The organism is Saccharothrix sp. NPDC042600 (assembly GCF_040647305.1).
Lineage (GTDB): Bacteria > Actinomycetota > Actinomycetes > Mycobacteriales > Pseudonocardiaceae > Actinosynnema > Actinosynnema mutabilis.
On record NZ_JBEZBW010000055.1, the window covers coordinates 1 to 53,720 of the forward strand.

Annotated in this window: 55 protein-coding genes; 27 read left to right on the forward strand and 28 right to left on the reverse strand. The window is 73.0% G+C overall.

Features of this window, described 5'->3' with window-relative positions:
- Positions 1-230: 230 nt before the first annotated feature.
- Positions 231-587, reverse strand: a complete 357-nt coding sequence (locus tag AB0A74_RS27360) for a VOC family protein (RefSeq protein ID WP_358253784.1) — start codon at positions 585-587, stop codon at positions 231-233.
- 71 nt (positions 588-658) lie between these two features.
- Here AB0A74_RS27360 and AB0A74_RS27365 point away from each other — a divergent pair, with 71 nt between their 5' ends.
- From AB0A74_RS27365 to AB0A74_RS27375, 3 genes are all read left to right on the forward strand, one after another.
- Entirely contained in the window at positions 659-841 is a 183-nt protein-coding gene (locus AB0A74_RS27365; protein WP_343934922.1) for a CsbD family protein, read from the forward strand.
- Positions 842-867: 26 nt separating this feature from the next.
- Positions 868-1,482 (forward strand): UdgX family uracil-DNA binding protein, encoded by a 615-nt coding sequence (locus AB0A74_RS27370; protein WP_358253786.1) that lies wholly within the window; start codon positions 868-870, stop codon positions 1,480-1,482.
- 320 nt (positions 1,483-1,802) lie between these two features.
- Positions 1,803-2,531, forward strand: coding sequence for an SDR family oxidoreductase (locus tag AB0A74_RS27375; RefSeq protein WP_358253787.1), 729 nt, complete (start codon positions 1,803-1,805; stop codon positions 2,529-2,531).
- A gap of 54 nt (positions 2,532-2,585) precedes the next feature.
- Here the strand turns inward: AB0A74_RS27375 and AB0A74_RS27380 are convergent, their stop codons facing one another.
- Positions 2,586-3,101: a lytic polysaccharide monooxygenase auxiliary activity family 9 protein gene (locus tag AB0A74_RS27380; RefSeq protein WP_343934919.1), complete on the reverse strand. Its 516-nt coding sequence runs from the start codon at positions 3,099-3,101 to the stop codon at positions 2,586-2,588.
- Between the two features lie 166 nt (positions 3,102-3,267).
- Here AB0A74_RS27380 and AB0A74_RS27385 point away from each other — a divergent pair, with 166 nt between their 5' ends.
- Together AB0A74_RS27385 and AB0A74_RS27390 are read left to right on the forward strand one after the other, a co-directional pair.
- Positions 3,268-3,645: a hypothetical protein gene (locus tag AB0A74_RS27385; RefSeq protein ID WP_358253788.1), complete on the forward strand. Its 378-nt coding sequence runs from the start codon at positions 3,268-3,270 to the stop codon at positions 3,643-3,645.
- A gap of 19 nt (positions 3,646-3,664) precedes the next feature.
- Positions 3,665-4,063 (forward strand): RidA family protein, encoded by a 399-nt coding sequence (locus tag AB0A74_RS27390; protein ID WP_358253789.1) that lies wholly within the window; start codon positions 3,665-3,667, stop codon positions 4,061-4,063.
- Between the two features lie 230 nt (positions 4,064-4,293).
- Here AB0A74_RS27390 and AB0A74_RS27395 read toward each other — a convergent pair whose 3' ends face one another.
- The gene (locus AB0A74_RS27395) at positions 4,294-4,887 is read right to left on the reverse strand and encodes a DinB family protein (protein ID WP_358253790.1); all 594 of its coding nucleotides are present in this window, start codon (positions 4,885-4,887) and stop codon (positions 4,294-4,296) included.
- Positions 4,888-4,963: 76 nt separating this feature from the next.
- On the opposite strand from AB0A74_RS27395, the gene AB0A74_RS27400 reads away from it, so the two are divergent.
- Together AB0A74_RS27400 and AB0A74_RS27405 are read left to right on the forward strand one after the other, a co-directional pair.
- Positions 4,964-5,695, forward strand: a complete 732-nt coding sequence (locus AB0A74_RS27400) for a methyltransferase domain-containing protein (RefSeq protein ID WP_358253791.1) — start codon at positions 4,964-4,966, stop codon at positions 5,693-5,695.
- Positions 5,696-6,271 carry a hypothetical protein gene (locus tag AB0A74_RS27405; protein WP_358253792.1) on the forward strand — a complete coding sequence of 192 codons (576 nt, stop codon included), beginning with the start codon at positions 5,696-5,698 and terminating at the stop codon, positions 6,269-6,271.
- 8 nt (positions 6,272-6,279) lie between these two features.
- On the opposite strand, the gene AB0A74_RS27410 is transcribed toward AB0A74_RS27405, so the two are convergent.
- Positions 6,280-6,846, reverse strand: coding sequence for a hypothetical protein (locus AB0A74_RS27410; RefSeq protein WP_358253794.1), 567 nt, complete (start codon positions 6,844-6,846; stop codon positions 6,280-6,282).
- Positions 6,847-6,931: 85 nt separating this feature from the next.
- Here AB0A74_RS27410 and AB0A74_RS27415 point away from each other — a divergent pair, with 85 nt between their 5' ends.
- The gene (locus AB0A74_RS27415) at positions 6,932-7,993 is read left to right on the forward strand and encodes an AI-2E family transporter (protein WP_358253796.1); all 1,062 of its coding nucleotides are present in this window, start codon (positions 6,932-6,934) and stop codon (positions 7,991-7,993) included.
- Here the strand turns inward: AB0A74_RS27415 and AB0A74_RS27420 are convergent.
- The gene (locus AB0A74_RS27420; protein WP_358253797.1) at positions 7,988-9,409 is read right to left on the reverse strand and encodes an aldehyde dehydrogenase family protein; all 1,422 of its coding nucleotides are present in this window, start codon (positions 9,407-9,409) and stop codon (positions 7,988-7,990) included. The genes AB0A74_RS27415 and AB0A74_RS27420 overlap by 6 nt on opposite strands.
- Positions 9,406-10,692, reverse strand: coding sequence for a 4-aminobutyrate--2-oxoglutarate transaminase (gabT, locus tag AB0A74_RS27425; protein ID WP_358253798.1), 1,287 nt, complete (start codon positions 10,690-10,692; stop codon positions 9,406-9,408). Before gabT ends, AB0A74_RS27420 begins: the two co-directional genes overlap by 4 nt.
- Before the next feature lie 82 nt (positions 10,693-10,774).
- On the opposite strand from gabT, the gene AB0A74_RS27430 reads away from it, so the two are divergent.
- The 3 genes from AB0A74_RS27430 to AB0A74_RS27440 all read left to right on the forward strand — a co-directional run bounded on the left by AB0A74_RS27430 (position 10,775) and on the right by AB0A74_RS27440 (position 13,735).
- Positions 10,775-12,046, forward strand: a complete 1,272-nt coding sequence (locus tag AB0A74_RS27430; RefSeq protein WP_358253800.1) for a PucR family transcriptional regulator — start codon at positions 10,775-10,777, stop codon at positions 12,044-12,046.
- 142 nt (positions 12,047-12,188) lie between these two features.
- Positions 12,189-13,505, forward strand: coding sequence for a serine/threonine-protein kinase (locus AB0A74_RS27435; protein ID WP_358253802.1), 1,317 nt, complete (start codon positions 12,189-12,191; stop codon positions 13,503-13,505).
- A 56-nt stretch (positions 13,506-13,561) separates the two neighbouring features.
- Entirely contained in the window at positions 13,562-13,735 is a 174-nt protein-coding gene (locus tag AB0A74_RS27440) for a hypothetical protein (protein ID WP_358253804.1), read from the forward strand.
- Here AB0A74_RS27440 and AB0A74_RS27445 read toward each other — a convergent pair.
- From AB0A74_RS27445 to AB0A74_RS27485, 9 genes are all read right to left on the reverse strand, one after another.
- A complete protein-coding gene (locus AB0A74_RS27445) occupies positions 13,732-14,688 on the reverse strand; it encodes a TIGR03557 family F420-dependent LLM class oxidoreductase (protein WP_358253805.1) in 957 nt (318 codons plus the stop codon). The two genes, AB0A74_RS27440 and AB0A74_RS27445, sit on opposite strands and share 4 nt — an antisense overlap.
- Positions 14,689-14,697: 9 nt before the next feature.
- Complete coding sequence (locus AB0A74_RS27450; RefSeq protein WP_358253807.1) at positions 14,698-15,345, reverse strand: HAD family hydrolase; 648 nt, start codon at positions 15,343-15,345, stop codon at positions 14,698-14,700.
- A gap of 80 nt (positions 15,346-15,425) precedes the next feature.
- Positions 15,426-16,151 carry an alpha/beta fold hydrolase gene (locus AB0A74_RS27455; RefSeq protein WP_358253809.1) on the reverse strand — a complete coding sequence of 242 codons (726 nt, stop codon included), beginning with the start codon at positions 16,149-16,151 and terminating at the stop codon, positions 15,426-15,428.
- The gene (locus AB0A74_RS27460) at positions 16,148-17,425 is read right to left on the reverse strand and encodes a wax ester/triacylglycerol synthase domain-containing protein (protein ID WP_358253811.1); all 1,278 of its coding nucleotides are present in this window, start codon (positions 17,423-17,425) and stop codon (positions 16,148-16,150) included. The genes AB0A74_RS27455 and AB0A74_RS27460 overlap by 4 nt, the downstream gene beginning before the upstream one ends.
- A gap of 59 nt (positions 17,426-17,484) precedes the next feature.
- Positions 17,485-18,399 carry a sensor histidine kinase gene (locus AB0A74_RS27465; RefSeq protein WP_358253812.1) on the reverse strand — a complete coding sequence of 305 codons (915 nt, stop codon included), beginning with the start codon at positions 18,397-18,399 and terminating at the stop codon, positions 17,485-17,487.
- A 53-nt stretch (positions 18,400-18,452) separates the two neighbouring features.
- Complete coding sequence (locus AB0A74_RS27470; protein ID WP_358253814.1) at positions 18,453-18,947, reverse strand: GNAT family N-acetyltransferase; 495 nt, start codon at positions 18,945-18,947, stop codon at positions 18,453-18,455.
- A 10-nt stretch (positions 18,948-18,957) separates the two neighbouring features.
- Positions 18,958-19,323 (reverse strand): hypothetical protein, encoded by a 366-nt coding sequence (locus AB0A74_RS27475; protein WP_358253815.1) that lies wholly within the window; start codon positions 19,321-19,323, stop codon positions 18,958-18,960.
- On the reverse strand, positions 19,320-19,727 hold the full coding sequence (locus AB0A74_RS27480) for an STAS domain-containing protein (RefSeq protein WP_358253817.1): 408 nt from the start codon (positions 19,725-19,727) through the stop codon (positions 19,320-19,322). The genes AB0A74_RS27475 and AB0A74_RS27480 overlap by 4 nt, the downstream gene beginning before the upstream one ends.
- Before the next feature lie 15 nt (positions 19,728-19,742).
- Positions 19,743-20,645 carry an exopolyphosphatase gene (locus AB0A74_RS27485; protein ID WP_358253819.1) on the reverse strand — a complete coding sequence of 301 codons (903 nt, stop codon included), beginning with the start codon at positions 20,643-20,645 and terminating at the stop codon, positions 19,743-19,745.
- Positions 20,646-20,844: 199 nt separating this feature from the next.
- On the opposite strand from AB0A74_RS27485, the gene AB0A74_RS27490 reads away from it, so the two are divergent.
- Together AB0A74_RS27490 and AB0A74_RS27495 are read left to right on the forward strand one after the other, a co-directional pair.
- The gene (locus tag AB0A74_RS27490) at positions 20,845-22,404 is read left to right on the forward strand and encodes a S8 family serine peptidase (RefSeq protein ID WP_358253821.1); all 1,560 of its coding nucleotides are present in this window, start codon (positions 20,845-20,847) and stop codon (positions 22,402-22,404) included.
- A gap of 30 nt (positions 22,405-22,434) precedes the next feature.
- The gene (locus AB0A74_RS27495; RefSeq protein WP_358253822.1) at positions 22,435-23,979 is read left to right on the forward strand and encodes a S8 family serine peptidase; all 1,545 of its coding nucleotides are present in this window, start codon (positions 22,435-22,437) and stop codon (positions 23,977-23,979) included.
- A 74-nt stretch (positions 23,980-24,053) separates the two neighbouring features.
- On the opposite strand, the gene AB0A74_RS27500 is transcribed toward AB0A74_RS27495, so the two are convergent.
- Complete coding sequence (locus AB0A74_RS27500; protein WP_358253824.1) at positions 24,054-24,773, reverse strand: hypothetical protein; 720 nt, start codon at positions 24,771-24,773, stop codon at positions 24,054-24,056.
- Between the two features lie 72 nt (positions 24,774-24,845).
- Complete coding sequence (locus AB0A74_RS27505) at positions 24,846-25,643, reverse strand: peptidoglycan-binding domain-containing protein (protein ID WP_358253866.1); 798 nt, start codon at positions 25,641-25,643, stop codon at positions 24,846-24,848.
- 223 nt (positions 25,644-25,866) lie between these two features.
- Here AB0A74_RS27505 and AB0A74_RS27510 point away from each other — a divergent pair, with 223 nt between their 5' ends.
- The 4 genes from AB0A74_RS27510 to AB0A74_RS27525 are packed head-to-tail and all read left to right on the forward strand — an operon-like array spanning position 25,867 to position 29,339.
- Positions 25,867-26,469, forward strand: coding sequence for a YbaB/EbfC family nucleoid-associated protein (locus AB0A74_RS27510; protein WP_358253826.1), 603 nt, complete (start codon positions 25,867-25,869; stop codon positions 26,467-26,469).
- 10 nt (positions 26,470-26,479) lie between these two features.
- Positions 26,480-27,988, forward strand: a complete 1,509-nt coding sequence (locus AB0A74_RS27515) for a WXG100 family type VII secretion target (RefSeq protein ID WP_358253828.1) — start codon at positions 26,480-26,482, stop codon at positions 27,986-27,988.
- On the forward strand, positions 27,985-28,725 hold the full coding sequence (locus AB0A74_RS27520; RefSeq protein WP_358253830.1) for a hypothetical protein: 741 nt from the start codon (positions 27,985-27,987) through the stop codon (positions 28,723-28,725). The genes AB0A74_RS27515 and AB0A74_RS27520 overlap by 4 nt, the downstream gene beginning before the upstream one ends.
- The gene (locus AB0A74_RS27525; protein WP_358253832.1) at positions 28,722-29,339 is read left to right on the forward strand and encodes a hypothetical protein; all 618 of its coding nucleotides are present in this window, start codon (positions 28,722-28,724) and stop codon (positions 29,337-29,339) included. Before AB0A74_RS27520 ends, AB0A74_RS27525 begins: the two co-directional genes overlap by 4 nt.
- Positions 29,340-29,351: 12 nt before the next feature.
- Here the strand turns inward: AB0A74_RS27525 and AB0A74_RS27530 are convergent, their stop codons facing one another.
- The 3 genes from AB0A74_RS27530 to AB0A74_RS27540 form a co-directional block, all read right to left on the reverse strand.
- The gene (locus tag AB0A74_RS27530) at positions 29,352-31,520 is read right to left on the reverse strand and encodes an esterase-like activity of phytase family protein (RefSeq protein WP_358253833.1); all 2,169 of its coding nucleotides are present in this window, start codon (positions 31,518-31,520) and stop codon (positions 29,352-29,354) included.
- Positions 31,521-31,600: 80 nt separating this feature from the next.
- Positions 31,601-32,236, reverse strand: coding sequence for an AAA family ATPase (locus tag AB0A74_RS27535; RefSeq protein ID WP_358253835.1), 636 nt, complete (start codon positions 32,234-32,236; stop codon positions 31,601-31,603).
- Between the two features lie 9 nt (positions 32,237-32,245).
- Positions 32,246-33,910: a DUF885 domain-containing protein gene (locus AB0A74_RS27540; RefSeq protein WP_358253837.1), complete on the reverse strand. Its 1,665-nt coding sequence runs from the start codon at positions 33,908-33,910 to the stop codon at positions 32,246-32,248.
- Positions 33,911-34,071: 161 nt separating this feature from the next.
- On the opposite strand from AB0A74_RS27540, the gene AB0A74_RS27545 reads away from it, so the two are divergent.
- The gene (locus tag AB0A74_RS27545; RefSeq protein WP_358253839.1) at positions 34,072-34,272 is read left to right on the forward strand and encodes an antitoxin; all 201 of its coding nucleotides are present in this window, start codon (positions 34,072-34,074) and stop codon (positions 34,270-34,272) included.
- Positions 34,273-34,369: 97 nt separating this feature from the next.
- Here AB0A74_RS27545 and AB0A74_RS27550 read toward each other — a convergent pair whose 3' ends face one another.
- Positions 34,370-34,597, reverse strand: a complete 228-nt coding sequence (locus AB0A74_RS27550) for a hypothetical protein (protein ID WP_343934886.1) — start codon at positions 34,595-34,597, stop codon at positions 34,370-34,372.
- A 165-nt stretch (positions 34,598-34,762) separates the two neighbouring features.
- Here AB0A74_RS27550 and AB0A74_RS27555 point away from each other — a divergent pair, with 165 nt between their 5' ends.
- Positions 34,763-36,577, forward strand: a complete 1,815-nt coding sequence (locus tag AB0A74_RS27555; RefSeq protein WP_358253841.1) for a trypsin-like serine protease — start codon at positions 34,763-34,765, stop codon at positions 36,575-36,577.
- 213 nt (positions 36,578-36,790) lie between these two features.
- Here the strand turns inward: AB0A74_RS27555 and AB0A74_RS27560 are convergent, their stop codons facing one another.
- Complete coding sequence (locus tag AB0A74_RS27560; RefSeq protein WP_358253843.1) at positions 36,791-37,174, reverse strand: ATP-binding protein; 384 nt, start codon at positions 37,172-37,174, stop codon at positions 36,791-36,793.
- Positions 37,175-37,311: 137 nt separating this feature from the next.
- On the opposite strand from AB0A74_RS27560, the gene AB0A74_RS27565 reads away from it, so the two are divergent.
- On the forward strand, positions 37,312-37,635 hold the full coding sequence (locus tag AB0A74_RS27565; protein ID WP_309112302.1) for an STAS domain-containing protein: 324 nt from the start codon (positions 37,312-37,314) through the stop codon (positions 37,633-37,635).
- Here the strand turns inward: AB0A74_RS27565 and AB0A74_RS27570 are convergent, their stop codons facing one another.
- Positions 37,636-39,024, reverse strand: coding sequence for a PP2C family protein-serine/threonine phosphatase (locus AB0A74_RS27570; RefSeq protein WP_358253845.1), 1,389 nt, complete (start codon positions 39,022-39,024; stop codon positions 37,636-37,638). It abuts the gene before it with no gap.
- 150 nt (positions 39,025-39,174) lie between these two features.
- Between AB0A74_RS27570 and AB0A74_RS27575 the strand changes: the two genes are divergently transcribed.
- The gene (locus tag AB0A74_RS27575; protein ID WP_358253867.1) at positions 39,175-43,554 is read left to right on the forward strand and encodes a HAMP domain-containing protein; all 4,380 of its coding nucleotides are present in this window, start codon (positions 39,175-39,177) and stop codon (positions 43,552-43,554) included.
- Between the two features lie 170 nt (positions 43,555-43,724).
- Here AB0A74_RS27575 and AB0A74_RS27580 read toward each other — a convergent pair whose 3' ends face one another.
- The 3 genes from AB0A74_RS27580 to AB0A74_RS27590 form a co-directional block, all read right to left on the reverse strand.
- Positions 43,725-45,110 (reverse strand): High-affinity nickel-transporter, encoded by a 1,386-nt coding sequence (locus AB0A74_RS27580; RefSeq protein WP_358253847.1) that lies wholly within the window; start codon positions 45,108-45,110, stop codon positions 43,725-43,727.
- Between the two features lie 20 nt (positions 45,111-45,130).
- Positions 45,131-46,396 carry a tetratricopeptide repeat protein gene (locus AB0A74_RS27585; protein WP_358253849.1) on the reverse strand — a complete coding sequence of 422 codons (1,266 nt, stop codon included), beginning with the start codon at positions 46,394-46,396 and terminating at the stop codon, positions 45,131-45,133.
- 83 nt (positions 46,397-46,479) lie between these two features.
- Positions 46,480-48,048: a DUF4331 domain-containing protein gene (locus AB0A74_RS27590; protein ID WP_358253851.1), complete on the reverse strand. Its 1,569-nt coding sequence runs from the start codon at positions 48,046-48,048 to the stop codon at positions 46,480-46,482.
- Between the two features lie 166 nt (positions 48,049-48,214).
- Here AB0A74_RS27590 and pcaH point away from each other — a divergent pair, with 166 nt between their 5' ends.
- From pcaH to pcaC, 5 genes are read left to right on the forward strand one after another with little or no spacing between them, the layout of a single operon-like run.
- A complete protein-coding gene (pcaH, locus tag AB0A74_RS27595; RefSeq protein ID WP_358253852.1) occupies positions 48,215-48,970 on the forward strand; it encodes a protocatechuate 3,4-dioxygenase subunit beta in 756 nt (251 codons plus the stop codon).
- Complete coding sequence (pcaG, locus tag AB0A74_RS27600) at positions 48,963-49,526, forward strand: protocatechuate 3,4-dioxygenase subunit alpha (RefSeq protein ID WP_358253853.1); 564 nt, start codon at positions 48,963-48,965, stop codon at positions 49,524-49,526. The genes pcaH and pcaG overlap by 8 nt, the downstream gene beginning before the upstream one ends.
- Positions 49,501-50,841 carry a 3-carboxy-cis,cis-muconate cycloisomerase gene (pcaB, locus tag AB0A74_RS27605; protein ID WP_358253855.1) on the forward strand — a complete coding sequence of 447 codons (1,341 nt, stop codon included), beginning with the start codon at positions 49,501-49,503 and terminating at the stop codon, positions 50,839-50,841. The genes pcaG and pcaB overlap by 26 nt, the downstream gene beginning before the upstream one ends.
- Entirely contained in the window at positions 50,838-51,596 is a 759-nt protein-coding gene (gene pcaD, locus AB0A74_RS27610) for a 3-oxoadipate enol-lactonase (RefSeq protein WP_358253857.1), read from the forward strand. Before pcaB ends, pcaD begins: the two co-directional genes overlap by 4 nt.
- On the forward strand, positions 51,593-51,946 hold the full coding sequence (gene pcaC, locus AB0A74_RS27615; protein ID WP_358253859.1) for a 4-carboxymuconolactone decarboxylase: 354 nt from the start codon (positions 51,593-51,595) through the stop codon (positions 51,944-51,946). The genes pcaD and pcaC overlap by 4 nt, the downstream gene beginning before the upstream one ends.
- A gap of 4 nt (positions 51,947-51,950) precedes the next feature.
- Here pcaC and AB0A74_RS27620 read toward each other — a convergent pair whose 3' ends face one another.
- Both AB0A74_RS27620 and AB0A74_RS27625 read right to left on the reverse strand, forming a co-directional pair.
- On the reverse strand, positions 51,951-52,655 hold the full coding sequence (locus AB0A74_RS27620; RefSeq protein WP_358253860.1) for an SDR family oxidoreductase: 705 nt from the start codon (positions 52,653-52,655) through the stop codon (positions 51,951-51,953).
- Positions 52,655-53,194, reverse strand: a complete 540-nt coding sequence (locus tag AB0A74_RS27625) for an MOSC domain-containing protein (protein ID WP_358253862.1) — start codon at positions 53,192-53,194, stop codon at positions 52,655-52,657. The genes AB0A74_RS27620 and AB0A74_RS27625 overlap by 1 nt, the downstream gene beginning before the upstream one ends.
- 83 nt (positions 53,195-53,277) lie before the next feature.
- Here AB0A74_RS27625 and AB0A74_RS27630 point away from each other — a divergent pair, with 83 nt between their 5' ends.
- Positions 53,278-53,514: a hypothetical protein gene (locus AB0A74_RS27630; RefSeq protein WP_358253864.1), complete on the forward strand. Its 237-nt coding sequence runs from the start codon at positions 53,278-53,280 to the stop codon at positions 53,512-53,514.
- Positions 53,515-53,720 lie beyond the last annotated feature (206 nt).

The window sequence follows — 53,720 nt, forward strand, 5'->3', positions numbered from 1 at the left end:
GTACGGCCTGGGCGCAGCCCAACCGCGCTTCTCCCTTCTTGGCAACCAGCTTTTCCGGTTGCCAAGAAGGGAGAAGGGTGGTTGCCTCCGGCAGGTCGTGCGGGGAACGAACCGACGCTCTTCCACCCCCCGGGGGCCTGCCCGCCGGCGAGGCGCTTTTGATCTTGAGAGCGCGCAGCGCGACCACGCCCGAGAGCGCGAAGCGCGTCGTCTGAACCCCGCGAAGAGAACTAGCGAGGAGGAAGGACGCAGAACTCGTTGCCAGCGGGGTCGGCGAGGACGACCCAAGGCAACTCGGGGTCATCGGCCACGACAGTGGCGCCGAAGTCGACCAGCCTCGCCACCTCGGCGTCGCGGTCCCGGTCGGCCACCACGTCCAGGTGCAGTCGGTTCTTGCCCGTCTTCGGCTCGGCCACCGGCTGGAGCAGCAGCATCGGCCCGTCACCGGTCAGCTCGGTGTACTCCAGGCCCTTGGCGTCGGTCCACGTCCTGGTTTCCCGGTAGCCCAGCGCCGCGCACCAGAAAGCGCGCAGGTCGGTGTGGTCGGGTGGGGTGTCGATGGCCACGGCGAGGATGCGGCTCGTCATGGTGTCGGTTTTCCCGGTCGCCGCCCGGGGTATGCGTTGGGTGGACCTGATGTCGATCGAAAGGGACCGTCATGGGTGCCGACGACAAGCTCAACAACAAGGCCGAGGAGATGAAGGGTCGGGCCAAGGAGGCCCTCGGCGACGCCACCGACAACGAGCAGTGGCAGGCCGAGGGCAAGGCCGAGCGGGCCAAGGGCGCGCTCAAGGAGGCCGGCGAGAAGGTCAAGGACGCCTTCCGGCCCAACGACCGCTGACGCTCCCCGCGTTCGCTGACGCTGTGATGGCCGCGCGCAGTGCCGCCCCGTTCGTGCCGGAAGGCGCGGACCTGGCGGCGCTGCGCGCTGCCGCGCGCGGGTGCGAGGGGTGTGACCTCTACCGGCCCGCCACCCAGACGGTGTTCGGCGCCGGGCCGCCCGACGCGCGGCTGGTGCTGGTCGGTGAGCAGCCCGGTGACCAGGAGGATCGCGCCGGGGAGCCGTTCGTCGGGCCCGCCGGCAAGTTGCTGGACCGGGCGCTCGCCGAGGCGGACCTGCTGCGCGAGGGCGTCTACGTGACCAACGCGGTGAAGCACTTCAAGTTCGTCCCGGCCGAGCGCGGGAAGCGGCGCATCCACAAGTCGCCGGCGCGGGGCGAGGTCGTGGCCTGCCTGCCGTGGTTGCACGCCGAGTTGGCGGAGGTGCGGCCGGACCTGGTCGTGTGCCTGGGCGCGACGGCCGCCAAGGCGATCATGGGCACCGACTACAAGGTCACCGAGCGGCGGGGCCGGGTCGAGCAGGCCGCGGACTTCCGCGTCATCAGCACGGTGCACCCCTCGGCGGTCCTGCGGGCGCCCGACCGGGACGAGGCGTACGCGGCGTTCCTGGCCGACCTGCGCACGGTCCGCGACCACCTCTAGATCACCCTGCGTGACCAGCCGTGGAGGTGGAGCGGCCCCCTGACCGCTTCCCGCGTGCGGGCCGAGCTGGACTGGGCTCGGAGTCAGGGGGCCGGGTGGCCGCCTGGTTTTCGCCAGGCCCACCCCTGAAGACGGGTAGGTCCTAGCGGACGGTCACCTCACGACGAGTCCTACAGCTACACAACTTCGGACCACCTCCTTCCTCGTGTACGGCGAACCTATGTCGTCCCCGGGAGGCCTCGCAACGGATTTCTTGATCCGCGAACGCGGTGTCCGATTGCCGCCGGACTTCGGCCCCGGCGGTAGCCAAGATCGTTGTCATGAACATGGAAGGCAAGGCCGCTCTGGTCACTGGTGGTAGCCGCGGCATCGGGGCGGCGGTGGCGCTCCGGCTCGCGCGGGAGGGCGCGGACGTCGCGCTGACCTACCGGAACGACGCGGGCGACGTGGTGGAGCGGATCAAGGAGACGGGTCGCCGCGTGGTGGCGGTCCGGGCGGACAGCGGGGACGCCGCGGCGGTGGCCGCCGCCGTGGACGAGGCGGCGGGCGCGCTGGGCCGGCTGGACGTCCTGGTGAACAACGCGGGCGAGTTCATCGTGGGACCGGTGGAGGAGTTGGACGTCGAGGCGTTCGACCGGACGTTCGCGGTGAACGTGCGGGCCCCGTTCGTCGCGGCCCGGGCGGCGCTGCCGCACATGCGCGACGGCGGGCGGATCATCAGCATCGGCAGCAACGTCGCCGTGCGCGCGGTGTTCCCGGGCTTCTCGCTGTACTCGGCGAGCAAGTCGGCGCTGGTCGGCCTGACCAAGGCGCTGGGCCGGGAACTCGGGCCGCGCGGGATCACGGTCAACCTGGTGCACCCCGGCCCCACCGACACCGACGCGAACCCGGCGGAGGGCCCGATGGCCGACGCGATCAACGGGTTCACGGCGTTGGGCCGCTACGGCACGCCCGACGAGGTGGCCTCGGCGGTGGCGTACCTGGCTTCGGACGAGGCCCGGTACGTGACCGGCGCGCAGTGGCACGTGGACGGCGGTTTCACCATCTAGGGGCGGGGGTGGGGCCGTGCCCACAGGTTCGGCACGGCCCCACTTGGCCCGCTCTCAGCCGACGTTGACGTCGATGCAGGCGTAGAACGCGTTGGCGGTGTCGCCGATGTTCCAGATGGCCAGCACCTTCTGGCGACCGGTCGCACCCAGGTTCACGGTGTGCGAGACGGTCGAGGGCGGTTGCACGTTGCCCCCGTCGAAGTAGCCCACGCGGCGGCTGCCGACGTAGTACTCGTAGCTGGCGGTGCGGTGCCGGGCGGTGAAGACCCAGTTGAACGTGACGGTCTGCCCGACGCTGGTCACCTTCCAACCCTTGCTGTCGTTGTTCAGCTCGGCGAACCGCGCCACGCCGCCGTGGCAGCTGCGCAGGCCCTTGGGGCCTTCGACGCTCTGCGGTTCGTACTTGATGTCACCGCACTGCACGAGACCCCGGGCGCACTGGGCCTGCCGGCTGGGCGGTGACGACACGTAGCCGTGGGCGAACGCCTGGGCCGTCGGCAGGGCGACGACGACCAGCGGCGCGGCGAGGACGCCGGCCGCCAAAGCGGCGATCCTGCGGCGAAGTGCCATGGTCAGCTCCTTTCGGGTGGGGCGGAGACGTCGCTGGGCACGCCGACCCGGGAGCAGCCTTCGCCGCTTCGGGCGGACGTTCACCCAACGCGGCGGCAGGTCTAGACCATACTCTCTGTGATTGCCCCGTGACAACCTTCCGTTGTGCCGGCGTTAGGGTTCCGGGGTGGAGATCTTGACGCGGCGCCCGGCCGCGACCGACGTCGAAGCCGTCGTGCGCCGCTGGTTCGGCCTGTTCAAGGCCGGTCGGATCGCGGAGGCCGAGGGCATGCTCGACCACGCGTCGGTCCCGCACGTGCTCAAAGCGCTGTGGACCGCTTCATGCGGGGCCGACGAGCCGCGCGCCGACGAGCCGCGCGCCGACGAGCAGGACCTGTCGTGGCTCGGGGAACTCGACATCGCGGGGTTCTCCTGGGGCACCACTGGAACGAACTGCTACGTCGAGATCACCCACCGCGGGCAGGTGATCGAGGTGGCGCTGGGCTTCTGGGCCAAGCCCGTGGACGCGGGCTGGGTCGTCTCCGGCCCGTCGACGCTCTGGTAGGGCACATAGGGTGGCCGGCATGAGCGAGATCGAGTTCTCCACGCCACCGACGTTGCCCCAGCCCAACGGGTACAGCCACGTGGCCACCGTCGGCGCGGGCCGCCGGCTGGTCTGGACCTCGGGTCAGGTGCCCATCGCCGCGGACGGCACGGTCGCGCCCGCCGGCGACTGGGAAGCCCAGACCCGCCAGGCGATGCGCAACGTCGGCGCGGCCCTCGACGCCGCCGGCGCGACCTGGCGGGACGTGTTCAAGCTGACCTTCTACGTCGTGGACACCTCGGCGCTGGCGACGGTGCGGGCGGTGCGGGACGAGTTCGTCGACGTCGAGCGCCCGCCGACCAGTTCGCTGGTCCAGGTGGCGGGCCTGTTCCGGCCGGACCTGCTGATCGAGGTCGAGGCGGTCGCCGCGGTCGCCTGAGGAAGACCGGTCGCCTCCCGCACGTTGATCCGCCAGCCGGAGCGCAGGTTGCCCACGAAGCGCGAAGCGCCCTGCCGCAGACCACCCGCCGCGGCGATGGCAAGGTCCCGTCGGCGGTACTGCGGGGTGTTGCCACCACACACCACAGACGCCGAACGGAGCAATTGAATGGGCGTCGAACACCGGTCCGACCGGGAAATCGCCGGAAGGGATCTTGTTTCGGGACGTGCTCAACCCGGTTCGGGTGCGGCGGCGGCTCGGGCGGCGCGTTCGACTTCGGCTCGCCTGTTCGCCCAGAAAGTCGCGTCCTGGCCGCGGCGGGCCAGGGCCGCCGGGTCCATTTCCACCGCGCCGTCCAGTTGCTCGCGCAGGATGTCGGCGTGGCCCGCGTGGCGGCTCGTTTCGGTGAGCACGTGGACCAGGACGTTGAACAGCAGCACGTTCGGGCGCGGCCACCACGGGACGTGGCCCGGGGCGTCCACGGCCAGAGCGGTGATCGTCTCGTCCGCGTGGGTCCAGACCCGTTGGTAGCGGGCGGTGATCTCGGTGCGGGACTCGTGCTCGGTCGCCCACATGTCCTTGCCCCGCTGCGCCAGGTCGTCCCAGCGGGGAAGGGGTTCGGGGAACGGCCGGTCGAACACCTCGCCGAAGTAGCGGGACTCCGACAGCGCCAGGTGCTTGACCAAGCCCAGCAGGTTGGTGCCGGTGGGCGTGAGGGGGCGGCGGATGTCGTATTCGGACAGGCCGTCGAGCTTGCGCAGCACCGCCTCGCGGGCCTCCCGCAGATCGGTGTGCAGGTACCGCTTCGCGAAGTCGTCGATCACCCCACCAGCGTGCCCGAAACCGGCCCAAGATCACCTTCGCGGCGCGTGCGGGGGCGGTTGTGCCAGCATGGGGCGCATGCCTGTCACTCCCGAGAGCACCATCGAGGTCGTGGCCAACGACTACGACTCCTTCGGCGAGGCGTACGCGGTCGAGAACGAGACCAGCCTCCTCAACGCCTACTACACCCGGCCCGCGGTCCTCGCCCTCGCCGGGGACGTCGCCGGGCGGCGGGTCCTCGACGCGGGTTGCGGTTCCGGCACGATCTTCGAGCCGCTGCGCGACCGGGGCGCGATCGTGACGGGCTTCGACTCCAGCGCCACGATGGTGGAGGTGGCCCGGCGCAGGCTCGGTCCCGACGCCGACCTCCGGGTCGCCGACCTCGGCGCACCGCTCCCGTTCGCGGACAACGCCTTCGACGACGTGGTCGCCGCGCTGGTGCTGCACTACCTGGAGGACTGGTCCGCCCCGCTGGCCGAACTGCGCCGCGTGCTGCGACCGGGCGGACGGCTGATCCTCGCCGTGAACCACCCGATCCTCTACAAGATGATGAACCCCGCGGGCGACTACTTCGCCACCGTCAAGTGGTCCGCGGAGCACGACTTCGCCGGCCGGAAGGCCGTGCTGGAGTACTGGCACCGGCCGCTGCACGCGATGACCGACGCGTTCACCGCCGCCGGCTTCCGCACCGCCGTCGTCAGCGAGCCGCCGCCCGCCCCGGAGGCCCGGGAGCTGTTCGCCGACGAGCTGGCCCGGTACCCCTCCGGGTCGTTCCTGAGCTTCCTGTTCTTCGTCCTGGAGGCCGTCTAAGTGCAGGCGCGGATCGACGTGGCGCGCCTGCCCGCGGAACTCGTGGCGCTGATCGACCGCCTCCGGCCCGGCGACGAACTGGTGGTCACGCGCGACGGCCACGACATCGCGACGATCGCCGGCACGGGCGGCGCGCCCGAGGACGTCGTCCCCACCGCGACGGACGACGACTACGGCGGCGTCACGGTCGTCGCCACGGCGATGAAGCTGTCCGCGTCGGCCCGGTCGGCGCTGTCCGCCCAGCTCGGCCCGGACTACATCGTCCTCGACATGCACAAAGCGCCGAGGACGGCGGACGTGCTGCTGGTGCCGCCGTCCAGCCCGCAGCTGATCGGGGCCCTGCGCGGCCTCTACCCCGGCGCGCGCGTGGTGATCGCCGAGATCGAGGACCGCGAGCTGGGCATCAGCTACCAGGGCCCGATCCGGCGCATGCTGGCGGCCGGCGCGGAGACCTACCTGATGTCGAGCACCATCCCCGTGCTGGCGCGGCAACTCGAAGCCGTCACGCGGCGGACCGAGTTGGCCGGCGGCCCGACCACGCGCCTGGTGATCGAGGCCGGGCCGGCGGAGGACTGACCGGGCCGTCAGGTCCCGACCACGGCCAGGCACCCGGTGACCGGCTCGCCGTCCGGCCCGTCCGGGCGCCACGTCCCGACGACCACGCCGGCGGCGTCCGGCGGCGGTCCGGGCGTCAGCACGCGCACCACCTCCACCCCGCTGGCCGGCAGGGGACGCCGGGGAACCCCGCGCGCCTCCGCCGGACCGAAGCCGGACCGGCCGGCGGGGTCGGACACGCCGCCCGTGCGGACCAGGTCCAGGACGCAGGACCGGAACGTCGGGTCGTGCTGCCCGTCGTAGATCCAGCGCGTGCCCAGGACGCTGTGCTCCGGCGTGGCCAGGAGGGCCCCGGTCGGGGCGTCGGGCAGCGGGGCGCCCCGGTAGGTGAGCGGCACGTGGTAGAGGTCCGAACCGTCCGAGACCAGGTGCCCCTCCATGCCGACCTCGCCGTCCGGGTCTTCCAGGCGGTAGAAGCCGATCGGGCGCAGCGCGGGGACTCCGGCGCCCCGGTACCAGGGCTGTCGTGCCACCCACCGCGGGAGGAACTCGCGGAAACCGGGGGTCAGCGTCGCGCCGCGGTGGATCTTCGCCATTCGTCGCACGCTACCGCGCCGGACCCGCCGACGTGACCCGTTCACCGGAGCGGCGCGGCGGGCGGATTGGCCCTAGGCTCGGGTGATGGAGCTGCCCAGGGGACTGGTGGTGCTGCTGGGGATGGCCGCCGCGGTCGTCACCGGAGCCGGGATCATGGCCTTGTCGTGGTTCATCGGACCGGTGTTCCTGGCCCTGATATTGGTGATCGCCGTCAGTCCGGTGCACTCCTGGTTGCGCCGCAAGGGATTGCCCACCTGGGTGGCCGCCACCGCGCTCATCCTCGGCGTCTACGCGATCCTGTTGTCGCTGGTGGTGGTCCTGGTCGTGTCGGTGGCGCAACTGGCCACCCAGCTGCCCCAGTACGCCGACCGCGCCCGCGCCCTCGCCGACACCGTCGTGGGGCGGCTCGCCGGGTTCGGCGTCGGGGTGGACGAGTTGCGGCGGGTCGCCGAGGGGCTGGACCTCGGGCGCGTCGCCGGGGTGCTGGGCACGGTGCTGAGCAGCGTGGGCGGACTGGCGTCCAACATCGTGTTCCTGTTGTCGCTGCTGGTGTTCCTGTCCGTGGACGCGGGCAGCGCGGGCGCGCGGATGGCCATCATCGCCAAGGACCGGCCGGACGTGGCCGCGGCGTTGGGGCGGTTCGCCTCGGCCACCCGCAAGTACCTCGTCGTGTCCACGGTGTTCGGGTTGATCGTGGCGGTGCTCGACGGCGTGGCGCTGGCGATCATGGGCATCCCGCTGCCGGTCCTGTGGGCGTTGCTGGCGTTCATCACCAACTACATCCCCAACGTCGGGTTCGTGCTGGGCCTGGTGCCCCCGGTGCTGCTGGCCCTGCTGGAGAGCGGCTGGGAACTGGCGTTGTGGGTGGTCGTCGTCTACAGCGTGCTGAACTTCGTGGTGCAGACCCTGATCCAGCCCCGGTTCGTCGGCGACTCGGTCGGCCTGTCCACCACGGTGACGTTCCTGACGCTGCTGTTCTGGGCGTGGCTGATCGGACCGCTGGGCGCGATCCTCGCCATCCCGCTCACCCTGCTGGCCAAGCTGCTGCTGGTGGACGTCGACCCACGCGCGCGGTGGGCCGACGCCTTCCTCACCTCGACACCGAAACCGGCGGGACCGCCGAAACCGGCGAAACCGGCGTCATAGCTCCACACCGGTCAGCACGAGCACGTGCTGCTCGGTCAGGTCGTCCATCGCCGCCCGCACGCCCTCGCGACCGGTGCCGGACTCCTTCACGCCGCCGTAGGGCATCTGGTCGGCGCGGAAGCTCGGGACGTCGCCGACGATCACCCCGCCCACCGCCAGCCGGGCGGACGCCTTGAACGCCAGCCGCACGTCGTGGGTGAACAGCCCCGCCTGCAACCCGAACCGGGACGCGTTGACCTTGTCGAACGCCTCCTCCACCGAGTCCACCGGCGCGAGGACGACGACCGGCCCGAAGACCTCCTCCTCCACCACCTTGCACCCCTCCGGCACGTCGACCAGGACGGTCGGCGCGTGCACCGCGCCCTCGCGCGTCCCGCCGGTCAGCACCCGCGCCCCGGCCTCGACGGCCTCGGCCACCCACGCCTCGACCCGTTCCGCCGCCGCCTCGTTGATCAGCGGGCCGACGTCGGTGGCCGGGTCCTGCGGCACACCCGTCCCCAACTTGCGGACGTGCGCCACAACAGCGTCGGCGACGGCGTCGTACACGTCCCGGTGCACGTAAACGCGCTGCACGGAAATGCACGACTGCCCGCCCTGGTACATGGCGAACGTCGCGATCCGCTGCGCCGCCCAGTCCAGGTCCGTCCAATCAGGACAGACGATGGCCGCCGCGTTGCCGCCCAGCTCCAGCACGACGTGCTTGCGCGGCACCGTCTCCAGGATCGAGTACCCGACCGGGCCCGACCCGGTGAACGACACGACCGGCAGCCGCGGGTCGGCGACCAGGTCGCCCGCCGCCGAGTTGGGCACCGGCAGCACCGACCACGACCCGGCGGGCAGGTCGGTCTCCGCCAGCAGCGAACCCAGCAGCAGCGCCACCAACGGCGTCGCCGGCGCGGGCTTGACGATGATCGGCGCGCCCACCGCGATCGCCGGCGCGACCTTGTGCGCCACCAGGTTCAGCGGGAAGTTGAACGGCGAGATGCCCAGCACCGGTCCGCGCGGCGCGCGCCGCACCAGCGCCAGCCGGCCGGTCGCGCCCGGGTCGGTGTCCAGGCGCTGGAGGTCGCCGGAGAACCGCCGCGCCTCCTCCGCCGCCCACCGGAACGTCGACACGGCCCGGTTGACCTCGATCCGCGACCACTTCACCGGCTTGCCGGACTCGGCGGTGATCAGCTCGGCCACCTCGTCGGCGCGCTCGGCCAGCCGCCGCGACACGTGGTCCAGCGCCGCCGCGCGGGCGTGCGCGGGCAGCACGGCGAACTCCGGCGCGACCGCGTGCGCCGCCGCCACCGCGCGTTCCACGTCCTCCGGCGTGGCCCAGGAGGTGGTGCCGGCGAGCGCCCCGTCGTGGGGCGACCGCACCTCCACCACGTCCCCGCTCGACGCGGCCCGCCCGGCTACCCAGTAGTTCATCGTGCGACTCCTTCGGTGATGGCCCGCTCCAGCACGGCGACCCCCTCGGCCAGCAGGTCGTCCGGGATGACCAGGGGTGGCAGCAGGCGCAGGACGTTGCCCGACGTCCCGCACGTCAGCACCACCACGCCCGCCGCGTGGCACGCCGCCGCGACCCGCCCCGCCACGGCGGGGGTGCGCTCGGCGAACTCCACGGCCAGCATCGCGCCCCGCCCGCGCACCTCGCCGCGCCCGCCCAGCGCGGCCCGCAGCCGGGGCGCGGCGAACTCCTCGACGCGCCGCGCGGCGGCGTTCAAGTCCTTCTCCACCATGGTGTCGATCGCGCCCAGGGCGGCGGCGCACGCGACCGGGTTGCCGCCGTACGTGCCGCCCAGCCCGCCGACGTGCACGGCGTCCACCAGGTCCGCGCGCCCGGTCACGCCGGCCAGCGGCAGGCCGCCCGCGATGCCCTTGGCGGTGGTGACCAGGTCCGGCACGACCCCCTCGTGGTCGCTCGCGAACCACGAGCCGGTGCGGCAGAAGCCGGTCTGGATCTCGTCGGCGACCAGCACCACGCCCCGGTCGCGGCACCACGCGGCCAGCGCCGGCAGGAACCCGGGCGCGGGCACGATGAACCCGCCCTCGCCCTGGATCGGCTCGATCACCACGCACGCGGTGCCGTCCGCGCCGACCTGCTTCTCGATCGCCTCGACGGCTCGTGCGGCGGCCTGCTCGCCGGTCAGCCCGTCACGCAGCGGGTAGGAGCCCGGCACCCGGTACACCTCGGGCGCGAACGGCCCGAAACCGTGCTTGTACGGCATGTTCTTGGCGGTCAACGCCATCGTCAGGTTGGTGCGCCCGTGGTAGCCGTGGTCGAACACGACGACCGCCTGGCGGCCGGTGGCGTGCCGGGCGACCTTCACCGCGTTCTCCACGGCCTCCGCGCCCGAGTTGAACAGCGCCGACCGCTTCTCGTGCGCGCCGGGCGTGAGGTCGTTGAGCCGCTCGCACACCTCCACGTACCCCTCGTACGGGGTCACCATGAAGCAGGTGTGGCTGAACCGGTCGATCTGCCGGTGCACGGCCTCGGCCACGCGCGGCGCGGGGTTGCCCACGCCGGTGACCGCGATGCCCGAGCCCAGGTCGATGAGCCGGTTGCCGTCCACGTCGACGAGCAGCCCGTCCTCGGCGTGGTCGATGAACACCGGCAGGGTCGAGCCGACGGCCGCCGACACCGCGCCCTCGCGCCGGGCGGTCAGCTCCTGCGAGCGCGGTCCGGGGATCCGGGTGCGGAGTCGGGTCATGCAAGCAGCATCCGTTGTCGGCGGGGTTGGCGCACAGTGCCCGAAATGGCCAATACCGGGCCGAGAGGTATACAAAGTGTAGATGCCGTTGACGCTGGCGCGCCTGGCCCGCGAGGTCGGGCTGACCGTGCACGTCGACACCGGGCTGGACCGGCCGGTGTCGTGGGTGCACAGCACCGAACTGGCCGACCCGACGCCGTTCCTGGAGGGCGGTGAGCTGCTGCTGACCACCGGCATCGCGCTCGGCCCGTACCCGGCGTACGCGCGGCGGCTGGCGGACGCGGGCGTGGTCGGCCTGGGGTTCGGCACCGGGCTCAGCCACGCCGTCGTGCCGGGGGAGCTGGTCGAGGCGGCGCGGTCGGCGGGGTTGGCGGTGCTGGAGGTGCCGCGGGCGGTGCCGTTCATCGCGATCACCAAGGCCGTGTCGCGGGCGGTCGCCGCCGACGAGTACGCGGCCCTGACCCGGACCAGCGAGGCGCAGCGGGCGTTGACCCGGGCGGCGCTGACCTCGCCGGCGGCGGTCGTGCGGCGGCTGGCCGGGTTGCTCGGCGGCGCGGTGGCGTTGCTCGACCCGGCGGGGGAGTTCGTGCACGTCAGCGGCGACGTGCCGGACCTGGCCGAGCTGCGGTCGGAGGCGGCGCGGCTGGGGCGCGGGCCGGCCGGGTCGGCGTGGCGGGCGGGGGAGCGGCACCTGGCGCTGCAGGTGCTGGGCCGGCACGGCCACCTCGCGGTGGCGACGGCCGGGCCGCTGGACGCGGTGGACCGGACCGCGGTGAACACGGCCGCGTCCCTGCTCACGCTCGCGTTGGCCGGGTCGGACGCGGTGGACGTGGTGCACCGGGAGCTGCGGACGGCCCGGTTCCGCCTGCTGCTGGCCGGCGAGCCGGTGGAGGGGGTGCCGGCGGGGCCGTTCCGGGTGTTCCTGGTGCCGCGCGGGGACGCGTGCTGGGCGGAGTACCGGGGCGACTTCGTGGTGCTGGGCGATCGGGTGGACGGGCCGTTCCACGCGTCGAGCCCGGTGGACGCCTCCGAGGTCGCGCGGGGGTACCGGGAGGCGTCGCGGGCGCGGGAGGAGCGGGTGGCGTTCTTCGAGGACGTGCCCGGGTCGGGCCTGCTGGCGGCGGACGCCGCGACGCACGCCGCCACGCTGTTGGCCCCGCTGGACGAGCGGCTGCGGGAGTCGTTGCGGGTGTGGCTGGCCTGCCACGGGCAGTGGGACCCGGCGGCGGCGCGGCTGGGCGTGCACCGGCACACCATCCGCAACCGGGTGCGGCGGGTGGAGGAGTTGTTGGGGCGCTCGCTGGATTCGCCGGGTCTGCGGGCGGAGTTGTGGTTCGCGTTGACCGTTTCTTGAGCGTCAACTGGCAACAAACCGTTGTTTGTGACGGGAGTGCTACGGGTACGTGGACCCGAAATGTCGAACCGGGTAGCTAGTCGCGCTGACGTGGCGGTAGTTTCCCGGGCACGGCTCTGTCGGGGCAGCGGAGGTCAGCCGGATGTGGGACGGGGACCTGACCGGTGAGGTCGTCGACGGGCGCTACGCCCTGGGCGGTCTCTACGGGTCCGGCGGGATGGCCGAGGTCTACCGGGCCTACGACACCGAGTTGGACCGCAAGGTCGCGATCAAGGTCTTCCAGGGGACCGCGACGCCCGAGGACCAGATCCGCCTCGACCGCGAGGCGCAGATGCTGTCCGAGCTGGACTGCCCCGGTGTGGTGGCGGTGTACGGGACGGGGTCCTTCCGCGGGCGGCCGTTCTACGTGATGCAGGCCGTCGAGGGCGGCACCCTGCGGCGGCGGATGCGCGAGGCGCTGGCCCCGGAGGTCGTGGCGCGCATCGGGTCGCAGGTCGCCGAGATCCTCGGGCACGTGCACCGGCACGGCGTCGTGCACCGGGACGTGAAGCCGTCGAACATCCTGCTGGCCGTGGACGAGCGGCGGGCGTACCTGGCCGACTTCGGCCTGGCCATCCAGGCGCAGGTCACCCGCGTCACCCGGTCGGGCGTGCTGGTGGGGACGGCCGGCTACCTCGCGCCCGAGCAGGTGCGCGGCGCGGAGGTCGGCCCGGCGGCGGACGTCTACGCGCTGGGCCTGGTGCTGCTGGAGTGCCTGACCGGCCGGCCGGAGTACCCGGGCGGCGACACGGAAGCGGCCCTGGCCCGCCTGCACCGCGAGCCGCGCATCCCGGCCAACCTGCCGGCCGAGTGGGTGGACGCGCTGACCGCGATGACCCACACGTTGCCGAGCAAGCGCCCCACGGCGGCGGAGTGCGCCGCGCTCCTGGCCACCGCCGAGCGCGCGAGCACGGGCCTGCGCCCGCTGGTGGGCGTGGAGGTGGCCGAACGCGTCGCGCCGGCCGACCAGCCCCCGCCGGAGCCGCCGCGCAACCGGCGGCGCGCGGTCCTGCTGGTGGGCGCCGCCGCGGCCCTGCTGGGCGTTGTGGCCATGGTCCACGCTGTCACGATCGGCTCCCGCTCGGACCCGTCCGACCTGCGCCAACAGTTGGACGCGCCGGCCCAGACCTCCGTCCCCGGCGCGCCACCGGGTGCGGTGGGGACGGAACCCTCGACGGTGACCGTGGTCGAGTCGGGCAAACCGGTGGCGGGGCCGCCCCAGGAGCCGCACACGGTCGTCGTGACCACGGTGACCACGACGGTGGTGGAGCAGCCCGGCGGCCAGCCGAAACCGACGACGGTCCACGAGGTCCCGGACCCCGTGCCCGGCGGGCCGACCGACACGACGTCCCGGATCCGGCGGACCACGTCCCCACCGACCCCGGAACCACCCAAGCCCCGCATGGGCGCGAAGGGCTGACTGCCGGCGGCGCGGGCGGGTGCGCCGGCGCGGTGTAGTCCGCTAGCGCGGGTCTCGTGCGCTGGTGCGGCGCGGTCCGGTGGTGCGGCGCGGTCCGGTGGCGCGGCGCGGGTCCCTGGCGCGGCGCGGGTGCGCCGGCGTGGTCCGCTGGCGCGGCGCGGGTGCGCCTGGCGGGTGTGCTGGCGCTGGCGGGTGTGCCGGTGCGGCGCGAGTCCGGGCGGGTCCGCTAGCGCAGGGCCGGGAGCAGGTCGGATTGCGCGAACTCCAGGAACTCCTCCTGGTGCTCGCCGCCGATCTGGACCAGGGCCAGGTCGGTGAACCCGGCCTCCTCGAAGCCGCGGACCGCCTCCACGATCGGGCCCACGTCCGGGCCGCACGGGATCTGCTCGGCCACGTCCGAAGGCCGCACAAACCGGGTCGCCCCCGCGAAGCCCGCCGGCCCCGGCAGCTCCGAGTTGACCTTCCACCCGCCGGCGAACCAGCGGAACTGGTCGTGGGCGCGCTTGACCGCCTCGTCCTCCGACGGGTCCCAGCACACCGGCACCTGGCCGATCTTGCGGGCCGTCCGGCCCTGGAAGACGTCCCAGTTCTGGCACAGCTCCGCGTTCGGCTCGGTGGCCACCATGGCGTCGGCCAGGGGCGCGAACGTTTGCACCGACTGGCTGCCGGACACCGCCACCGCGATCGGCACCCGCTTCTCCGGCAGGTCCCACAACTTCGCCGAGTCCACCCGGAAGTGTGAACCCGGGTAGTTGACGTACCCGCCGTCGAACAGCTGGGAGATTATCTCCACCGCCTCGCGCAGCAGCTCGTGCCGCACGTTCACCGGCGGCCACCCGCGGCCCACGACGTGCTCGTTCAGGTTCTCCCCGGCACCGAGCCCGAGCGTGAACCGGTCGTCGGACAGCAGCTGCACGGTCGCCGCCTTCTGCGCCACCACGGCCGGGTGATAACGCATCGTCGGGCACGTCACGTACGTCATCAGCTCGACCCGCTCGGTCACCTGCGACACCGCGCCCAGCACGCTCCACGCGTACGGCGCGTGCCCCTGCTCGTCCAGCCACGGGAAGTAGTGGTCGCTCATGACCTCGAAGTCGAAGCCGGCCCGTTCGGCGCGCGCGGCGTGCGCGACCAGCGCCTTCGGTCCGGCCTGCTCGGTCATCAGGGTGTAGCCGATCCGCACGGTCCCCTCCTAGGCCATCGGCAGGTCGGTCAGGTCCGCCCGCAACTGGTCGAGTTCGTCGTAGACGGCGGACGCGCCGTGCTCGCGCAGCTCGGCCTCGCCGAACCCGCCGGTCCGCAGGCCCACCACGGGCAGCCCCGCCCGGCGGGCCGCGTCGCAGTCCCACACGGAGTCGCCGATCACGACCGCGCGCCCGGACGAGTCCACCCGCTGGAGCGCGACCTCGATCAGGTCCGGCGCGGGCTTGGACTCCTCCACGTCGTCCGACGACGTCGAGACCACGCCCTGCGCGTCGATCAGCTTGATGTAGTGGTCGACGTGGTGGCGCTTGCCGGAACTGGCCAGCACCACGGCGAAGTCCTGCTCCAGCGCGGCGCTGACGAGCCGGTGCGCGCCCTCCAGCGGGCGCACCTCGGCCAGCATCGGCTCGAACGCGGCCTCCCACGCCTTGCGGATGCCGTCGCCGTGCTCGTCCTCGACGTGCTGCCCGGCGACGGCGGCGACCAGCTTGTCGCCGCCCATGCCGATGGCGCGGTGCAGCTTCCACGTGGGCACGGTGATGTCGAACCGGCGGAACGCGCGGAACCAGGCGACGGCGTGGTGGTAGTTGGTGTCCACGAGGGTGCCGTCCACGTCCAGGACCAGCGTGTTGCTCATACCGCGGTGGTTAGCCCGGCCGGGGCGCCGGCAAACCGCCGCGCCGGCCGCGCCCACCGATCAGGTCGGCGTCCGCGTGGCTAGCCCAGGAACTCCTCCACCAGGCGGATCCACTCGGTCGGGGCTTCCAGGGACGGCGCGTGGCCGCTGTCCAGTTCGGCCCACCGCGCGCCCGGGATCGCGTCGGCCAGGGCGCGGGTGGAGGACGGGGTGATCAGGCGGTCGTGCTTGGTGCCGATGACCAGGGTCGGGACGGCGACCCTCGGCGCGTCGTCGCTCAGGTCCACCCGCCGCACCAGGTCGATCTGCTGGTCGGTGCCCGGCGGGACGGTCAGCGACATCAGCTCCAGGAAGCCCTCGCGTTGCGCCGCGGGCATGGCGCGCTCGAACGGTTCGCCCAGCACCACCGACATCTGGAAGCGCGCCAGCTCCATCGGGTCGCCCGCCGCCAACAGCCGCCGCCACGTGTCGATGCGCGCCCGCGTCTCGTCGTCCACCCGGACGAACCCCGACGTCAGCACCAGCCCGGTCACGCGTTCGGGGTGCCGAACCGCGGCGCGCACCGCGACCGCGCAGCCCAGCGAGTACCCGAGCACGGCGAACGTCGGCGTGTCGCCCGCCGCCGCCACCACCCGGTCGGCCAGGTCGTCCAACGACAGGGGACCGGTCGCGCGCGGCGTGCTGCCGGAACCGGGGTAGTCCACCGAGAACACCCGGCGGGTGCGGGACAGGACGGGGATCAGCGGGCTGAAGTTCGCGCGCACGGAGCCGCCGGCGCCGTGGGCGAGCACGAGAGCTGAGGTCACCCCCGCGATTCTGCCGGGACGCGGCGGTGCAGCGCCGCGAGTTCGGTGCGCAGCGCCTGCGGCAACCAGCGCCGCTCGGCCAGCCACGGCTGGTTCGTGTGCAGGCAAACGTGCACGCCGGACCGGTAGGACGACAGCGCGACCCCCACCGCGTGCCCGGCCGCGACCGGCGCCACCGGGTACACCTCGCGCAGCTCCGCACCATCCAGGCGCAAGGCGACCGCCGGCAGCGGCACGCTGGTCACCAGCGCGTCGAACAGCAGCGGCGCGCACCGGCCCGCCAGCGGCCCGGTGATCCGGTGCACCACCGGCGGGATCCGGTCGGCCAGCAACGGCAACGCGCCGGCGCCCCGCCCGGACCCGGCCGCCTTGTGCCGCGCCATCTCCTCGCGCACGAGCCGCAGCCGCGCCACCGGGTCGCCCTCGCCGACGGGCAGCGAGCACAGGTACCCCGAGATCCGGTTGCCCTCCCCACCCGCGCCGCGGCGGGCCACCGGCACCAGCGCCCGCAGCGTGCTGCCCTCCTCCGCGCACCCGTGCGCCAGCAGCCACTGCCGCAACGCCCCGGTCACCAACGCCAGCGCCACGTCGTTGACCGTCCCGCCGTGGGCCCGCCGGACCCGGTGCACCTCGTCCACCCCGAGCCGGGCCATCACCACCTGCCGCCGCCGCGCCGACAGCGACACCACGGGCGACCGCCGCGCCGGCGGCCGGGCGCTGCGCACCACGTCGGACGCGATGGACGCCGCCCGGGCGACTTCCTTGACCGACTCGACGACCCCGCCGCGCCGCGCCGCCCCCACGGGCACGTCGAGCGCCGCCATGCCGTCCATCAGCCGCAGCCCCAGCCCCACGGCCTTCATCCCGTCGCACAGGGCGTGGTGCATCTTGACCACCACCGCGAACCGCCCGCCGCCGATCCCCGTGAGCACGTGCACCTCCCACGGCGGCCGGTCGAGGTCCAGGGGCCGGGCCATCACCCGGGAGACGACGTCCGCGAAGTCGCCGCCGCGCAGGTGGTGCCCGACCACGTGGTCCTCGACGGCGAACGCGGGGTCGTCCACCCAGGTGGCCCCGCCCGGCGGCACCCAGGAGAACCGGACCCGCCGCCGCAGCGCCGCCACCTCCCGCGCCCGTTCGCACAGCAGGCCGACGATCCGGGCGGGGTGCACGGGCGTGCGCGGCACGAAGGTGGCCACCGCGCCGAGGTGCATGGGGTTGGCGGCGTCCTCCATGCACAGGAACGCCACGTCCAAGGAGCTCAACCGGGTCATGGCCGCCCAGGCAACCAGCCCGGGATGACGCCCGCGTGACCCCCGGTGAAGGGCCGGGGTCAGCCCATGTAAACGCGGATGGTGGTGCCGTCGGACCGCGAGTGCAGCCGCACCAGGTCGCACAGCAGGTTCACCAGCATCACCCCGAACCCGCCGCGCGAGCGCGGCCCCGGGTTCCCGCGCCCGACCATCGGGTTGGCGATCCGGCCCTGGTCGCGCACCTCGCACACCACCGCGGGGCCCTCGCGCCACAGCAGCAGCGTCCCCCGGCCGCCCGCGTGCACCACGCTGTTGGTGGCCAGCTCGTTCACCGCCAGCACCAGGTCCTCGACCTGGTCGGGGGTCAACGCGGCCTCGACCGCGTACGCCGCGACCAGTTGCCGCGCCTCCGCCAGCGTGTCCAGGTCGAACCGGCGGACCACCGCGTCCGGCGGGGGCGGCGGCAGCGGCAGGTTGAAGTCCTCGGCGGTCAGGAACGGTTCGCGGTAGCCGTGGCTGGGGCGGCGGCGCGTGCCCTCCAGGACCACGGGGTGGGTGGTCTCGGCGTCCCCCAGCACGTCCGGGGCCAGCGCGCTCGCGTCGTACGGGCACAGGATCCACGCCGGGCGGTCCTCGAAAGCCGTGTTGATCAGCGCTTCGTGCTGCACGCAGGCCGGGTACTCCAGCTCGGTCCGGCCGGCCCACACCGGTTCGCCGACGATGCGGACCGGGTCGCCGCGGGCGGTGTCGGCGAAGGCGGACAGCACGCCGGGGATGATGCGGCCCGGGTTGCGGCCGGCGGTGCGCATGTCCAGGAACTCGACCTGGTCGGCGGCGTCGGACAGGGCGGCGCGCAGCAGGTCGATGCCGCGTTGCGGCACGGCGACCAGGACCGGCTCGCCGGCGGCCAGGCCGGCGCGCACGAACGGCACCGTGCCTTCGAGGAACTGCTCCGCGTCGCGGTAGAGCAGCGCCTCGTGCACGAAATCGACCACTGGGTGAACCTCCGAACGGCTGCGGTGGGAGGTCTGCCCGTTCAGTATCGCTCTCAAACCCCGCCGCGAGGACCCCGCACGAGGCAGATCCGCGCGGCCGGGTCCAGGCCGCGGGCCGCCTCGGCCGCCACGATCGCCGCCAGGCCCGGTGACGGGTCGCCGACCTCCCGGAACCCGAGGCGCGCGTAGTAGGGGGCGTTCCACGGGACGTCGCGGAACGTGGTGAGGGTCAGGCCGGCCAGGCCGCGGGCGGTGGCCCAGGCCTCGACGTGGTCGAGCAGCGCCGCGCCGACGCCGCGCCGGGCGTGGTCGGGGTGGACGCTGACCTGTTCGACGTGCGCGTGCCCGTCGACCTCGACCGCGGCGACCCAGGCGACCGGGTCGGGGTCGGCGGCCACCCACACGTGGGCGTGCTGCAGGGCCGCCAGGGGCATCGGGTCGTCGTCGGCGATCTCGGGCATCCCGATGGCGCGGAACGGCTCCCCGGAGGCCACCTCGATGGCCTGCAGCAGCGGGAACTCGTCGGGACGGGCGGGGCGCAGGTGCACGCCGCCATGATCAGCCGGCGGTGAAGGTGGCCTCAACTTCTTTCGCGAGGGCGTCGAGGAGGCGGTCGGCGAACTCCTCGTCGTCGGGTTCGACCTCCAGCTCCGCGACGCTGTGGCCCACGCCCAGCGGGCTCACGGCCAGGCTGCCGCGGCGGGTCGGGTCGGCCAGCGACTCCCAGGTCAGGCGGAGGTGGTCGAAGTCGGCGGCCAGGCGCACCTGGGTGAGCCTGCCGTCGTCGCGCAGGATGAGGATGTCCTCGGCCAGCCCGACGACGTCCAGTGGCGGCGGCAACCAGTCGGCGAGCCGCTGGGGTTCCACGGCCGCCGCGAACACCAGGTCGGGCAAGGCCGGGATGTCGCGTCTGTGCGTGGTCACCCGGGCGGGTTACCCGGTGAGCGGCGCTCGTATGCCGGGTGGGGCGCGGTGCGCTGCTCGGGCACCGCCCGCCCGGCCGCCGCCGACGCCACGTCCGGGAAGTGCGGGAACAGCCGGTCGAGGTCGGTCTTGCCGAACACCCGCCGCACGTGCGGCGGCACCGCGGCCAGCCGCAGCCACCCGCCCGCCCGCTGGGCCCGCGCCCGGGTCCGCACCAGCGCGCTCATCGCCTGCGCGCCGCAGAACGCGACCCCGGACATGTCCAGCACGATCCGGTCCCGGCCCTCGGTCACCAGCCGGTCCAGCTTGTCCAGGACGCGGCGGGCGCCCGCCAGGTCCAACTCCCCGGTCGCCACGACCACCGCGCACCCCGTCCGGTGGGCCTCGACCGACAACGCCAGCATCCCCCGCCAGTCCTTTCAGGCCACCCGACACTTCTCGCCGGAGCCCGCGGCGTCCAGGAGGGTGAGCAGCAGCCCCTCCCGACTCGACCACGGGCAGATCACCACCTCGTCGTGTCCGGTCGCCCGCATGAGCGTCTCGGCCACCACCGCGCCCGCGTGCGCCTGCCCGGCGCGGTGCCGCGAGATCCCCGGGAGGGCGGCGCGCTTCGCGGGCGGCATCGACTCCAGGCGCGGGATCCAGCGGCGCAGGTCGGTCACGTTCAGCGAGCGCGGGACGGCCACGCCGTCGCGCTGCGGTCGGGCCCCGGCGAGGCGCGCGAGCTGCTCGAACACCTTCGAGCAGCCGACCGCCCGGTGCCCGCGGACGTCCCCGAGCAGGTCGGCGACCCGCCGGCGCACCTTCTTCATCGGCACCGGCCGCCTGCTCACCGTCCGCGCCCCGTAGGGCAGCGACCCGACCACCGCCGGCTCCGCCGCGTCACCGGCCGCCAGCTCCACCGTGCCGCCGCCGATGTCGAGCACGAGCAGGGGGCCCGCGCCGAACCAGCGCCGGGCCGCCAGGTAGGACAGCCGCGCCTCCTCGGCGCCGGACAGCACGTGCAGGGCCACGCCGGTCCCGGCCGCGATCTCGGCGAACACCTCGGCGGCGTTGGGCGCGTCCCGCAGGACGGACGTGGCGTAGGGCAGGACGTGCTTGACCCCGGCCCGCTCGGCGACCGCGAGCGACTCCCGCACGGCCGCCACGACCTGCTCCACCCCCTTGCGGCGCACCCGGGCGGTGTCGTCCAGGGCCTGGTCGAGGCGCAGCCGGACCTTGTGGTTGAGCACGGGTCGGAGCCCGTGGTCGGCGACCACGAGCAGGTGAGCGCTGAAGCAGCCGACGTCCAGGACGCCGATCTGTCTCCCGCCTTCGGACATTGCGCTACCGCCAACCACGACTCGATGAGGTACCGGGGGATGCCCACCGCGACATCGGGTGAAACCCCGGTTAGTTTGCGTAGCCCTACGTAGTACTACCCGGATTGTTCACGCTCGCGCGTCGCCCGAAGGTGGGTTCCACGTGGCCGCCGGTCTTCACAACCCCTGCTGGGCGGCCGAGTGGAACGGAGAACCCCCGATGCGACAAGATCGCTCGACCCGGCGACGGGTCGTCACCGCCTGCCTGGCGGCGTCGGCGTTGACGCTGTACGGCTACGGCTACGGGTACGCCGCCGCGCCGGAGGGCACGATCCGCGGCGCGAACGAGCCGGGCACGGTGAAGGACGCCTACATCGTGGTCCTGAAGGACAGCGCGGTCGACGCGCGGCGGACCCCCGACAAGGCGAGCGAACTGGCCCACAGGTACGGCGGCGCGCTCAAGCTCACCTACACCGCCGCCCTGCGGGGCTTCTCGGTCACGCTGTCCGAGGCGCAGGCCCGCCGGCTGGCCGCCGACCCGGCGGTGGACTACGTCGAGCAGGACGGCGTCGCGCAGGCCACCGGCACCCAGGACAACCCGACCTGGGGCCTGGACCGGGTGGACCAGAAGAACCTGCCGTTGGACAAGAAGTACAACTACGCCGGCACCGCGTCCAACGTCACCGCGTACGTCGTGGACACCGGCATCCACAAGGCGCACAGCGACTTCGGGGGCCGCGCGGTCGACGGCTACGACTTCATCGACAACGACTCGGTCGCGCAGGACTGCAACGGCCACGGCACGCACGTCGCCGGCACCATCGGCAGCACCACCTACGGGGTCGCGAAGGGCGTCAAGCTGGTCGGCGTCCGGGTGCTGAACTGCCAGGGCTCGGGCCAGTGGTCGCAGGTCATCGGCGGCATCGACTGGGTGGCCAAGAACGCCGTCAAGCCCGCCGTGGCCAACATGAGCCTGGGCGGGTCGGCCGACTCGTCCGTGGACGACGCGGTGCGGCGCGCCGTCGCCTCCGGGGTCACCTTCGCCGTGGCCTCGGGCAACGACAACAAGGACGCGTGCTCGACGTCCCCCGCGCGGACGGCCGAGGCCATCACCGTCAACGCCACGGACAGCTCCGACACCCGCTCGACGTTCTCCAACTACGGGTCGTGCACGGACATCTTCGCGCCGGGCACCAGCATCACCTCCACCTGGCACAACGGCGGCACGAACTCCATCAGCGGCACGTCGATGGCGACCCCGCACGTGGCGGGCGCGGCGGCGCTGTACCTGTCGGGCAACACCGCCGCCACGCCCGCCCAGGTGGCGAAGGCCCTGACCGACAACGCCACCGCGGGCGTGGTGAAGAACGCCGGCACGGGTTCGCCGAACAAGCTGCTCTACACGGGGTTCATCGGCGGCCCGCCGGCCACCTGCGCCGGCGGTTCGAACACCGACGACGTGGCGATCCCGGATGCTGGCGCGGCGGTGACCTCGTCGATCGCGGTGTCGAACTGTGACGGTGTGGGCACGGCGTCCACGCAGGTGAAGGTGGATATCAACCACACCTATTCCGGTGACCTGGCCATCGATCTGGTGGGTCCGTCGGGTGCGGTGATCGTGTTGCGCAAGGCCGGTGGCGTGGGTTCCTCCGCGGGGGTCCACGAGACGTTCTCGGTGAACACGTCGTCGGAGAACAAGAACGGCACGTGGAAGCTGCGCGTGACCGACGTCTACTCGTACGACACCGGCGCCATCGACGGCTGGTCCCTCTCCTTCTGATTTCCCTGCGATCGTTGGAGGCACAGCGAGATGAAGGCACGACTGACGGCCGCGTCGGCGATCGCCGCCCTGGCCGCCCTGGGCCTGGCGCCGCCGGCGTCCGCCCAGGCCGCAGCCGACTACGTCCCGGCCAAGCGCCCGTTCGCGGGCAGCTTCCTGGTGTCGCTCAAGGACGTCCCGCGCACCCAGGCGCAGATCCAGACCGAGTCCGAGGCGCTGGTCGGCCGGTACGGCGGGCGGCTGAAGTCGGTGTTCACCGTGGCGATGCGCGGCTTCCTGGTGCGTGACCTGTCCGACCGGCAGGCGCGGCGGCTGGCCGCCGACCCGGCGGTGGCCAGGGTGTACCAGGACGGCACGGCCCGGGTCGCCGACACCCAGAACAACGCGACCTACGGCATCGACCGGGTGGACCAGCGCAACCTGCCGCTGGACACCAAGTACACCTACAACACCACGGCGTCCAACGTGACCACGTACGTCCTGGACACCGGCATCCGCAAGTCGCACGCGGAGTTCGAGGGCCGGGCGGCCGACGGCTACGACTTCGTCGACGAGGACCCGGAGGCCCAGGACTGCAACGGCCACGGCACCCACGTGTCCGGCACGATCGGCGGCAAGACCTGGGGCGTGGCCAAGAAGACCAAGCTGGTCGCGGTGCGCATCCTGGGGTGCGGCGGCAGCGCGCCGGACTCCGACGGCGTCGAGGGCATCGAGTGGATCGCGAAGAACGCGGTCAAGCCCGCGGTGGTCAACGGCAGCTTCACCTTCGACACCCCCGGCATCGGCGACGAGGCGATCTCGCGCCTGACCGCCGCGGGCGTCCCGTTCGTGGTGGCGGCGGGCAACAGCTCGGCCGACGCCTGCGGCACCGGTCCCGCGCGCAACACCAACGTGATCGCGGTCGGCGCCACGGACAACCAGGACAACCGGGCGTCGTTCTCGAACTACGGCTCGTGCGTGGACATCTTCGCGCCCGGCAACAACATCACGTCGGCGAGCCACTCCAGCGACACCGGCAGCACCAACATGAGCGGCACGTCCATGGCGTCGCCGCACGTGGCCGGCGGTGCGGCGCTGTACCTGGCGGGCAACCCGTCGGCGACGCCCGCGCAGGTGCTGAAGGCGTTGGTGGACAACGCGACCAGCGGTGTGGTGAAGAACCCGGGGACGGGGTCGCCGAACAAGCTGCTCTACACGACGGCGTTCGGCGGCGGCACCCCGCCCGCCTGCGCCGGCGGTTCGAACAGCGACGACGTGGCGATTCCGGATGCTGGTGCGGCGGTGACGTCGTCGGTCGCGGTGTCGAACTGTGACGGTGTGGGCACGGTGTCCACGCAGGTGAAGGTGGATATCAACCACACCTATTCCGGTGACTTGGCCATCGATCTGGTGGGTCCGTCGGGTGCGGTGATCGTGTTGCGCAAGGCCGGTGGCGTGGGTTCCTCCGCGGGGGTCCACGAGACCTTCACGGTGAACACGTCGTCGGAGAACAAGAACGGCACGTGGAAGCTGCGCGTGACCGACGTGTACTCCTACGACACCGGCACCATCGACGGCTGGAGCATCACCTTCTAGACCAACTGTCCGGTGCAGGTGGAGAGAGGGCGGGCGGTGGCTCACAAGGCCACCGCCCGCCTTCCACTCGGTGGTCAGGTGATGAACTCGTAGACCACCGCTTCCGAGCGCAGCCCGCCCGCGTCCACCGACCGCACGAACAGCCGCGCGAACCCGCCCGGCGGGTGCACCAGCACCTCCACCCGACCGCCCGGGGTGCCGGCGCGGACCGTGCCCGGGTGGTCGAAGGGGTCGGCGCACACCAGGTCGCCATACGCCTGCACCTCGCACCGCCGGCCCGTCGTCTCCTCCTGGAACCCGTACTCGAAGCCCGCCACGTCCGGGTCGCCGCCGCCGTCGAGGACGAAGGTGCCCGGTTGGTCGGCGGGCGCGGGGCCGCTGGAGGCCGGTGGGTAGTTCGGCGAGGTCACGGTCGGGTGGGGCGGCGCGAGCGTGTCCACGGTGAAGTGGCACTCCGGGGTCCACGGCATGCCCGTCAGCCGCGCCTGCCAGGCGTAGGAACGGCCGTGGCCGAACGTGCCGGGCATCGACGTCCACGCCGTGCCGGCCGGGTTCACGGCCACGCCGGGCCGTTCCACGCGCTCGCCCGGGGCCTCCCGCGGCCACAGCGCGAAGTCCACGGTCTGCTCGGGTCCGGGTTCGACCACGCGGACCGCCAGGCGGTCCGGGTGGGAGTGCAGCGTGGCGGCGCAGGGCAGGCCGCCGTTGCGGGGGTCCACGATGGACGGGCTCGCGGCGGCCGTCGTCGCCAGGACCAGGGCGACGACGGCCGGTGCTGCGATGAGTCTTCGCATTCGAACTTCTCCTGTGCGGCGGCGCCGGGTGCGCACAGGTTCGCACGCTTGATCGTTTCCCCGATCGGGCGATCAGCGCCGGTACTCCTCCCAGGTTTCCTTCGGCGTGACCGCGGGGCCGTCGTCGGGACCCCGGTTGGCCAGGCCGTTGTAGCCCAGGTAGTAGTCGCCGGCCTGGTGCTGGGCGGCCGGGGACAGGTCCGGGTCGGCCAGCGCGATGGCGTGGATGTGGTAGGCGAAGCCCTGGTCGGGGGTGCGGATCCAGGCCGCGAACCCGACCTGGCGCAGGACGCGGGCCACGGTCGTGCGGGTGGTGGCGGTCATGCCGGACACCGAGATGTCCAGCGCGCCGCCGCCGTCGTGGGTGCCGGCCGAGCCCGGGTTGCTCGTGCTGTACGAGCCCTGGGTGATGCCGAGCGAGCGGCCCAGCAGGCGTTCGGCCTCGACCAGCATGGCCTTGGTGCGGGTGTTCATCGTGGCGCTGTGGTAGGTCGTGCGGCTGCCCGCCGAGACCAGCCGGGTGACGGTGTAGCGGCCCTCGCCGAGCTTCTGGATGGACGTGGGGCCGGGGAAGCCGGACGCGTCGAGGCCCGTGTAGCCCAGCGAGCGCTGGTAGGCGGCATAGGCGTCGATGGTGCGGGTGCCGAAGTGGCCGTCCACGTAGGTCGAGGGCAGCAGGCCCTTCGCGCTGAGCGCCCGTTCGACCTGGAGCACGCTCTCGCCGCTGCCGGGCGTGATCGCGGAGTCGGCCCGCCGGGGGTCGATCTGCGCCGCCTTGAGCACGGCCTCCATGTCCACCACGGGCAGCGCCGCCCCCGCGGGCACGGGCGCGACGAGCACTCCCGCGAGCACGCCGAGAACCACCGCGATCTTCTTGATCACGCTCACCTCCACCGGTTGTCGCCGAGCGGCCAACTGGTGCCCCAGTCAAACGCGACGCAGCGGCTCTTGGCAATGGTTGACTTCAGGTGAACGAAGTTCGTTGGGATTTCACGTGCGGTGCGGGCCTGCTCCATTCCGGTCACGCGGCGGGCAGGGCGTTGCTACGGTTGGGCCCGATGGAGCAACACCTGCGGTGACAGGGGGACTACCGGTGCCGGATCGCAGGGCACGCCTGGACGAGGCCATCCGCTCGTTCCAGGAGCAGGCGGGCAAGGTCGCCCAGATCAAGGACAAGCTGGCGGAGCTGCGCGGGCAGGCACGCAACGGCGACGGGTCGGTCGTGGTGACCGTCGCGCCGTCGGGCGCGGTGCTCGGGCTCCAGCTCTCCCCGAACGCCATGCGGATGAGCCACACCCAGCTCCAGCAGGAGATCCTGGGCACCATCCGGCAGGCCACGCAGAACGCCGCGCAGGCGTTGCAGGACACCGTCGGGCCGGTGCTGGGCGACAAGGCCGCCCAGTTCCAGGAGGCGTTCAGCGCGCACTCGCCGATCCAGCCGCTGGGCCCGGAGCCGGTGACCGGCGCGCCGCCCCAGCAGATGCCGGCCCAGCAGACGCCGCCCCACCCGATGCCGGGCCGGCAGACGCCGGGCCGGCACACGCCGCCGCCGCAGGTGCCGCCCGGCCGGCCGCCGCAGCCCGCCGGGCCGCCGCAGCCGGGGTGGCAGCAGAACCGGCCGCCCGCGCCGCGGAACCGACCGGCCGCCCCGGAAGTCGGAGACGACGACGAGGGCTTCGGATCGATCTTGAGGTAACGGGGGGACAGTGACCGGCTACGACGTCGACAGCGGCGCGCTGCTCGCGCACAGCAAGGGCTCGCGGGAGGCCGCGGGCAACTTCGGCCAGTTGGCCGGCTTGCTGGAGCAGGCGCGCGTGTCCGACGACTGCTTCGGCCCGCTGGGCGAGCTGATGGCGTTCAAGTACTTCGACAGCCTCCAGGAATGCCAGGACATGGCCGACAAGGCCAAGACGTTCATGGAGGGCGTCGCCGAGCGCGCCGAGCAGACCGCGCAGACCTACCTGGAGGTCGAGGACCTCATCCGGTCCGCGTTCAGCGACCTGGACAAGGGCATGAGCGGCCCCGGCGGGCTCGGCGACCTCAACAGCGCGGGCGCGAGCAAGAGCAAGGGCTTCCTGGAGCAGCACGGCGGCTACGGCAGCTCGTGGGTCAGCACCTCCGGCGACATCGCCCGCGCCAGCAGCCCGCCGGACGTCGCGATCGCCGCGGTCAACGCCCGCATGGAACAGCTCCAGCTCGTCATGAGCCCCGGCCAGTCGTTCATCGACAACGGCCTGGGCTTCCTGATCGGCCTGGTGATCAGCCCGATCGTGGAGTTCGTGCTGGAGCCGGCGATCGGCGACCCGGAGCAGATGCGCAGCACCGCGCAGGGCTGGGCGAAGGTCGCCGAGTGGCTCGACCAGGCCGGTGAGCACGAGAACAACCGCGCCCAGTCCACCGCCGAGGCGTGGAAGGGCCAGGCCGGCGACAAGTTCCGGCAGCAGATGGGCGAGTTCGCCGAGGGCGCGAAGGCGTTCGCCAACGAGATCCGCAACGTCCAGCAGATCCTGGAGATCGCGGCGGACCTGTTCGACGCGTTCGTGGAGATCTGCATCGACATCCTCCAGGAACTCGTGATGGGCCTCATCATCGAGTGGCTGGCGGCGATCGCGGCGTCCTGGATCACCGCGGGCGGCTCGCTGGGCGCGGCGGGCGCGCTGACCACCGCGCAGGTGTCGATCGCGGGCGGCCGGCTCGGCATGAAGGTCAGCCAGTTGCTGAGCAAGCTGATGCCGCTGATCAAGCGCCTGGAGGACATGCTCCAGAAGCTGCGCAAGGGCCCGCTGAAGAAGCTGGTGGAGCAGGCCGAGGGGCTGCGCGACGGCAACATGGCGCAGAAGTGGCTGGCCCGCCAGATCGACGCGAACCCGCTGGCCAAGATCGTCACCAAGGCCGACGCGTCGCCGCGCGTGGTCAACGGTGTCGAGGAGGCCGCGACCATGGCGTCCAAGACCGGCAACCGGTTCGCGGCCCGCTACGGCGTGGACGGCGACGGCGCGAACGCGCTGACCACCAACCTCACCGAGGCCGGTCTGCGGATGGCGGGCATGTCCGGCACCACGCACGTGCCCACCGCGATCACCAACGGCATCATGGAGAACGCGCCCGGCCTGGCGATGGAGCAGGGCATCAAGTACGGCTACAACAAGGGGCAGGACCCGTCGTCGGATGAGGAGCGGCAGGACGCCATGAACCGCGGGTTCGAGTACGAGTGAGCGGTTTCAACTCCGCGCCCGGGGCCGGGCTGGTGTCCCGGCTCCGGGTGTGCCGTCCCGGTGAGCAACTGCTGTGGGCGACCGCCCGCAGCGCCTTCTACCTCGACGTGGAGGGCCTGGACGAGGTCGGCGACCCGCGCGGGAGCCTGCTCGGGCGGGGTGCGCGCGCCGTCGGGCGCGGGGTCGGCGGGTTCGCGGTGGAGTTCGTCGGCTCGATGGTGTTCGGGCCGAGCGAGGGCGACAGCGGGAACAACAACAAGCCGGTCGCGGACCACGTGGTCTTCGGGCCGGGCCCGGGGTGCCTCGCGCACCAGGCGGTGCCCGCCATCGGCACGCCGGGGCAGCGGCACGGCTCGGTGTGGACGCTGACCGCGCAGCGGCTCGTCGTGTCCCGGGTGGTGGCGCCGAAGACCGCGCCCGAACCGGAGAAGTCGTTGCTGGGCAAGACGATGAGCTTCGGCAAGAGCGTGGTGGACTTCGGCGTGGACGTCGCCAAGATCGTCGCGGGCAGCTACCACGACTACGGGCCGAACACGTCCGGTGAGCCGGTGGTGGTGCCCGAGATGGCCGTGGTGCACGAGTTCCCGCGCGGGCAGATCGGCGGTGTGGGGCCGTCCGAGCGCAAGGGCAAGCCGTGCCTGCGGGTGTCGTTCGTGGACGGTTCCGGGGTGGACTTCGTGTTCGCGCAGCCGGAGTTCGTGCAGCGCGCGGTCGAGTTGACGGGTGGGGCGCGATGACGTTCGACGGCCACGACGAGATCGTGGAGCGCGAGCTGGGCCGGTTCTGGCTCGACCCCGGCGAGCGGCTGTTGCTGGGGCTGCCGCCGATCGAAGCGCACGTGGCGGCGCGGATCGGCGGGGACGTGGTGGTGCCGTTCCGGGCGGTCGGCACGGTGCCGTTGCTGGAGCTGGGCAAGGAGCACTGGCCGCTGCCCACCGAGCACGTCACCGCGAACCCCGACGTCGACTGGGTGGACGACCTGAGCGTGGGCTACTTCGTGCTGGCGCGGCAGTCCTCCGACGCGGCCGTCCGGCTCGCCGACCACTTCGCGCACTCGCGCGGGCTGGCGCGGCTGGCGGTCAGCGACCGGCGGGTGGCCGTGGTCTACCCGACGAAACTGCTGTTGAGGGACCCGCAGACGGTATTCACCACCCACGCCGAGATCCCCGCGTCCCAGGTCGCCCGCTTGGACTCGGTGTTCGTGGGCAACAGCCTCGGCGTCCCGCCGGTCGTTCGGTTGTCCTTTGTGGATGGTTCGGTGCTGCACCTGCGGGACGCTTTCGCCGGAGGCAAGGTCCGGCGGGCGTTGGAGCGCGCCGTGTCCAACGGCGCGCCTCCGACGCGCGGCTAAGCCGCCGAACCCCTACCGGACCCAGCCCAGGCGCAGGAACACCGACTCGCCCGGCGCGTCGTCCAGGCCGTCGTTGTCCACCACGCCCACCAGGCGGCGCAGCGGGCCGAAACCGACCACGGCCAAGCCCTCCGGCTTGTCGTGGGCGGTGCCGCCGCCGGCGGTCAGGGCGGGCCGCAGGTCACGGACCAACGCCTTGCGCAGCAACGGCTTCGGCTGGCCGAACGGCACCGGCGCGACCGTCGACACGTCCACCCGGTAGACCTTCTTCGTCACCGCCGCGTCGCCGCGCTGGTTGTCCCGCTCCAGCACCAGCAGCGTCCGGTCGTCCAGCGCGGTCAGCTCCGACAGGCCCACCCACCCGGTGGTCGCCGCGTCCAGCGGGTAGGCGACGAACGCCCACTCGCCGGTCGCCGGCGTGAACCGGGCCAGCGCGACCTGGCCGGGCGCGTCGGTCTTCCACTCGCGCTGCACGGCCACCCACACGTGGCCGCCGGCGAGCGCCACCCCCTCGAACCCGTTGCCCGACGCGGTCGCCGCGACCTCTGCGGGCAGCGGCGCCTCCCGCAGCACGGCGCCCGCCGCGTCCACCTCGACCAGCAGGTTGGGCACCTTCTTGCCGTTGCCCTCGGCCGCCAGCCAGTACCCGCCGCCCGGCTTGGCCGCGATGCCCTCGCCGTCGTAGGAGACCGGCGCGCCGTCCTTCCGGACGGTCAGCTCGGCCGCCACGCGGGCGGGCGCGGCGACGGTGTCGATGGTCAGCACGCGGGTCGGCCGGTACGCCGAGTCGGTCACGGCCACCACGTGCCGGTGGTCGCCCGGCACGCCGGAAAGCCCCGACAGGGCGCCGAAACCGATGCCGTCGGACACGATCGACGGCGAACCCGCGTTGCGCGCCAGCGAGACGGCGAGCGGCTTGCGGGTCAGCCGGTAGGACGTCAGCGACGACCGGACGCCGTCGTCGGCCGCGTCCTCCTCGGCGGACACCACGAGCGTGCCGGTGGCCGGGATCGGCAGCACGCCCTCCGGGCCCACCCCGGTCGGCAGGGCCTGCACGAACCGGGGCCGGCGCGGGTCGTCCACGTCGTAGACGGCGACCAGGTTCGCCCGCTCCAGGCCGACGAACGCGTACCGGTGCCGCCCGAAGGTCGCGACGGCCAGGCCCTCCGGCTCGACGCCCTTGTTGTCCGACCGCCCGTCCGGGTACTGGCCCTGCTCGATGGCGACCTGCTCCAACTCGTTGCCCGACGAGAACACCACCTGCCCGTCCTCGGCGTCGAACACCGTCCACGTCCGCGAGCCGCCCCGGTAGTCGCCCTCGTCGGCGGTGGCCAGGGTGCGGTCGTCCAGCCACGCCACGGCGTCGGGCTCGCGCGCGGCGGTGACGGTGGCGGTGGGGTCGATCCGGCCGTCGTCGGCGACGTCCACGCCGGTCACGGTCGCGGCGCCGGCGGGGAAGTGCCGGACGACGGTGCCGGTCCGCAGGTCCACGACGGCGATGTGGTTGTTCTCCTGCAAGGTGACCGCGGCCTGGCCACGGCCGTTCACGCTGACGTACTCGGGCTCGGGGTCCTCCGGCGCGACCTGCGCCAGGCCGGTCAGCCCGACCCGGCGCACGCTCCACGCCGCGGGCGCGCCGACCAGGTCCACCACGGCCAGGAACCCGGCCGGGGCCTGCGGCAACGCGCCACCGTTCACGTCCTCGTCCCGCTCGTTCTCGATCGCGACGGCCGCGTACCGGCCGTCCTTCGAGATGTCGATCGAGTCCGGCTGACCGCCCAGGTCGTGCGTGGCCACGACGACCCGCGTGTCCACGTCCACGACGAGCAACCGGCCCGCGGCGGCCCCGGTCCGCACGGCCACCAGCGCGAGCCGGCCCACGACGTCCACCGAGGTCGGTTCGCCGGGCACGGCGAGCACGCCGCGTGGCGTCAGCGCGCCGTCCCGCTCGACCCCGGCGAACCCGATGCGCTCGGCGGGGGAGTCGGTGTAGACGACGATCCGGCCGTCGGCGGTGGCGGCGGCGATCTCGGCGGCGGTGTGCTGCTCCGCCCCGCTGTTGCGGAACACCGGCAGCGTCGCCACCCGCTCGAACCGCTCCGGTGTCGTCGCCGCGGCGGGCGACACCGAGGACACCAGGCAGGCCACCACCCCCGCCAGCACAACCGCACGACGCGCCACCCGGACCTCCAACCCTTCGACGGTCCGCGCTTTGTAGCCCGCGCGGGCGACACGCGGGTGAACGCCCGGTGGCCGGCGGCTCAGCGGACGGCGTCCACCACCCGCCGCAGGGCCTCCTCGGGCGGGGTGACCGCGGAGTCGATGACCAGGTGCGGCTCGTCCCAGGGCTCCCACAGCGACTTCATCCGCAGCACGTGCGCCCACGACACCGTCGAGTGCCACCCCGGGATGCCCCGCGACCGCCCCTCCACCCGCGCCCGCTGCACGTCCTCGGCCGAGCACACGCACTCGACGCCCACGAACGCCCCGCCCAGCTCCTCGGTGACCTCCCGCCACCGCCGCCGCGTCTCCCTCCGGTGCCCGGTGGCGTCCACGACCGCGTCCAGCCCGAGCTGGAGCTGCCGCGCCACGGACGCCGTGATCACGGTCTCGGCCAGCGGCTCGGCGTTGTCGGCGTGCAGCACCCCGAACGGCACGAGCGCGCCGAGCTGCCAGTCCATCGAGAACACCGGGGCGCGCAGGCGCCGCGCCAGGGCCTCGGCGAGCGTGCTCTTGCCGGTGCCCGGAACGCCCGCCACCAGCACCGTCGTGGGTCTGACGGCGCCGGGCACCGGGCGCAGGGCGGCGTAGCGCTCGTGCGCCGCGGCCGCCACCGCGGCCGCCACCGCCGCCGGGTCGTCGGTCACCGGGCCGTCCGCCACCTGGTCGTCCGCCACCCGGCGAGGTTATCCGGCGATCCAGCGGTCCACGACGGTGGTCAGGGTGTCGAGGGGGACCGCGCCGTCGGCCAGGACCCGGTGGTGGAAGTCGCGGATGTCGAAGCGCGCGCCCAGGGCGCGTTCGGCGCGGGCGCGCAGCTCCTCGATGCGCAGGCGGCCCACCAGGTACGCGGTCGCCTGGCCGGGCCACGCGATGTACCGGTCGGTCTCGTTGCGCACGTTGACCTCCGACAGCGCGGTCCCGTCCCGCAGGAACGCCATCGCCCGGTCGCGGGACCAGCCGAAGTGGTGCATCCCCGTGTCCACGACCAGCCGGCTCGCGCGCCACGCGTCGAACGACAGCATGCCCATGCGCGCGAGGTCGTCGCTGTAGAGGCCCATCTCGTCGGCCAGCCGCTCCGAGTACAGGCCCCAGCCCTCGGCGTGCGCGGTGAGGTAGCCGAACCGGCGGAAGCCCGGCAGGTCGGCCGACGACTGCGCCAGGGCGAGCTGGAGGTGGTGGCCGGGCACGCTCTCGTGGAACGCCAGCGCCTCGTACTCGTAGCGCGGCCGGGAGCGGGGGTCGTGCGTGTTCACGACGTGCGCGCCGGGCCGGGAGCCGTCGTCGGCGGGCGGCAGGTAGTAGGCGAGCGTGCAGTTCTCCGCCTCGACCTCGTGCATCGGTCGCACCACGCACGGCGCGATGTCGTAGCGGTGGAACCAGCGCGGCAGCGCGGCCTGCGCCCGGTCGAGCGCGGCGGTGGCCGTGGCCACGATCTGCTCGGCGGTGTCGAAGCGCAGGGAGGTGTCCTCGCGCAGCCGGCGCAGCACCGCCGCGACGTCGCTCGTGCCGAACACGCGCCCGCCCAGCGCGGCGACCTCCTCGTGCACGCGGGCCAGCTGGTCCAGGCCGAGGCGGTGCAGCTCCTCGGGGCTCAGCGACGTCGAGGTGTGCGACCGGGTGGCCGCCGCGTACGCCGCCTCGCCGCCGGGCACGTGGCAGAGGCCCACGCGGTCGTCGTCGCGCCCGGCCAGGGTCGCCAGCGTGCCGGTGAACCGGGCGACCGCGGGCCGCACGGCGCGCGCCACGGCCGCCGCCACCCGGTCCAGCCGGTCCGGGTCACCGGCCGCGGGCCGCAGGAGCGGGTCACCGGCGAGCGGCGACGCCAGGTAGGCGCGGAGCTGCTCGACGGCCTGGCGGACGCCGGTGGCGGTGGAGTGCCGGCCCTCGCGGGCGGCTTGCCCGTAGCGGGCGCCCAGGGCGTCGAAGTAGCCGCCGAGGGCGGACAGGCGGCGCAGGTAGGCGGCGAAGGCCTCCTCGTCGGCCGGGCGCACGGTGGGCACGACGGCGAACACGGCGTTCTGCGGGCCCGCGATGGTGCCGGTCACGCCCACCTCGAACGCGCCCACGCCCAGGCCCGCCGCCAGCTCGGCCCGTTGGTCGGCGAGCAGGCGTTCCAGCATGTCCCGGGTGACCAGGTCCCGCGGCGCGACCGCGTCGTCCGGGGGCGCGAGGGCGGCCAGGCGGGCTTGGAAGGCGGCCAGGCGGTCCAGGTGCGCCCGGTCGGCCGCCCGGCTGGGGTCGGGCACCGCGTCGTCGTGGCCCGGCGCGCCGAACGCCGTGGCGCCGAAGGGGTCGAACGCGAGCAGCGCCGCGGAGTAGTCCGCCGAGAGGGTCGCCAGGTCGGTCACCGTGCTCCTTCCGCCGTCACCCGGTCTAGTGCCCGGCCACCCCGGCGCGCATCCCTCGATGGGGTGGATCCGGGAGCGGGTCCGGGCCGGGCCGGGTAACCCCGCTCGGGGTGTCCACGCCGGACACCCGGCAAGCGTCAGCGTCAGGAAGGTGTTCGACGATGGGCATCGGCGACAAGTTCGACGAGCTGAAGGACAAGGCCAAGGACGCGCTGGGGCAACACGGCGACAAGGCCGAGCAAGGGATCGACAAGGCCGGCGGGCTCGTGGACGAGAAGACCGGCGGGCAGCACTCCGAGCGGATCCAGCAGGGCACCGAGAAGGCCAAGGAAGGCCTGCGGAACTTCGGCGAGCAGCCGTAACCGCGCACGACGAACGGGGCCGTCCCACGCGGGGCGGCCCCGTTCGGTCTGCCGTCGCGCCGCCGGTTCCTGGAGCCGGCGGCGCGCCGCCGGTTTCCTAGAGCCGGGCGGCCAGCAGCGCCTTGCCCTGCTCGGCGCCCTTGCGGCTCTCGCCCTGCGCCCGGCGGAAGAACTCCGCCAACTCGCTGTCACCGGCGCGCTCGGCGTCGGCGATGTAGGTCTCCAGCCGCAGGGCGTTGCTCAGGCACGCCTCCACGAACCAGATGATGTTGTAGTCCTTGTCCTTGGTACCGGTCACCTGGCCGGTCTCCTGGGTGGTGGACACCTGTCCTCCTTCCGAACCGACTGCGTCCACCAGGGGAGTACCCGCGAATAAGTGCCGTACCCCTACGGATCACGTCCCTGATTGTTCCCGACCGGGCGTCCCCCGACAGTGGGCGTGCCGCCCCGACCCCTGCTGGGGTGGCTCTTCGCCTGGAAGGGAAGCACAGTGAAACGACCACGTCCCGGGGGCCTCGCGCCCCTCGTCGCGGCGGCCCTCCTGCTACCGCTGCTGCCCCTGGCGGGAGCCTCCGCCGCACCGGGGAACGCGCCCGCCGCCAACTTCGAGGGCGACACGGTTCCCACCCGATCGGACGCAGGCGCGTTGTTCCACAACGGCCAGGACGCCACGGTCGACGAGTTCCCCGCGATCATCGCGGGCCTGCGCGAGGGCGGCAGCCGTCCGCAGGGCCAGTCGTGCACCGGCTCGGTCGTCGCGCCCCGCAAGATCCTCACCGCGGCGCACTGCGCCGACGCCGCCGGCGAGAAGAGCTTCCTGTACGGCCTGGACGACCTCAACGCCCCCGGCGGCTTCCGCACGAAGGTCGTGGAGTACAAGAAGCACCCGAAGTACGTGAACTTCGACCAGGGCTACGACGTGGCGGTCGTGACGGTCGCCGACGACATCCCCGTGCGCGGCGGCCAGTACGCGAAGTTCGCCACGTCGGCGGACTCGGGCCTGGCCGCGCCCGGCAAGAGCGGCCAGGGCTTCGGGTACGGCAAGAAGGACTTCAACGACACCTCGCGCGACGTGACGCTGGACAAGGCGACCCTGCCGATCGTCAACGGCGACACGCAGTGCCAGGGCGTGGGCGCGGGCTTCAAGTCGGCGACCATGATCTGCGCGGGGTACTCGGACGGCCGGGTGACCATCCTGCCCGGGGACAGCGGCGGGCCGTTGGTGGTGGACGGCAAGATCGTCGGTGTCGCGTCGTGGAGCCGCAGCGACTTCAAGTGGTACAGCGTGTACGGGCGGCTGACCAACGAGATGGGCGATTGGGTCAAGCAGGAGGTCGGCGCGCCGCAGTCCGACTTCACGCTGGGCGTGACGCCGTCGTCGGTGAAGGTGGCGGCGGGGAAGTACGCGTCCACGACGGTGACGTCGGTGGCTGGTTCGGGTGGTTCGGAGCAGGTGACGTTGTCGGCGTCGGGGTTGCCGTCGGGTGCGAAGGCGGTGTTCCAGCCGAGTTCGGTGGCGACCGGTTCGAACGCGAAGCTGACGGTGGAGACGGCGGCGACCACTCCGGCCGGGACGTATTCGGTGACGGTGACCGGCACTTCGGCCGGGGGCAAGACGGCTACCGCCACGTTGTCGCTGACGGTCGAGGGCGACCAGGTCCCCGGTGACTTCACGCTGGGCCTGTCGCCGTCGTCGGTGAAGGTGGCGGCGGGGAAGTACGCGTCCACGACGGTGACGTCGGTGGCTGGTTCGGGTGGTTCGGAGCAGGTGACGTTGTCGGCGTCGGGGTTGCCGTCGGGTGCGAAGGCGGTGTTCCAGCCGAGTTCGGTGGCGACCGGTTCGAACGCGAAGCTGACGGTGGAGACGGCGGCGACCACTCCGGCCGGGACGTACTCGGTGACGGTGACCGGCACGTCCGCCGGGGGCAAGACGGCTTCCACCACGCTGTCGCTGACGGTGGAGAGCGGCACGCCGCCGGTGGGTGACGTGAAGGTGACCGCGAACCCGTCGTCGGGCACGGTGCAGCAGGGCTTCTTCGCGCAGTTCTCGGTGACGGCGTCGGGCGGGACGGGCAGCCTCGTGCTGTCGGCGTCGGGCAACCCGGCCGGCACGCAGGTCCAGTTCAACCCGACCACGATCGCGCAGGGCGGGACGAGCAGCGTGTTGCTGAGCACGAACTTCCAGACGCCGCCGGGCACCTACCAGGTGACCATCAAGGCGACGTCCTCCGACGGCAAGACCGGCACGACCACCTACACCCTGACCGTCACGCCGTGGGGCGTGCAGGGCATGAAGGCGGCGTGACCCCCAACGGTCCCCGGCCACCCCTTCGGCCGGGGACCGTTGCCGTGAGAGATCCGCCACAACTGTCGGCACCACCGCGCTGCGCCGCGCCTCGCCGACCCACGACCGGTGATTCGCAACCCGCGATCCGGGATCCGGGATCCGAAAGCCCGCCCGCTCGCGCCTGCCCGCGTCACCCACTCCTGTTCGTGCCGCCGGCGCCCCGACCAGGGCCTAAGCGAGTTCCGCCCACACCGTCTTGCCCGTCGCCGTCGGCGTGGTGCCCCACTCGCGGCTCAGGGCGGCGATGATGATCAGGCCTCGGCCGCGCGCCGAGTCGACCTCGATCGGTCTCGGGGTCGGCTGGGTCGGGGACGAGTCGGAGACCTCGATCCGCACCCCCGTGTCCGTCCTGCTGACGCTCAGCTCGACTGGCCCCGCGGCGTGGTCCACCGCGTTCGACACCATCTCCGTGACCACCAGTGCCGCGTCCTCGGCCACGTCGGGCGCCACGCCCCACGCCGCCACCGCCTCGCCGACGATGCGGCGGGCCTGCGCGGACGCGCCGGCGGTCGCGGGCAGCGTCACGGCCACCGGCGTCGCTGGCTCGTTGCGCACAATCCGCTCCCCTTGATCGGCCGTTACCGCATCGTCGCACATTCCTCCCTTCGACCACCCAGTGGTCGCGTCGGTGAGCCGCGTGCTGCACGATCTGTAGCGGCACGGCACCCGTCGTGCGGGAAGGCGCGGACGCGATGGACTTGCAGGTGCGCAGTGAGGTGCGCGGCGGCTGGACGGTCGTCGCGGTGACGGGCGAGCTGGACGCGGACACCGTGCCCGTGCTCTCCGACCACCTCGAAGAGACTCCGGGGCAGCGGGTGGTGGTGGACCTGACCGGCGTGCCGTTCATGGACACGACCGGCCTGTCCCTGATGCTCGACTGGCACCGCCGCCTGGACACAGCGGGCGGGCAGTTCCGGATGGCCTCGTTGCAGCCGTCCGTGCACAAGCTGTTCCGGCTCACCGAGCTGACCGAGGTCATGCACATCCACGACACCGTCGACGAAGCCACCCACTGATCAGTCCTCCGCCTGCACGACGAGCATGGTCAGGTCGTCGTGCTCGGCGGCGCCCAGCCAGTCGAACACGACCCGCCGCACGTGCTCGGCCACCGCGGGCGCCGGCAGCCCCACGCACTCGGCCAGCGCCGCCTTGAGCCGGACGTCGCCGAACAGGTCCTCCCGGTCGCCGTGGGCCCGCGCCTCGGTCACGCCGTCGCTGTAGATCAACAACGTCTCGCCCGGCGCCAGCGCCACCGTCGTCTGCTGGAACTTCACCTCGGGCAGCACGCCCACGATCCCGCCGTGCACCGCGACCTCGTCCACGCGCCCGCCGGACCGCAGCACCAGCGGCGCGGGGTGCCCGCCGGCCGCCAGCGTCACCCGCAGGCCACCGGCCTGCACCGGCACCAGGTTGCCGACCACCAGGGTCGTGAACAGCCGGCTGCCCGCCGCCCGCAGCGCCGAGTTGAGCAGGTGCAACAGCTGCGCGGGCCGCTGCTCGACCAGGAGCAGGGTGTGCAGGGACTGCCGCACCCGCCCGGAGTGCACGGCCGCCTCCAGCCCGTTGCCCGCCACGTCGCCCAGCACGAACGCGGCGCTGCCGTCCTCGCGCGGGTGCACGTCGTAGAAGTCGCCGCCGACCAGGTTGCGCCGGTGCGCGGGCTCGTAGACCCGCGCCAGCCGCGCGCCCGCGAGCGTGGGCAGCGGGCGCGGCAGGAGGTCCGCCCGCAGCGCCTCCACGGTCTTCTCCTGCTCGCTGAACCGCGTACTGGCGTCCAGCGCCGCCGACGCGCGCTCGGCGAACCGGGTCAGCAGCTCCAGGTCCCGCGGCGTGCCGAAGCTGACCAGCGCCCCGTGCCCGTGGAACGACACGGCGACGCCGCCACCGGCCGGCCGACCCCACGGAGCCGCGCCCGGCTGGGTGATCTCGGCGTGCGCCGCGGCCCCGTCGAGCACGTCCACGAGCCCCGGCACCGTCCCCGCGACCTGCCGCGTGGTGCGCGCCACGGCCACGCCGGACCCGTCGCGCCGCCACCACTCCAGCCGACCGCGCGCACCCGGCACCACCACGACCGGGTGATCCGACGGCGCGAGTTCGACCACGGTCCGCAACGTCTCCTCGCGGTCGGTCAGCACCGCGAGCCGCTGCGACGCCCGGTCCAGGAAGTCCTCGACACCCCGGTACCACGCGGTCCAGCCGCCGCCCAGGTCCTGGGCACGGCCGTGCGGCGTCGCCGGCGCACCGGGCCTGGCCTCGGGGAACAGCACGGCGGCGAGCGGGTTGGCCAGGCGCACGACCCCTTCCGGGTCGCACACCACCACGGCCTCGTGGAAGCCGTCGACGAGCCGGCGCCACGCGACCGGGTCGAGGCCCGAGTCGGCGCCCTGCCGGTAGCCTTGGGCCATCGCGGCTCCTGTGTGTCGGGTCGTGCCCAACCTAGCGGACACGCCGCGTTCAACAGTGGCAGGCTTGGCGCACATCCGCAGACGTTGGAGGCCCACGTGACGACCGCCCAGGACGACACGGACGTGACCCTGGCCCGCCTGCTGTCCGCGATGCGGGAGATGCGGGACGGCAACTTCCGGCGCCGGCTCGTGGTGCCCGACGGTCCGGCGAGCGAGCTGGCCGAGGTGTTCAACGAGATCGCCGAGCGCAACCAGTGGCTGGTCGGCGAGCTGGTGCGGGTGCGCCAGGCGGTGGGCCAGGAGGGGCGGCTGAGCGAGCGCCTCGCGCCCGGGGCCGGCCCGCAGGGGTGGGCAATGGCCTCCGACGCGGTCAACGGCCTGATCGACGACCTGACCCGCCCGACCGCCGAGTTGAGCCGGGTGCTGGCGGCCGTGGCCGAGGGCGACCTGTCCCAGGAGATCACCGTCGCCGCGCGCGGCGACGTCGCGACGCTGGTGGAGAGCTTCAACTCGATGACCGCGACGCTGCGGACGTTCGCGGGCGAGGTCACCCGCGTGGCGCGGGAGGTCGGCACCGAGGGCCGGCTGGGCGGCAAGGCGAACGTGCCGGGCGTGGCGGGCACGTGGCGCGACCTGACCGACTCGGTCAACTTCATGTCCGACAACCTCACCGCGCAGGTCCGCGACATCGCGCAGGTCGCCACGGCGGTCGCGCAGGGCGACCTGTCGCAGAAGATCACCGTCACGGTCGCGGGCGAGATGCTGGAGCTGAAGGACACCGTCAACACGATGGTGGACCAGCTGTCGTCGTTCGCCGACGAGGTCACGCGCGTGGCGCGCGAGGTCGGCACGGACGGCCGGCTGGGCGGTCAGGCCCAGGTCCCCGGCGTCGGCGGCACGTGGCGCGACCTGACCGACAACGTCAACTTCATGGCGAACAACCTGACCAGCCAGGTCCGCAACATCGCCCAGGTCGCCACCGCCGTCGCGCAGGGCGACCTGTCGCAGAAGATCACCGTGGACGCGCGGGGCGAGATCCTCGAACTCAAGGACACCATCAACACGATGGTGGACCAGCTGTCGTCGTTCGCCGACGAGGTCACGCGCGTGGCGCGCGAGGTCGGCACCGAGGGCCGGCTGGGTGGTCAGGCGCAGGTCCCCGGCGTGGCGGGCACGTGGCGGGACCTGACCGACTCGGTGAACTTCATGGCGGGCAACCTGACCAGCCAGGTCCGCAACATCGCCCAGGTCACCACGGCGGTCGCGCAGGGCGACCTGTCGCAGAAGATCGACGTGGACGCGCGGGGCGAGATCCTCCAGCTCAAGACCACGATCAACACGATGGTGGACCAGCTGTCGTCGTTCGCGGCCGAGGTGACCCGGGTCGCCCGGGAGGTGGGCAGCGACGGCCGGTTGGGTGGTCAGGCGCAGGTGCCGGGTGTGGCGGGCACGTGGCGCGACTTGACCGACTCGGTGAACTTCATGGCGGGCAACCTGACCGCCCAGGTCCGCAACATCGCCCAGGTCGCGACCGCGGTGGCGCGCGGCGACCTGTCCCAGAAGATCACCGTCAACGCGCGCGGCGAGATCCTGGAGCTGAAGGACACCGTCAACACGATGGTGGACCAGCTGTCGTCGTTCGCCGACGAGGTCACGCGCGTGGCGCGCGAGGTCGGCACGGACGGCCGGCTGGGTGGTCAGGCGCAGGTGCCCGGTGTGGCGGGCACGTGGCGGGACCTGACCGACTCGGTGAACTTCATGGCGAACAACCTCACCGCGCAGGTCCGCAACATCGCCCAGGTGACCACGGCGGTCGCGGGCGGCGACCTGTCGCAGAAGATCACCGTGGACGCGCGGGGCGAGATCCTCGAACTCAAATCGACCATCAACACGATGGTCGACCAGCTCTCCGGCTTCGCCGACGAGGTCACCCGCGTGGCGCGCGAGGTCGGCACCGACGGCCGGCTCGGCGGTCAGGCGCGCGTGCCGGGTGTGGCGGGCACGTGGAAGGACCTGACCGACAACGTCAACGTCATGGCCGACAACCTGACCACCCAGGTGCGCAGCATCGCGGCGGTGGCGGCGGCGGTCGCGGGCGGCGACCTGTCCAAGAAGATCACCGTCGAGGCCAAGGGCGAGATCGCGGCCCTGGCCGACACGATCAACGGCATGGTGGACACGCTGCGCGCGTTCGCCGACGAGGTCACCCGCGTGTCCCGCGAGGTCGGCACCGAGGGCATCCTGGGCGGCCAGGCCCGCGTCCCGAACGTGGCCGGCACCTGGAAGGACCTCACCGACAACGTCAACTTCATGGCGAACAACCTGACCAACCAGGTCCGCAACATCGCCCAGGTGACGACGGCGGTGGCGCGCGGCGACCTGTCCAAGAAGATCGACGTGGACGCCCGCGGCGAGATCCTGGAGCTCAAGACCACGATCAACACGATGGTGGACCAGCTGTCGTCGTTCGCCGACGAGGTCACCCGCGTGGCCCGGGAGGTCGGCACCGAGGGCAAGCTCGGCGGCCAGGCCGAGGTCGAGGGCGTGTCCGGCACGTGGAAGCGGTTGACCGAGAACGTCAACGAGCTGGCCGGGAACCTGACCCGGCAGGTGCGCGCCATCGCGGTCGTCGCCACCGCCGTGACCGCGGGCGACCTGAGCCGCCAGATCACCGTGGACGCCTCCGGCGAGGTCGCCGACCTCAAGGACAACGTCAACCGGATGATCAGCAACCTGCGCGAGACGACCCGCGCCAACCAGGAGCAGGACTGGCTCAAGACCAACCTGGCGCGCCTGTCGGGCATGATGCAGGGCCACCGCGACCTGCACGCCATGGCGTCGCTGGTGATCAGCGAGCTGGCCCCGCTGGTCTCCGCCCAGCACGGCGCGTTCTTCCTGGTGGACGGCGAGTCCGACGCGGTCGAGCTGACCGCCACCTACGCCTACCAGCCGCGCGGCGGCCGGCCGACCCGCTTCGCCCGCGGCGAGTCCCTGATCGGCCAGGTCGCGGTGGAGAAGAAGACCGTGCTGGTGCGCGACGTGCCGCCGGGCTACCTGGAGATCGGCTCGGGCCTGGGCTCCGCGCCGCCGTTGAACCTGGTGATCCTGCCGGTGGTCTTCCAGGGCGAGACGCTGGGCGTGATCGAGCTGGGGTCGTTCAGCGAGTTCACCGAGGTCCACCTGGACCTGCTGGACCAGCTCAAGGAGAACATCGGCGTCAACGTCAACACGATGCTGGCCAACGCCCGCACGGACAGCCTGCTGGCCGAGTCGCAGCGGTTGACCGAGGAGCTGCGGGCGGGCTCGGTGGAGCTGGAGGCGCGGGCGCGGCAGCTGTCGTCGGCGTCGAAGTACAAGTCGGAGTTCATGGCGAACATGTCGCACGAGCTGCGCACGCCGTTGAACTCGCTGCTGATCCTGGCGAAGCTGCTGGCCGACAACCTCGACGGCAACCTGAACCCGAAGCAGGTCGAGTTCGCCCGCACCATCCATTCGGCGGGCACGGACCTGTTGCAGCTCATCGACGACATCCTGGACCTGACCAAGGTCGAGTCCGGGCACATGCAGGTGCAGACCGACCCGGTGCGGGTGTCGGACGTGGTCAACTACGTGGAGGCGCTGACCCTGCCGCTGGCGGCGGAGAAGAACCTGGACTTCGAGGTCACCGTGGAGCAGGACGTGCCGTCCACGCTGCACACCGACGAGCACCGGCTGCAGCAGATCCTGCGGAACCTGTTGTCCAACGCGGTGAAGTTCACCCACGACGGGGCGATCCGCCTGCGCATCCGGCTCGCCGAGGGCGCGGTCGCGTTCGACGTGCAGGACACCGGCATCGGCATCCCGGCGGACAAGCTGTCGGTCATCTTCGAGGCGTTCCAACAGGCCGACGGCACGACCTCGCGCAAGTACGGCGGCACGGGCCTGGGCCTGTCGATCAGTCGCGAGCTGGCGGCGTTGCTGGAGGGTCGCCTGGACGTCCGCAGCGAGCCGGGTGTGGGTTCGACGTTCACGCTGTACCTGCCGTTGGGCGACCACAGCCTGGTCCCCGCCCCGGCGGAACCGGAACTGCCCGAACTCCTGTCCCCGATCGAGGAAACGACCCCGCTCGCCGCGGCCCCCGACGACCTGCCTCCCGCGCCCATGCGGTTCCACGGCGAGAAGGTGCTGATCGTCGACGACGACCTGCGCAACGTCTTCGCGTTGACCAGCGTGCTGGAGCTGCACGGCCTGGAGGTGATCTACGCGGACAACGGGATCACGGGCGTGCGGGCGTTGGAGCAGTACGACGACGTGTCGTTGGTGCTGATGGACATCATGATGCCGGAGTTGGACGGGAACGCGACCATCGCGGCGATCCGCGCGATGTCGAGGTACGCGGACCTGCCGGTGATCGCGGTGACGGCCAAGGCTATGAAGGGGGACCGGGAGAAGTCCCTGGCTTCGGGGGCGACGGACTACGTGACGAAGCCGGTGGACACCGAACACCTGCTCCGGCTGATCGCTTTCTACCTCGGGTTGGAGCAGGACTGAGGCGCTCTGACTGGACGCCCCTTCGCGCTCTCAAGCGGTCGCGTTGGTGCCGCTCTCAAGATCATCAAAACTCAAAAGCGGCCTGGAGGCCTCCAGTGGGGGGGAAGGGCCTGCGTGGCTGGTAGCTCAGCCGCCGCTGCGCGGCGGTGCCGCGCGTTGCGCGGCGGGTGTTAGCCGAGTAGCGAGCGCACCGCCAGGCCGGTGCCCACGATGAGCACCAGGCAGGCGGTGAGGGCGGGTAGGGCGGTGAAGCGGTTGCGTAGGTGTTCGATGGTGGATAGGCGGTCGCGCAGTTTGACCAGTAGGAGGCCCACGGTGGTGAGGGTTGCGGCCATGCCCAGGCCGTAGCCGAGGACCAGCACGACACCGAACCACGTGCGTCCCAGTGCCGCCGCGCCTAGTAGGACGACCAGTGCGGATGGGCTTGGCACCAGGCCACCGGCTACCCCCATGCCTACCAGACCGCCACGGCTTAGCCGGTGACCGACGTGTCCGTGGCCGTGCCCATGTCCGTGGGCGTGGCCATGTCCGTGGGCGTGGCCATGTCCGTGGGCGTGGCCATGTCCGTGGCCGTGGGCGGTTCTGACTAGTTCTTGGTTTGTGCGTCGGCGTTGCAGGGCCGAGTGGAGCAGGGTTGTGCCGATGCCGGCTACTAGTAGGCCGCTCACCACGCCCAGCCAGCGCAGCACCGCCTCCCCGGCGAACGCCCCGGCCAGACTCACCACCAGTCCCAACACCAACACCCCGGCGGTGTGGGTCAACGTCACCGTCGCTCCCACCACCACCGCGTCCCTCGCCGTTCCCTCCCGTCCGGCCAGGTAGGCCGCGATCACCGTCTTCCCGTGCCCCGGCAGGGCGGCGTGGGACGCGCCCAGCACCAGGGACAGCAGCACCGCCAGCAGGCCCACCCACGGGGTCAGGTCCCGGGTGCCGACGACCGACGTGAACGCCGCCGTCGCCCGGCTCAGCAGGGAAGGGCCGCCGCCGGCCAGGGGAGTGCCGGCGGCGGACCCGCCGTCGCCCGGGCGCACGTGCAGCGTGACCGCCCGGACGTCCAACGGATCCGCGAGCAGGTCCTCCGGATACATCCTCAGCTCGCCGCTCACGCTCACCGCCGGCACCGGCGGGTCCACCAGTGCCACCCCGTCGCCGACAGCGGTCATCTCGCGCCACCCGACGCGGTCCGCCCGGTACCCGTCCCGCACCGCCACGGTCTCCCCGGACGCCGCCGCCTCCACCACGCACGTCAGCCGCGTCGTCGCCAGCCCGGCCTCGCCGACCGGGAACTCGACCGCGCTGGACCGCACCACCGTGTCCACGGCCCGCCCGTCCACCTCCACGGCCACCGCCGCCGCCAGCGCGGCGCACTCGCGTGGCGCGTAACCGTCCACTTCGGACGGACGTTCCTGGAGCGTCGGTATCTCGGCGGTGTCCACCACGGCCCGCAGGACCACTCGGTCAGGTGTCACCGTGATCCCGTGGTAGTGGTTGACCGTGAAGTTGCCCAACGGGTGGGCGGACGCGGTGCCGGCCGTGCCGAGCAATCCCAGGAGCATCGCCAGTCCCGCCAACCACTTCACCGCAACCCCGCCAGGGTCGCCCGCGCCGCGCCGGCGTCCGGGAAGTGCGGGTTGATCCGCAACGCCTCCGCCAGCACGTCCGCCGCTTCGGGACGGCCCAACGCGGCCAGGATCGTGCCCCGGTGGAACGCGAACACCGCGTTGCGCCACCCCGGGCCCGCCGCCTTCTCCGCGAACTCCAAGGCCTCGGCGTCCCGGCCGTTGAGGTGCAGCGCCCACGCCAGCGCGTCGGCGACCAGCACGTGCTGCCGCCGTCCCCACTCCGCCTCGGCCAACCGCAACGCCGTCACCGCGTCACCCCGGTCCGCCGCGACCACGGACGCCGCGAGGTCGTCCGACCCGCCCGACGCCGCCAGCAACGCGAACTGCCGCGCCAGCACGTCGTGCTGCCGCACCGCCTCCTCGCCCCGCCCGGCGCGGCGCAACAGCACCGCGTACTCGTGCAACAACTGCGGCAGCGGCGCGCGGGTCACCAGGTCCTGGTAGGTGCCCAGGGCTTCGTCCAGCCGGCCGCGGGCGGCGGCGACTTTCGCCTTGCCCTGGGACAGCATCACGTCTCGCGGATCGACCAGCAGGCCTTGTTCGTAGTGGGTCTCGGCCTCGTCGAGCCGGCCGTTGTCGAAGGCCAGCTCACCCAGGTGGTACCGGCAGAACGCCACCTCGGCGGGCACGACGGCCGCCTCCAGCGCACGTTCCAACGCTGCCCGCGCGCCGTCCACGTCACCCCGCTGCTCCAACTCGTACGCGGCCCGGGTGAACGACGGGACGCCGGGCTCCAGGTCCAGCATCCGCTGCACGGTCGCGGTCGCCTCGACGCCGAGCTGGGTCTGGGCGTCGGCCAGCACCCCGTAGACCTCGGCGGTGTCGGGCAGCACGGCCGCCGCGCGCTCGGCGAGGTCGCGGGCGGTGGTGAAGTCGTGGCGGGCGTTGGCCAGCGCGCCGAGGCCGAGCAGGGCCCAGCCGTTGTCGGGCTGGTGCTTGAGCGACTCGTCCAGCGCGCCCTGGGCCTTGGCGTAGTAGGCGGGGTCGCCGGTGACGCGGGCCTGCTCGACGTAGGAGGTGCCGAGCGTCGCCCACGTGCGCGCGTCGGACGGGGTGCGGCGCAGCTTGTCGCGGGCGGCGGTGATGGTGCGGTGCAGGGCGGACTCGACGGCGGCCGGCGCGGGCGGCGGGTCGGCGTCCGGGGTGGACAGCGCGGAGACGGCGGTGACCAGGAGCGCGATCCCGCCGACGACGGCCGTGACGGCGACTAGCCGGATCATGGGAAGACCTCCGGTGGGCTTGCGAGACGCGGCGGGTGCGGGGAGTGCCCGGCGGGGAGGTGCGTCCCCGCCGGGCGTGCGGGCTACTCGGTCGGGGAGGCGGTCTGCCGGGCGCGGTTGCGGAAGATCCAGAAGCCCGCGCCGATCAGCAGGACCGCGAGCAGCCCGCCCCACAGCGGCGCGGTCGGCATCGACCCGCCCGCCGTCGGCTTGATCGCGACCTCGTCGCCGCCCGCGTTGACGGCGGTGTTGTTCGGCAGCGCCACGTACGGGAACTGCTTGCCGAACGCGTTCTCGTTGGCGTCGACCTTGTCCCCGGCGGCGAGCCCCTCCACGACGCCGTTGACCGCCGCGCCCTCCAGCGCCTGCAGGCCGATGTCCACGACGTCGTCGGTCAGCCGCCGGCCGTTGGGGAAGCCCTGGTTGTCCTTGGCCAGCACGCCCAGCCGGTTCTGGTCGCCGGACACCGGCACCGCCATGTTCAGCCGCAGCTGCTCGGCCGGCACGAACCGCTTCGGGTTCACGTCGGCGTTGTCCAGCTGGGAGTTCAGGTCGGCCTTGATCGGACCGCCGAGCTTGGTGGTGATGCCGGTCAGGAAGATCTCGACCAGGTCGTCCCGCTTCCCCTTGGGCGCGGGGATCTTGTAGATCTGCTCGATCAGCTGCGGCACCTCGGGGGCGGTGACCCGGTCCACCAGCTCCTTGACCTTGGCGTCCTGGTCGGGCGTGAGCGAGTTGAACGTGTCCTTCAGCGCCGCCGGCACCACGACCTCGTTGACCAGCGGGTTGCCCAGGCGCGAGACCTGCACCCAGTCGCCGTGCGCCCGCGCGCGGCCGGGGCTGATCTCCATCGACCGGCGCTCGGTGTCGCTCCACACGCCGATCACCGGGTTGCGCCTGGCGTCGCCCTTGAGCGCCAACCAGTTCTTGGGCACCTGCAAGGCGATCGTGTTGGCGTTGAAGCCGCGCAGCGTGTCCTGGCCGACCTCGGACAGGTCCGCCCCGTAGAGCAGGTCGAACACCCGCAGGTCCAGGAAGAACGGGTCGTCGGCCTGCCCGACGAACGCCCGCGCCCCGCCGGGCACCGCGGTGATCGCCTGGTCGCGCAGCGCCCCGTAGTCCGGCATGGACTTCGGGCCGGTGTTGGACGGCGCGACCTTGCCGCGCTGCACCAACTTCTTGGCGTTGCCGCGCTGGTCGACCACCTCCAGCGCGTAGAACTGGCGGAACAGCAGGTTCTCGTCGTCCAGCGTGGTGACGACCCCGTTGTTGTAGAGGAACGTGGACTTGCCGCGCTTGTCCTCGGTCTGGAACGTGAACCGGTAGGTCAGGTCGGCCTTCGCGTCACCGTCGTTGTCGATGTTGATGTCGTAACGGGCGTCGGTGGCGAACGGGTAGAAGTTCGGGCCACCGTTGGGTTCCTGGAACGGCGCGAAGTTCGCGATCAGCGTGACGGTGTCCTGGTGTTCGGGGCTGACGAACGCGTAGACGTCGGTGTTGTCTACCGCCGGGTCGCCGGCGATCAGCGGCGCCTCCCGGTGGCTCGACGCGCCCGCCGGACCCGGCGCGCCGGCCAGGCCGGCCGCGACGCCGACCGCGGCGAGCGCGGCGGTCACGCGCGTGGTTCGGCACCTGGTGAGCGGTGTGGACATGCTCGATCCCTTTCCTCGGCGATCGTGCGGACACCTGACTGTTCGGGCACCGGCCGGCTCCGGTTCAGAACGTAGGGGTCGCGCCCGGTTCACCACTGAGGGGTTGGTCTTCCGGTGAGTGGAAGCGTCCGTTGACCGGCGCGGACGGCGAAACCTACGGTCGATCATGGAAACCGGTGGACACGGACAGGAGCACGCGGTGCCGACGCAGACCACGCCGCAGTACCGGAGGGACCCGGAGTCGCAACCGCCCGTGCGCTGGCCGGACTACCGGTCCAACGCCCTGCGCGCCCCGAACCGCCCGCTGGTGCTCGTCCCGCACCGCCTGGGCGAGGTCACCGGCCCGCTGCTGGGCGAGGGCCGCGTCGGCCCGCACGACAACGACCTCACCGCCGGTCACGAGGGCGAGCCGCAGGGCCAGCGGATCATCGTGTCCGGCCGCGTCCTGGACGGCGACGGCCGGCCGATCCCGAACACCCTGCTGGAGGTGTGGCAGGCCAACGCCGCCGGCCGCTACCGCCACGACGGCGACCGCCACCCCGCGCCGCTGGACCCGAACTTCACCGGCGTGGGCCGCACCCTGACCGACGCCGACGGCCGCTACAGCTTCACCACGATCCACCCGGGCGCGTACCCGTGGCGCAACCACGACAACGCCTGGCGGCCGGCGCACATCCACTTCTCGCTGTTCGGCACGGCGTTCACGCAGCGGCTGGTCACGCAGATGTACTTCCCGGGCGACCCGCTGTTCTTCCAGGACCCGATCTACAACTCGGTGCGCGACCCGAAGGCTCGGGCGGCGATGGTGGCCCGGTTCGACCTGGACACGACGGTTCCGGAATGGGCGCTGGGGTACCAGTGGGACATCGTGCTGCGCGGCAAGACCCCCACCCCGCTGGAGGAGGAGGGCGACGATGACTGAGCGGCTGATCACCACGCCCGCGCAGACCGTCGGGCCGTTCTTCGCCATCGGCCTGCCCTGGGAGGACGGCCCGTTCGTCGTCCCCGAGGGCACGCCCGGCGCGTTCCGGGTCGAGGGCAGCGTCCTGGACGGCCGCGGCGACCCCGTCCCCGACGCCGTGGTGGAGACCTGGCAGGCCGACCCGGACGGGCGCTTCGACCACCCCGACGACCCGCGCGGCGCGGTGCGGTGGAAGGATTTCCGGGGCTTCGGCCGGTGCGCGACCGACGCCGACGGCCGCTACGGTGTCCTCACCGTGAAGCCCGGCCCGCTGCCGACCGGCGACGGGGGATGGGAGGCGCCCCACCTCAACGTGTCGCTGTTCTGCCGGGGCGTGCTGGTGCGGCTGGTCACCCGGATCTACTTCCCGGACGAGGAGGCCAACGCCCACGACCCGGTCCTGACCGCCCTCGACCCGGCCGCGCGGGCGACCCTCGTCGCCGCCGCCACCCCGTTCGGCTACCACTTCGACATCCGGTTGCAAGGGGAGCATGAAACCGTCTTCTTCGACGTCTGACCTGTTCGGCCCGCTGTTCACCGACCCGGCCGTCGAGGCCGAGATCAGCGACGGCGCGTGGCTGCGAGCGATGCTCGACTTCGAACGCGCGCTGGCGATCGTGCAGGCCCGCGCCGGGCTCGTGTCCGAGGAGGCGGCGCGGATGGTGGTGACGGCGATCGACGTCGGCCACTACGACCCGGTCGAGCTGGGCGCGGGCGCGCTGACCTCGGGCACCCCGGTGGTCCCGCTGGTCCGGGCCATCGGCGCGCACGTCACCGCCGAGGGCAGGGCCGCCGTGCACAACGGCGCGACCAGCCAGGACGTCCTGGACACCGCCCTGTCCCTGGTCGCGTTCCGCGCGCTGGGACCGGTCCTGGACGGGCTGCGCGGCGTCGCCAAGGAGTGCGAGCGGCTCGCCCAGCGCCACCGCGACACCCTCATCGCCGGCCGCACGCTCGCCCAGCACGCGCTGCCCACCACGTTCGGCGTCAAGTGCGCGGGCTGGCTGGTGGCCGTGGACGAAGCCGTGGACGACCTCACCCGCGTGCGCGAACAGCGGCTGGCGGTCCAGTTCGGCGGCGCGGCGGGCACCCTGGCCGCGGTCAACGACCCGTCGCTGACCGACCAGCTCGCCGCCCAGCTGGGCCTGGCCGCGCCGCTGATCCCGTGGCACACCAACCGAACCCGGGTCGCGGAGCTCGCGGGGTCGCTCGGCGTGGCGGCCGGCGTGCTGGCCAAGGTCGCGCAGGACGTCGTGCTGCTCGCCCAGACCGAGGTCGCGGAGGTCGCCGAGGCCGAGGGCGGCACGTCGTCGGCCATGCCGCACAAGCACAACCCGGTGCGGGCCGTGCTGGTCAACGCGTGCGCGCGCCGCGTCCCCGCGCTGGTCTCGACCGTGCTGTCCGCGATGGCCCAGGAGCACGAGCGGGCGGTCGGCGCGTGGCACAGCGAGTGGCAGACCGTGACCGAGCTGCTGCGCCTGGTCGGCGGCGCGGTGCGCGGCGTGCGCGAGCTGCTGTCGCGGCTGCGCGTGGACCCGGAGCGGATGAGGCGCAACCTGGAGCTGACCGGCGGTCTGCTGATGGCCGAGAACGTGGCGGTCCGCCTGGCCGCCCGCATCGGCCGCGCCGAGGCCCAGGACCTGGTCGCCGAGGTGTGCCGGTCGGCGGTGCTGTCGGGCAAGTCCCTGCGCGCCGCGCTGGAGGCCGACCTGCGCATCGACCTGTCCCCCGAGGAGGTCGCCGAGGCCCTGGACCCGGCGGGCTACATCGGCAGCGCCGGCGAGTTCGTGGACCGCGCGCTCGCCGCACACCGGGAGAGGACGGGCCGATGAGGCTGCACCACACGCTGACCGGCCCGCCGGACGCCCCGGTGCTGGTGCTGGGCAACTCCCTGGGCACCACCACCGCCCTGTGGGACGCCCAGCTCCCCGCGCTGCTCCAGCGCTTCCGCGTCCTGCGCTACGACCACCGCGGCCACGGCGGCACCCCGGCCGCGCCCGGCCCGTACCGCCTGGACGACCTGGCCGACGACGTCCTGGAACTCCTGGACACCCTCGGCCTGGCGCGCGTCTCGTACGCGGGCGTGTCGCTGGGCGCGATGGTCGGAATGTGGCTGGCCGGCCACGCCCCGGAACGCATCGACCGCCTGGTCCTGTGCTGCACCACCGCCGCCTTCGCGTCCGCCCAGCCCTGGCTCGACCGCGCGGCGGCGGTGCGCGCCGCCGGCACGGCGTCCATCGCGCACCAGGCCGTCGGCCGCTGGTTCACACCGGACTTCACGGCCGGGAACCCCGCAGTGGTGAGGGACTTCGAGGCCATGGTGTCCAGTGTGGACGATGAAGGTTACGCGTCCTGTTGCGATGCCCTGGCCGCGATGGACCTCCGGTCGGTCCTGCCCGCGATCGAGGCCCCGACCGCGGTGGTCGCCGGCAAGCACGACGTCGCGACCCCGCCCGAGCACCAGCGCCTGATCGCCGACGCCGTGCCGGGCGCGGTGCTGCACACCGTCGAGGCCGCGCACCTGGCCAACGTGGAGGCGGCCGACGACGTGACCCGCGTCCTCCTCGACCACCTGGCGGCGCGATGACCGACGGCATGCGGGTGCGGCGCGAGGTGCTCGGCGACGAGCACGTGGACCGGGCGATCGCGCGCACCGACGACTTCACCGCCGACTTCCAGGACTTCATCACCCGCTACGCGTGGGGCGAGGTCTGGACGCGACCCGGCCTCGACCGGCGCACCCGCTCCTGCGTCACCCTGGCGATGCTCGCCGCCCTCGGCCACGACGCGGAACTGGCCATGCACGTCCGCGCCGCCCTGCGCAACGGCCTGACCCGCGACGAGATCAAGGAGGTCCTGCTCCAGGTCGCCGTCTACGCGGGCGTCCCGGCGGCCAACCGCGCGTTCGCGATCGCCCAGCCGATCCTGGCGGAATAGGCGGTCACCAGGTCGGGCGGGCGCTCACGCCGCCGTCCACCACGAGGTCGTGCCCGGTGATCCAGCGGGCGAACCGCGAGGCGAGGAACACGCACGCGTCACCGACGTCCTCGGGCGTGCCGAGCCGGCCCAGCGGCGCGGCGGCCCGCCAGCGCTCGACCCCGTCGGGCCAGGCGTCGGCGAGGCCTGGCCGGTCGACCAGCCCCGGCGACACGGTGTTGACCCGGATGCCGAACCGGCCGTACTCCAGCGCGGCGGACCGGGCGTGCATGATCAGCGCGGCTTTCGAGGCGCAGTAGTGCGCGTGGCCCTCGGCGGCCTGGGTGCCCTGGATGGACGCGATGTGCGTGATCGAGCCGCCGGCGTCGCGCATGACCCGCGCCGCGGCCTGGGTGACGGCGAAGGCGCTGAGCACGTTGGTGTCCACGACCGCGCGCCAGTCGGCCACCGTCATGCCGTCGAGGTCCTGGTCGGGTTGGACGCCCGCGCAGTTGACCACGGCGTCGAGCCGGCCCACGCGGCGGACGGCCTCGGCGACCAGGTCGTGGCAGGCGCCCTCGTCGGTCAGGTCGGCGCGCACGAAGTCCCCGGCCGCGGTGAGGGCGTGCCGGACGACCGCCGCGCCGGCCTCGGCGAACCGCCGCGCGATGCCCGCCCCGATGCCGCCGCTCGCGCCGGTGACCAGGACGGAGGTTCCGGTGAGGTCCATCAGACCGGCTGGAGCGGGGTGTGCGGGGTGGCCGGGAGTTCGACGCGCACGGCGTCGCCGGGGCGGACCACGCCGCCGACCAGGACGACCGACATGATGCCCGCCTTGCGGACGACGCGACCCTCGGCGTCGCGGCCGACGACGTGCTTGAGCAGCCCGTCGGCGAAGGCGTCGATCTGGGGGCACGGGTTGCGCAGCCCGGTGACCTCCACGACGGCGTCCGCGCCCAGGCGCAGGCGCGTGCCGGTGGGCAGGGCGAGCAGGTCCACCCCGCGGGTGGTGACGTTCTCGCCGAGCGCCCCGGCGCGGACGTCGAAGCCGAGGGCGTTGAGTTCGTCGTGCAGTTCGGCGTGCATGAGGTGGACCTGGCGCAGGTTCGGTCGCGTGGGGTCGCGCCGGACGCGCGAGCGGTGCTTGACGGTCTGGCCCGCGTGGACGTCGCCTTCGACGCCGAGCCCGGCGACGAGGCGGATGGCGTCCCGGGCCGGTTTGGTGAACGTGTACTCCGCGCTACGACTGACCGCTTCGACTGTCCCCATGACCGATGACCCTAATCGGTAAGACTTTCGGGGGTCGCGGCGATAAAGCCGTTGCAAGCGTTGTGGAACGACGGTGAAAGATCATGGACGACGAACTGACCCATCGCGCACGCGCGGTCCTGCGGGCCGTCGCGGCAGGCCGCGCCGAAGTGACGCACAGTGTCGAACCCGACCTGCGGGTGGACGGGCTGTGGTGCAGTGACCAGGTGATCGCCCGCCAGTTGGCCCACGCCGGACTGGTCCGCCCGGCCGAGCGGGGCGGTGACGGTCCGTGGGTGCCGGCGGAGATCACCCCGGCCGGCCGGGCACTCCTGGCGTAACCCGCGGCCGGCCGCGCAACCCGGCCAGGCCCGTGGTTTGTCGGTGTCGCGTGGGACGATCGACCCGGGGGCCGGAGGCCACGCCCGCCGGCTCCGAGACCCAACCCGACACCCGCCACCCCACCCGCCCCAGCTTCGCCCGCCCGCCCCGGCCCCGCCCGCCCCAGCGCCGCCCGGCCCGGCACGGCTTCCGCGCCGCCCGGCAC

Excerpts from the sequence above, each read along its gene's own strand:
- AB0A74_RS27590 (WP_358253851.1), bottom strand. The coding sequence starts at position 48,048 with ATGTCCACACCGCTCACCAGGTGCCGAACCACGCGCGTGACCGCCGCG.
- AB0A74_RS27570 (WP_358253845.1), bottom strand. The coding sequence starts at position 39,024 with ATGGCCCAAGGCTACCGGCAGGGCGCCGACTCGGGCCTCGACCCGGTC.
- AB0A74_RS27365 (WP_343934922.1), top strand. The coding sequence starts at position 659 with ATGGGTGCCGACGACAAGCTCAACAACAAGGCCGAGGAGATGAAGGGT.
- AB0A74_RS27630 (WP_358253864.1), top strand. The coding sequence starts at position 53,278 with ATGGACGACGAACTGACCCATCGCGCACGCGCGGTCCTGCGGGCCGTC.
- AB0A74_RS27430 (WP_358253800.1), top strand. The coding sequence starts at position 10,775 with ATGCCGTTGACGCTGGCGCGCCTGGCCCGCGAGGTCGGGCTGACCGTG.
- AB0A74_RS27370 (WP_358253786.1), top strand. The coding sequence starts at position 868 with ATGGCCGCGCGCAGTGCCGCCCCGTTCGTGCCGGAAGGCGCGGACCTG.
- AB0A74_RS27585 (WP_358253849.1), bottom strand. The coding sequence starts at position 46,396 with ATGATCCGGCTAGTCGCCGTCACGGCCGTCGTCGGCGGGATCGCGCTC.
- pcaC (WP_358253859.1), top strand. The coding sequence starts at position 51,593 with ATGACCGACGGCATGCGGGTGCGGCGCGAGGTGCTCGGCGACGAGCAC.
- AB0A74_RS27400 (WP_358253791.1), top strand. The coding sequence starts at position 4,964 with ATGCCTGTCACTCCCGAGAGCACCATCGAGGTCGTGGCCAACGACTAC.
- AB0A74_RS27525 (WP_358253832.1), top strand. The coding sequence starts at position 28,722 with ATGACGTTCGACGGCCACGACGAGATCGTGGAGCGCGAGCTGGGCCGG.
- AB0A74_RS27480 (WP_358253817.1), bottom strand. The coding sequence starts at position 19,727 with ATGCTGGCGTTGTCGGTCGAGGCCCACCGGACGGGGTGCGCGGTGGTC.
- AB0A74_RS27485 (WP_358253819.1), bottom strand. The coding sequence starts at position 20,645 with ATGTCCGAAGGCGGGAGACAGATCGGCGTCCTGGACGTCGGCTGCTTC.
- gabT (WP_358253798.1), bottom strand. The coding sequence starts at position 10,692 with ATGACCCGACTCCGCACCCGGATCCCCGGACCGCGCTCGCAGGAGCTG.
- AB0A74_RS27625 (WP_358253862.1), bottom strand. The coding sequence starts at position 53,194 with ATGGGGACAGTCGAAGCGGTCAGTCGTAGCGCGGAGTACACGTTCACC.
- AB0A74_RS27390 (WP_358253789.1), top strand. The coding sequence starts at position 3,665 with ATGAGCGAGATCGAGTTCTCCACGCCACCGACGTTGCCCCAGCCCAAC.
- AB0A74_RS27575 (WP_358253867.1), top strand. The coding sequence starts at position 39,175 with ATGCGGGAGATGCGGGACGGCAACTTCCGGCGCCGGCTCGTGGTGCCC.
- AB0A74_RS27620 (WP_358253860.1), bottom strand. The coding sequence starts at position 52,655 with ATGGACCTCACCGGAACCTCCGTCCTGGTCACCGGCGCGAGCGGCGGC.
- AB0A74_RS27420 (WP_358253797.1), bottom strand. The coding sequence starts at position 9,409 with ATGAACTACTGGGTAGCCGGGCGGGCCGCGTCGAGCGGGGACGTGGTG.
- AB0A74_RS27500 (WP_358253824.1), bottom strand. The coding sequence starts at position 24,773 with ATGCGAAGACTCATCGCAGCACCGGCCGTCGTCGCCCTGGTCCTGGCG.
- AB0A74_RS27460 (WP_358253811.1), bottom strand. The coding sequence starts at position 17,425 with ATGACCCGGTTGAGCTCCTTGGACGTGGCGTTCCTGTGCATGGAGGAC.
- pcaG (WP_358253853.1), top strand. The coding sequence starts at position 48,963 with ATGACTGAGCGGCTGATCACCACGCCCGCGCAGACCGTCGGGCCGTTC.
- pcaD (WP_358253857.1), top strand. The coding sequence starts at position 50,838 with ATGAGGCTGCACCACACGCTGACCGGCCCGCCGGACGCCCCGGTGCTG.
- AB0A74_RS27380 (WP_343934919.1), bottom strand. The coding sequence starts at position 3,101 with ATGGCACTTCGCCGCAGGATCGCCGCTTTGGCGGCCGGCGTCCTCGCC.
- pcaB (WP_358253855.1), top strand. The coding sequence starts at position 49,501 with ATGAAACCGTCTTCTTCGACGTCTGACCTGTTCGGCCCGCTGTTCACC.
- AB0A74_RS27375 (WP_358253787.1), top strand. The coding sequence starts at position 1,803 with ATGAACATGGAAGGCAAGGCCGCTCTGGTCACTGGTGGTAGCCGCGGC.
- AB0A74_RS27495 (WP_358253822.1), top strand. The coding sequence starts at position 22,435 with ATGAAGGCACGACTGACGGCCGCGTCGGCGATCGCCGCCCTGGCCGCC.
- AB0A74_RS27435 (WP_358253802.1), top strand. The coding sequence starts at position 12,189 with ATGTGGGACGGGGACCTGACCGGTGAGGTCGTCGACGGGCGCTACGCC.
- AB0A74_RS27415 (WP_358253796.1), top strand. The coding sequence starts at position 6,932 with ATGGAGCTGCCCAGGGGACTGGTGGTGCTGCTGGGGATGGCCGCCGCG.
- AB0A74_RS27490 (WP_358253821.1), top strand. The coding sequence starts at position 20,845 with ATGCGACAAGATCGCTCGACCCGGCGACGGGTCGTCACCGCCTGCCTG.
- AB0A74_RS27580 (WP_358253847.1), bottom strand. The coding sequence starts at position 45,110 with ATGCTCCTGGGATTGCTCGGCACGGCCGGCACCGCGTCCGCCCACCCG.
- AB0A74_RS27360 (WP_358253784.1), bottom strand. The coding sequence starts at position 587 with ATGACGAGCCGCATCCTCGCCGTGGCCATCGACACCCCACCCGACCAC.
- pcaH (WP_358253852.1), top strand. The coding sequence starts at position 48,215 with ATGGAAACCGGTGGACACGGACAGGAGCACGCGGTGCCGACGCAGACC.
- AB0A74_RS27410 (WP_358253794.1), bottom strand. The coding sequence starts at position 6,846 with ATGGCGAAGATCCACCGCGGCGCGACGCTGACCCCCGGTTTCCGCGAG.
- AB0A74_RS27565 (WP_309112302.1), top strand. The coding sequence starts at position 37,312 with ATGGACTTGCAGGTGCGCAGTGAGGTGCGCGGCGGCTGGACGGTCGTC.
- AB0A74_RS27450 (WP_358253807.1), bottom strand. The coding sequence starts at position 15,345 with ATGAGCAACACGCTGGTCCTGGACGTGGACGGCACCCTCGTGGACACC.
- AB0A74_RS27545 (WP_358253839.1), top strand. The coding sequence starts at position 34,072 with ATGGGCATCGGCGACAAGTTCGACGAGCTGAAGGACAAGGCCAAGGAC.